The organism is Aliivibrio sp. 1S175 (assembly GCF_001690985.1).
Taxonomy (GTDB): domain Bacteria; phylum Pseudomonadota; class Gammaproteobacteria; order Enterobacterales; family Vibrionaceae; genus Aliivibrio.
In genome coordinates this window covers 57,278-99,571 of the sequence record NZ_MAJS01000068.1, presented here as the reverse complement: position 1 = coordinate 99,571, position 42,294 = coordinate 57,278, and the positions used below count along the sequence as shown (strand labels likewise).

Sequence of the window (42,294 nt, the reverse complement as noted above, 5' to 3'; positions counted from 1 at the left end):
CTTTCTGTGAAGAGGACGGTCATTTTATCTATTTAAGTCTCAGTGTCAAGCACTTATTTAAAACTTAAACTCTAACCATCTTGTCCACCAACCCTTTGCTGCTCTATGTTGAGCGCTCCGTGTCAGTGAGGTCGCATTATAGAGAGCTCGATCATATTAGCAAGCATTAAATGCCTTTTTTTCTATGATTTCTTACTGTTTGTTGGTCATTTAACCGATACAAAACTTATACTTTCTTACCCTTAAGCGGGGCACAAGTTGTTCACAGACTTATCCACAAATCATGTTTAATCAAAAGAAAATTGATAAATCAAATCAACGGCACTGTCTACTCCAGATATTGCTTCTATATAGAGATCACTAATAATTCGATACCTTAATGTAAATTCACCAAGAGAATCAAATATACCTACACCATACTTAACTTGTAAGTCTGGTGCTATATATCCACTAATCGTAACTTGAGACTCTTCACCAGAACCTGCTGTATCTAATTGTAAATCTTGAACTCCAAACGCCTTGCCGATTTCACCAACAACTTTTCCGCTTTTAGCTAAGCTTAATCCTATTAATGTTGTCGTCATTGCATCACCTCCAGTATCACTACCAATGTCCTGCCCTCTTAGTAAATAAGACAAAGCATTAGCTTGTGGCATGCTTGGTGAAGAATATATTTCAACTGTTGGAGTATCTGCTGGACCATTAACACGAACACCAGCAACTACATCATCTCTGGTATTATCAGGATTACGCACCGCTTCAATATCAATGTATGGTTGGTCTGCCGGGCCATTAAATAATATTTTACCTTTGCTAATCTGAAGGTCTTGACCAAATGAGCGATAGGTTCCTTCTTCTATATTCACTTCACCTGTAATAAAAGGACCCTTATTTTTTTGTGTAATATTCAAATTACCAACAAGTCCACCTTCCAAACCAAAGGCTGATAATAAAACATCATCACCTATACTAATATTTATATTAGTTTCAACCGTCATCGGTAACGGAGTATTTTCTTCTACTGGCTGTAAATCATCATTTAAGATTATTTCATCTTTAGATAAACCAATCGCACTTTCTGGTAATTCTTTAATGACGATTCTTCCCCATGGAATACCAATGGAACCTGTAATTTTCGCCAAAGCAGGTGTTACTCTGATTTTCATATCTGGTTTAACTTTTAATCTCACCATTGGTGGTATATTAACTTGAAGCTCATTACCAAATACATCTAACCCTGCTTTCCAATTAGCAAGATCTAACCAATCACCAGAGCCCGTTAAATTAAGGTTGCCTTCAGGTGTCGTTATCACTGATGTAAGCTTACCTTTATGCCCATCAAAATTGATTTCAACATTGCCATCATCAATATCAACCGGTGATATGTCACCTTCTACCTTTATTCCGTCAACATTAAGCTTTCCAAATAATTTAGGATGCTCAGCTTTCCCTGATATTTTAATATCAGAATTAATGATTGCATTTAATTGGCTGAATTCACCAAGAAGGGGCTTTAGCATTGCTAATGAGATTTGCTTAATATCAGAGTGGCCGCTTAATGTTTTAGACCCAGTAAGATGATTTATTTTAAGGTCACCTTTCAATTCCCCATTATCAGTAAGTGCAATCAACCAATCCGTTAGCAATTCATCATTTTGCATTTCTGCATTGATTTGAATTTTATCCCAACCAACCCTGAGTGGTTCTTCCATTTCTTGTTCTATATTACCTTTCGGTAAATAAAGAGACGCTTTCACATAAGGTTTTTTCCCAGGAGACCATTGGGCTAATGCATTAAGGTTAACTTCACCATTAATTGCTGTCTCTTCTGGAAAGAATTTTTTTAATTTATTAAACTCAAAATGATTAATACTGATATCAGCACTGCCCACTTTTCCAGCTTTCAAGTCTTTATTCAAACACAAGGATGCGCCCCCTTGGCTCCAACAGTTAGCTTGCACAAAAAACTCTTGTTCTTTTATGTTATATGCTAATGACGCTTTCTTATCTAAATTCCATTGACCAATATCTGTATTAACATCAGCTTCACTTAATTCACCTTTCCACCCAACACTACGATTTAATGCCCCCTTAAACACCAAGTGAGAATCAATAACGTTAGAATCTAAGTCAATTTGTAACTTATGGCTCTTTTCTTTTCCGCTAAACCGAATAATCAAATCATTAAGTATCTGCTTTTGATATTTACCATCTAAAAGGTTAATACTGATATCTGCATCAATCGATGGCATTGGTACAACATAACCTTTAATAGAGGCTTTATTAATAGTCGCTTGTTCTGGTAGTTCCAATCCCAAGGCATCTATGTCAATGGCAATTTTAGGCTCCGTTAATTTACCGGTTAATACGATACCGCCAAAAACCTTACCGTGAACTTCTGGCACACTGTCTGATAATTCAGGAAAATCTATATCAACATTAAGGTCCCACTCTTTATCCAAAGAACCAGAAATAGAAAGTCCATTATCCCCATGATTCAATGTTAACTGTGTGATATTGAGGTGCGGTTCCCCTGCCCCTTTTATATCGTTAGCGGTTAGGCCGCCATTAATATCTAGCGGATAGTTTCTGAATATTCCATTAATATCGATTAGTGGTGTGTCTACTTCCCACCCCCCTTGTTTTGTTAAGTTTCCAGATGTGATGATTTTTCCACTGATATTACCCTCCGCCTCTGGCCATTGAAGTCCGGGTTGAATATTCTGAAGATAAACACTTCCTTTCCAATTAACTAGAGATGCCCAATTAGCTTCAGCATTACCAGTAATTGAACCACCTAATGTATCGATGATAAAATCAGATAAGTTAATTGTCTCTAAATTACCCTTACCTTCAAGACGGACATCTGTTTGAGGGATTGTTTTTCCCTCTATATATAGAGCACTAGCAAACTGATATTTATCAAGATTACCTTTTGCTTTTAGATTTGGCACACTAACTTTAAATTCTTTCTCTCCTGACAGCGGCCAATACAACTCTGTTTTTGATACATGAATATCAAAAGGTAATGCCTTATTTAATGGTTGAACTTTAATATCAACCATCGCCTTTAAACCACCAGAAACATTTAAATTTGCAGTTAAATCAGCAACACTTCCACTCACACTAATTTTAGCTTTATGCCCTTTTAGTTCTGTTTGTTTTAATTCGGCTATTGCGTTGAGTGTTAAAGGGTAATTCCCTTTTAACTCTATTTTATTTTTTAAAGATAGATTCGCTTGTGGGGTATCTAAATAAAAATCATGAACATCTACATCAAACTCACCAATATCAGCCTTAAATGCTAACTGATTGATGTGAATCGGTGTTTCTTGTTTCAACATAAAATCACGTAATTCGAACTGTTCAATATTAATATTTAAAGGGATGTAAACATTAGGTAGTGTAATGGTATCTGTCGTTGAAACAGTTTTCTTTTCATTAGATTTACTGACCTCGCTTTTAGCCAGTTCAACACGGATCTTATTCCACTTTAGAGGTGTAATAGTTAAATCACTTTTATATAATTTAACTCCTGTAGAAAATGTACTCCATTGAACATGATTACCTAAAATACGAAGGTCTATATTATTTAATGTTATGTTTGACAAATTGATAGGAAATGGAATTGAAAGTAATTTATTTGCTGTTGCTGGTTCTTTAATCGATGGTTCATCTGGCTCTGGAAGCTTAGGGAAATCCAACGTTAGTCCATCAATCGTTATATCATCGACACACAGAGATGGCGTCATTAAACATTTAGTAGTCGCAGAAAAATGAAAATTAGAGACATCGACATTAATTAAGTTTTTATCTTTATAGCTAATCCCTGATAAGGAAAACTCGGGAAGTAAACTGCCTTTCACACCTTTAATCAATAGTTGAGGCAATGCTTTTTCTGCTCCCCATACGATTAAATTTAGTCCTGAATTAGTAAAGACTAAGCCACCAAGCAATAATAAGAGAACCAAAAATATACTAGGTAAAAATAATGCTAAACAAAGACAATGGCGACTAAAGCGACGTTTCTTTATTACTATCTTAGTATCTTGATCTTCATTTACATCCAAAGAACTCATATCTCAGGCCCTAAAGTAAAATGAATTTTAAATTCGTCACCTGGTTCAGCATCAAATCCCCAAGCAAAATCTAACCTTACAGGTCCAACCGGAGAAGCCCAGCGAATGCCTAAACCAGCACCCATTTTCCAATCTGGCGTTTCAATCCACGCGTCACCATAATCAACAAAAGTGGCTAACCACCAATTACCAACAACTCGATATTGATATTCAAGACTTGATGTTGCCATAAATTGACCACCCGTTAGAAAGCCATCACTATCTTTTGGAGACACCTCTTCATAACCGTAGCCACGGATACTGTTATCACCACCAGCAAAAAATCTAATAGACGGAGGAAGTTTATAAAAATTATCCGTATACATTGCCCCAAGATCAGCCCGAGCAACCCCACGATGATTTTGACCAATACTACGAATGATAGCACCTTGCGCTTGAAGTCGAAGTAACTTCGCATCAGATGTTAATGCTTGATCGGTTACTTCTATCGTAAACGCTTTTTTATCGCCCCACATTGGCATTGTTCCACCACGAGTTCGACTTTTAGAAAATGACATTCCAGGAAGAACTAGCCATGCAGAACCATCTTGAATACCTTGGGTAAACTCTTCATAAAGAAAGCGAGTATAAATCGTTCGATGCCAACCAGAATCAAATACCCAATGTCTTTCAAAAGCCAAATTGGATTCTAAGCTGTCCGTATCTCGATTATCTACATTCTTTAGCCCGTACTTAACAATGTAATAATCTTTAAGCACCTGTTCTAAAGGTATTTTATACGAAACTGTTGCTTCTTGTTCTGGCTTTGAAATTGATATAGCACTATCAAAACTATGACCCGCTTCATTTAACCACGGTTTTTTCCAACGTATTTTTCCTCTTACTCCAACATCTGTCGAATAACCAATACTGGTTTCAAGTTGATTACGTACTTGAGGTTCCAAATGAATCTTCATTGGTAGTTCTCTATTTACTCCAACAGATTCAAGGTTTGGTTCAACATAAACAGAGGAGAACCACCCCGTATTTGAAAGAGATTGATTCAATTCACCGATTTGACTTGCAAGATATGGATCGCCTTCTTTGAAAGGAATAATTGAACGCACTCGTCTCTCTTCTATTTGACTACCTTCAATCGTCGAAGCTCCAAAACTATAACGCTGACCACTATCATAATGTAATCGCACCATTGCTTGATGACGTCCAGGTGCTACTTCTAATTTATTTAAGGAAAAATCACCGTCAAAATACCCTTTCCTTAATGCTAAATTTTGTAAGGTACTTTTTAAGCTTTCGTAATTTCCATGATTCAACACTTGGCCTAGATTCAAACCAGAAGACTCAACCGCACGAATAAAATCAACATCATTTTCGGCTTCTCCCGTAATCAAAATGTCACTGACATAAATATAAACAGGTTCCCCGGGATCAACATTAACCACAAGAGTCTGCTCGCCCTTTTCTCCTTCCACAGAAAATGTAATTACTGGTTGGTAATAACCAAGAGCTTTTACAGCATCATTAATATTATCTTCAAGGCGTGATTGAAAGCGAAGAGAGACTGAATAGTCTTCTTCTGGGATTCCAGAAATGTAGGCATCTACATTACTTAATAAAGGTCCTTCTAAGCCCTCAACGTCTAATTCCACTTCAGCCATTGTTTGAAATGGAAAAATAAACAAACAGGAAATTAAAACGAGGGGTAACTTCTTTGTCATACTTATAATTATTCTATTGATTCAATAATACATTCTATGTAATGGTAATTTACTCGCTTTGTAGAGTAGCACAAGGTAAAAGTCTTCCAAATGACTCAGTTGAAGGATGCGACATGACCATAAATAAAGCTAACATAATTTCTCATTTCATCTTTAATGTGGATTTAAATACAATACCAGAAAAGCATGACGTCATTTATTTTGGAATGGGATGCTTCTGGGGAGCGGAGCGTCTATTTTGGCAATTATCAGGCGTATACTCGACTGCCGTTGGGTATAGCGGTGGAACAACAATAAACCCTAACTATAAGGATATCTGCACTGGTGAAACAAACCACGCTGAAGTTGTTAAGGTTGTCTTTGATCCTTCCGTCATATCCCTTGAAACCTTACTTCATTCATTTTGGCAAAAACACGACCCAACCCAAGGTATGCGCCAAGGTAATGATATAGGGACTCAATACCGCTCTGTTGTTTTTACTGATTCAGATAAACAAACATCACTTGCTAGAACAACACGACAGCAATATCAGAATGCCTTAAAAAAACAAAATATTAGTGATTTAATTACCACTGAAATTAGTCCTCTTGAGACCTTCTATTTTGCTGAAGAATACCACCAACAATATTTAGCAAAAAATCCGAATGGTTACTGCGGTTTAGGTGGTACTGGCGTTTGCTTCATATAAAATAAAAAAGGTGCTCATGATTAGCACCTTTAATTTCAATCAATTGGTTTACGCTGGCATAGCAGAAAGCTGGCGGATATGCAGATTAACCTCACTCATTACTGATAACATTCTTTTATTTTCATTATGTGGCATCAGAAGCCTTCCACCATCAAATTCAAATGAACCAATACCTTCAATGTGAAGTTGCCCTTTAAATAACGTTTTAACAAATCGTGCGATTTGAAGTGGTCGATAAGCCTTAAAATTTCTAAACATAGCCATTACCTCAATAATCCATATAAGGTTTTATTAATAGTTCATCAAAACATATTGTACATCGTCACTATGTTTTATCTAAAAATATCACTTTGAAACATTTGATTAACATTGTAATTCACGGAACAATGTACTGCAAGCTGGATTTTACATCTAATTAACAATTAACAATCGTACACTACTGGTCGAATCGCTTTTTTGTTTTCTCTGCACTACACTATCCCTACTCATTTTTAAGGATAATAATAATGAAAAAAGTAAAACTATTAGTACTTAGTACTGCTTGCCTATTACCTTCCCTTTCTTTTGCTAATAATATAACTCTCAATCAAACGATACCTCCCGTTTCAGTAAAACAATACGGTGAGATTTTTTATACTGATAATGCCTTCCAATACAGTAATTGGAATACAGAGCAGTTAAAGGGCAAAGTCAGAGTATTGCAAGCAATTGCAGGTCGCAGCAACGCTAAAGCAATGAACGCTGATCTTATGAGTGCTATCACCTTAGAAAAGTTCCCTGAATCAAAATATCAAACCACAACAATCATTAATCAAGATGATTCAATTTGGGGCACTGGTGGTTTTGTAAAATCTTCCGCCGAAGAAAGTAAAAAAGATTTCTCTTGGTCTTCGATGGTTCTTGATGAAAATGGAGCAGTAGCTAAAGCTTGGGACTTAAAAGAAGAAAGTTCAGCAATTATTGTTCAAGATAAGCAAGGAAATGTTATTTTCGTTAAGGAAGGAAAACTATCTGAAGATGAAATTGGTCAAGTTATCTCATTAATACAAGCTCAGATTTAAATAAATACCTTGCTTATGAAATGTTATATTATTACATTTACCGCTCAAGGCATCTTTAAGGCGGTATAATGCAATCGTATTTTTTTACTAAACAGCGCTGGTTAAATTGGAGCTTAGTCGCTCTTTTAGTGCTGTTTGGTTTTTTGATTGCAAACCACCAAGTTGATACCAATATACAACACCATGAAAACCACCACTGCCAATTATTTCATTCTATTGGCTCTGGACTTATTGCTCATGTTGCCGCCTTACCATTTATCCCTCAACGAATCATACCATCGACTTTTTCTACTATAGAAAACAGTAACCCATTATTTATTACCGTACATTCCCGAGCTCCTCCTTTATTTCTATTTTTTAATTCAGTAAATTCAAAAATTTATAACTCTTAAATAATAGGAAACAATTATGTTTATCCGTAATAAAAAAATGCTACTTAGTCTCGCTATTTCAAGCTCTTTATTTTCAATTCCTTATGCTGCAAATGCTAGCGACCACGAACATCATGAGCATGAGTATGAGCATCACGACAGTGAGCACCGTCAACATAGCGCTCATGTTCATGGCGTTGTTGAAACGAACATCGCTCAGGATGGCGAACATATACTCTTTGAGATAACAGCGCCTGGATCTGATGTAGTTGGTTTTGAATACGCTCCAAAAGATGAAAATCAAAAACAAGTTCTTGCTCAAGCGGTTAAAACCCTGAATAACCCTGATTCCATTTTTGTATTACCTAGCGATGCAAAATGTACTCTAGAAGAGGTTCATGTTTCTCATAATCTCTCTAATGATAAGGGTCATGACGACCACGACCACGACCACGACGAGCATGATGGTGAACATCATGAAGAACATAGCAAACACGGTGAATTCAATGCCCAATATGAATACCATTGTGAAGCCATATCTGCACTAAATGAGATCGAAACTAAATGGTTCACACAATTTACTCATAGCCAAAAAATGACAGTTCAATATTTAGGTGACTCCGGACAAAAAGCCACAACATTAACGGCTGATGCTCCAGCTATAACTCTATAAGTAGGTATGGCGGTGGCAACACCGCCATCATTAATGATGAATATTATTGAATTATCAAACCTAACGTTTTATTGGCCAAATCAAACAGAAGCAACGTTAGATATTCCAGCGTATCAACAAAAACAAGGCACTAAAGTATTTATCAAAGGTCCAAGTGGCAGTGGTAAATCAACATTATTGAGTTTACTTACTGGGATTTTAGCACCTACTGAAGGCACCGTTATTATTAACGGCACTGATATTGAACAGTTAACATCAAATCAAAGAGACCGATTTAGAGCCGATAATATTGGTTATATTTTCCAGCAATTTAATCTACTCCCTTATTTATCTGTTATTGATAATGTCATTCTGCCTTATCAATTTTCGTCAAAAAAAGCATTATCAAAACCAGAACTGATAAATGAAGCTAAACGACTTCTTTCTGCCCTTCAATTACCAAACTCACATTTTAATAAACCAATTACCGACCTTAGTATTGGTCAACAACAACGAGTAGCGGCAGCGAGAGCTTTTATAGGAAAACCTAAATTAATTATTGCAGATGAGCCTACATCAGCTTTAGATCATGAAACTCGTTTCGCTTTTATTCAATTACTCATGAAAGAATGCGAAGAAAGTAGCGCAAGCTTATTATTTGTTAGCCATGACCCAAGCTTAGAATCCTTATTTGATCTAAGTCTCGACTTAAGAGAATTAAATAAAGCAGGAGTTATTGCATGATAGGTATCGCACAACTTGCTTGGAAAAGCCTAAAAAACCGCAAAACAACCGTTTTATTAACCGTATTAACTATCGCTATCTCTGTCATGTTATTGATGGGAGTTGAACGCATTAGGACTCAAGCTAAAACAAGCTTTGCAAATACAATCTCAAACACTGATTTAATCGTTGGCGCGCGTTCAGGGCAAGTAAATTTATTACTCTATTCTGTATTTAGAATTGGGAATGCGACCAATAATATTGATTGGAAAAGCTATCAAGAAATTAGCAACCAGCGCTCGGTTAAATGGTCTATTCCTATTTCTCTTGGTGATTCCCACAAAGGATTTCGAGTGATGGGAACCAATCAAGATTATTTTAGGTTTTACCAATATGGAAAAAAACAACCTCTCGCATTTAAAGAAGGCAAACCTTTTTCTCACTTATTTGATGTTGTACTAGGTTCCGACGTAGCAAAGAAGCTCAATTACCAGCTTGGTGATAACCTTATTATTGCTCATGGAATTAGTGATAAATCGTTTACTCGACATGATAATTTACCGTTTATTGTGACCGGAATTTTAGAACCAACCGGGACTCCTGTTGATAAAACACTTCACGTTTCATTAGGTGCAATAGAAGCAATACATGTGGGTTGGGAAAGTGGCGCTCATCTTGGGAATTCACCAGATGCCCACACTTTAGAACAACATCAATTTAAACCCAAAGAAATTACAGCCTTTATGCTTGGTCTTAATTCAAAAATTCAAACATTTGGGTTACAGCGTTATATCAATAACTACACTAAGGAACCATTAAGCGCCATACTTCCAGGCATCGCTTTGCATGAATTATGGGGAATGATGTCGGTAGCAGAACAAGCATTACTTGCTGTTTCTATATTTGTGGTTGTTGCAGGTTTAATGGGAATGCTCACAAGCTTATTAACCAGCTTACAAGAACGACGTCGTGAAATGGCAATACTAAGATCAATGGGAGCTCAGCCTAAACATATTTTCACTTTATTAATCAGTGAGGCAATGGTAATTACCATCTTTGGGATCATCGTAGGCCTAATAGGCTTATACCTATCACTGGCAATATTACAGCCTATAATTCAACAATATTACGGCATTGCAATTGAACTTACATTGCCTACTGTATATGAATTAAAACTCTTAGCTATCGTGTTATTCTCTGGTTTTATGATTGGTATCATACCTGCAATTCAAGCCTATAAAAACTCACTTAACGACGGCATGACAATTCGACTTTAGAGGTGCTTCATGAAGAAAAAACTGCTCACTTTTATTTTACTGCTATTGCCACTGGTCGCACACAGTAATGATGTATTAAAACTTGATTGGTTGGATTTAATTCCAGAACAAGAACGTAATCAATTTGATTCTATAGGTATGCCAAAGGTGGATCATAATGGTGCCACAATGGAGCAATCTCTTGTTGGTGGGGTTAGACAAGAATTAAACGGCAGTATGGTAAAAATACCAGGTTTTGTAATTCCTCTTGAAGGGGATGACAAAATGATTACTGAGTTTTTACTGGTGCCTTATTTTGGAGCTTGTATCCATGTTCCACCACCACCACCGAATCAAATCATTTATGTGAAATTTGAAAAAGGGGCTCCTATACAGCAATTATGGGATGTTATTTATATAGTAGGAACACTGAAGACCGAAACCATCAATAGCGAACTTGCAGAGACAGGCTATCTTATTGAAGGGGTTCGCTTAGAAGAGTATGACGACGAATAAATAAAAATAACATAATTTTAAACACTGGTTTATTTTATATTGCTATATAGTAAGATAAATAAACCAGTGTAATTGCACAGTATCAATCAAAGTCACCACGAGTAATATTTTTATATCCTCCATCATACTTATTCCAATATAAACGGATTACTCTTCAAATAAACACTTATCATTTAACTACCTTTCAGATTGATTTTTATGATTTTTTCTTAATTATCACTTGAGTATTAAAGTTTTTCTTTTCTAATACCGATACTATAAAAAGTAGAACCGTCAGTTATCAAGGCTAAACGACCCCATGAGCTCACAACAAAGTGTCATCACAAAAGATGAGAAATCTAAAGAACAACAAACACACACAAAAGAGCACTATGTGGTAAGTAGTGCTCGACGCCTAAAAGAAATTGCAATAAAACAAGGATTAGCAGCAAAACTTAATCCTCCTAAGCCAGAAGAAACGTTATTAAAGCGTGCACTATATAGAGAAAAAATCCTACGAGAACAACAGCAACAAAACTTAGAACAAATTATTAAATTTGCTCATGATTATTGTAAAGATGAAACAGCTGGAGATCCTGACCCTGATTGGATCCATCGTTTTTTTGAAATGGCAAAAGATATCCATGATCCCTCAATGCAGCGTTTATGGAGTCAGATTTTCAAACAAGAGGTTATTACCCCTGGTTCAACCTCAATGAAAGCACTTAAAGTATTAAAAGACATGACTCAGCGTGAGGCTCAAACATTTCAGAGAGCAGCATCATTAGCGTGCAGTTTTGGGCAAGATAACAGTAAAAAACTGTTACTCGGTTATAAATGTGCAGGCACCCTATTTAATCTCTATAAAGCTGATGGACCTCAACTCGTGCACTTGGGTAACTATAAACTTCCCTACTCTAGTTTATTATTACTGATTGAGTTGGGATTATTACTTGGAACAGAATTAGAATCAGGTGAAATAGAATTTGAACCAGCATTACCTTTACAATACCAAGGTAAACAACTGGTAATCAAACCAATACAAAAGGGATCTCGCCTTGTGTATTATCGCTTCAGTCCAACAGGTGCCGAACTATGCAAATTACTCGGCAATAAACCGAACGATAGCTATTACGATAATGTCATTGCCTTGCTTAGTCAGAAATTTATTGTTGAAACCGATGTGACAAAAAACATTTCAACGATGGCTTAAAGGTAAACGCCCAAACCGATTTCGATTTAGGCGCTTACATATTATTCATTTTTAACCGTTAAATAATCTCTCGAACTCTTAATTCATTTAAGCATTGCTCAACAAGCACATCAATTGACTCATGACCTGCTGGTAAATCAATTTCAGGATTTAATGGTTGTTGGTATTCAGAATCAATCCCAGTAAAATGCTTGATCTCTCCTGCTCGAGCTTTTTTATACAAGCCCTTTGGATCTCTTTTTTCACATTCATCTAAAGACGTATTTACGAACACCTCTAAAAACTCATTCTTAGGCAGTAAATTTCTAACCATCTCTCTTTCTATACGATGAGGAGAAATAAAAGCACTTAATACAATTAACCCCGCATCAGCCATCAATTTAGCTAGTTCACCAATACGTCTAATATTTTCTTGCCTATCATGATCTGAAAAGCCCAAGTCCTGACATAGCCCATGCCGCACATTATCACCATCTAACAAATAAGTATGATAACCAAGTTCAGCAAGCTTAATTTCTAATGCACCTGCAATTGTTGATTTCCCAGCGCCAGATAATCCAGTAAACCACAGTACTGCGGGCTTTTGCTTTTTAAGTACAGAGCGAGTTTCCTTGGTTACTAAATGTTGATGCCAAACAATATTTTCATCTTTAACAACGTCTTTGACTGTCATGTTTCATCCTTGAATTAAAATGGGAAAAAATAAGGGATTAACGCGAGTACCAATACCGAATAAATGATCGACATCGGTAATCCCACTTTTACGTAATCAAGCAAAGTGTAGTTACCCACACTAAATACTAATAAATTAGTTTGATAGCCATAAGGCGAGATAAAGCTCGCGCTGGCTCCAAAAAGTACAGCCATAATAAATGGCATAGGATCAACTCCGTATCCAAGAGCCATACTGTAGCCAATAGGGAAAGCAAGTGCTGCCGCAGCATTGTTCGTGATCAATTCAGTTAAAACCAAAGTCATAAGATAGACCGCGATTAACGCTCCCATTACCCCCCAGCCATTAAATAATGTCATGAACATTTCACCCAACAATACAGAAAGGCCAGACGACAACATTAATTGAGCAATAGAAAGAGCGGCGCCAACAATAACGACAATATCAACAGGGAAACGACGACGTAATTCTCCAATATTAATCACGCCGAATCCCAATAACGCTAAAAGATAAACAGACAAACCTTTAATGATAGGAAATAAACCTAATAGTTCAGCAGCAATAACCCCTGCAAAACCTAATAATACAAGACTGCTTTTATCTCCATCTAACTTAGCAGCAGAATCTAAATCACTAATAATGACAAATTCTCTTTTAAGCTGTTGTTTGCTTTGTTCAAAATGTTTACCCGGGACAAGTACTAACGTATCCCCAGCTTGTAATTCAATCTTCCCTAAACCACCTTCAAGTCGTTCATGACCACGTCGAATAGCAACAACTACCGCATCAAAACGGTCCCTGAATTGTGAAGATTTGATACTTTTCCCTCGAATAGAAGCCGATTGGCTTACTACAACTTCAATTAAGTTTTGTCCATTTAAATGATGCTGACCAAAAAGCGTTAACCCATTAATTTCTTGTAGCGTCGTGACACTTTCAATATCACCACAAAAAAGTAATCTATCTCCTGCGAGTAAAACCATTTCAGGGTCAACAGAAACAATCGTCTTTCCTTCTCTGATCACCTCCGCTAAAAAAAGTTTTCGTAACGCTCGTAAATTATTTTCTGTAATGGATTTACCCACTAATGAAGAACCGCCCTCAACTCTTGCTTCTAAAAAATAAGGCAATTCATCTTGGCTACCATCATCATATGCGGGTAATAAATAACTCAAAGGAATTAAAATCAGCAAACCACCAAACAACACAGCTAACCCAATTGCGGTAGGTGCAAAAAAGCTTAAACTTGGTAATCCCGCATCTTCAACAAAGCTATTAATGATCAAATTCGTTGATGTGCCAATTAAGGTTAATGTCCCCCCTAAAATAGCGGCGTAAGAAAGAGGAATGAGAAGGCGGGATGGCGCATGGCGTTGATTACGTTTTATTGCACCAATTAAAGAGACCACCACTGCGGTGTTATTCGTAAAAGAAGAAAGAATAGCAGTAGATAGACCTAATTTTCCTACCACACTCCCTAACCTTCCTTCTGAAATATAGCGCCCTACCCAGCTGATAAGACGTGTTTTTTCTAAAGCGCAAGAACTCAGGATCAATAACACTAACGTCAATAATGAAGAGTTAGTAAAGTTTTTTGCCAAGCTAGGTAAATCAAGCATACCTAGCATAAAAGCAATAAACGCTGCTCCCGAAAAAATAATACTTGGTTTCAATTTGCTCGCTAATAAACTAACTATAATAAAAGTCAGTAATGCGAGAACGAATCCTTGTTCCCATGCCATAGAATATTCCTTTTTAAGCCGTTAACTTAAAATTTTAGAAACATCTTGTGCTTTCCAATGAGGGAAATGTTTACGAACTAACGCGTTCAATTCCACCTCAAAAGCACTGACACTATCATTAATGGGTTTCGCATCACTCAGTTCAGAAAGGTTTTGGATCATGCCAGCCCCTACCGTGACATTCGTTAAACGATCAATAAAGATAAAGCCACCCGTATTTGCACAATCTTGGTAGCGATCTAGACTGACAGTCTCAGTTAATGACACATCACATAAACCAATACCATTTAATGGCAACTCTGTAGTATCAAACGTATCTAAACTATTAATATTCACTTGGTGATGAATCGCATCAATTTGACCTACGGTTTTCTTACCCGCAATTTTTATATCGTATTGACGGCCAGGCTCTAGCCCTTTTTCTGTCATCCAAACAATTTCAGCTTTAAATTGATCTGTTGCGGTTAAGTTTGAATTCGACTTAACCAATAAATCACCACGACTAATATCAATTTCATCGTCTAATGTAAGCGTGACCGCTTGACCCGCTTGTGCCGAATCTAAATCACCATCAAACGTAACAATTCGCGCGACTTTTGTTTTTTTACCCGATGGCAAAGCAACAATTTCATCACCAACAGTAATACCCCCTGCTGACACGGTGCCCGCAAAACCGCGAAAATTTAAATGTGGACGATTAACGTATTGGACAGGGAAACGGAATTCACCATTACCTCTATCTGAATCGATATCTATATTTTCAAGCACTTCTAATAATGGAGCCCCTTGATACCAAGCTAGAGCCTCACTTTGATTAACAACGTTATCTCCTTCCAATGCAGATAACGGTAGGATAGAAAGCTCTAGATTTGGGTTATTTAATTTCTTAGAAAACGTTAAATATTCTTCTTTAATTTCTTCAAAGCGAGATTGAGAATACTCAACTAAATCCATCTTATTTACTGCAACGACAAAATGACGAATACCCAATAAGTTTGCTATATAAGAATGGCGACGAGTTTGGTCAAGTACACCTTTACGTGCATCAATCAAAATAACAGCCACATTACAAGTTGATGCACCCGTTGCCATATTACGCGTATATTGTTCATGCCCAGGAGTATCCGCAATAATAAACTTACGCTTTTGAGTTGAAAAATAACGGTAAGCTACATCGATAGTAATGCCTTGTTCACGTTCTGCTTGTAGGCCATCGACCAATAACGCCAAATCAGGGCGGTCGCCTGTTGTTCCCACTCTTTGACTGTCAGCATGAACGGCATCTAGTTGATCTGCATAGATTTGTTTTGAGTCATGGAGTAATCGGCCTATGAGGGTACTTTTACCATCATCCACCGACCCACACGTTAAAAATCGAAGTAACGATTTGTATTGATGTTCTTTTAAATAAGCTTCAATACCAAGCTCTGCCAGTTGTGTTTCTACTGCACTATTCATTAATTATTTCCTTCCCTGTGGCTTGATATTAAAAGTAACCTTGACGTTTTTTCAGTTCCATTGACCCTGATGAATCATGATCTATCGCTCGCCCTTGACGTTCACTTGAAGTGGCAACTAACATTTCTTCAATAATTTCAGGTAACGTATTTGCGGTAGATTCAACAGCACCCGTTAATGGGTAACAGCCCAACGTTCTAAAACGAATGTCTTTATGTTGAATTTCTTCGCCTTCTTCTAGCTCTAAACGCTCATCGTCTACCATGATCAACATGCCATCACGCTCTACTACAGGACGTTTTTCAGATAAATACAGCGGAACAATTTCGATATTTTCTAAATAAATATATTGCCAGATATCTAATTCAGTCCAGTTAGATAATGGGAATACACGAATACTTTCCCCTTTATTAACTTGACCGTTATAAGTATTCCATAACTCTGGACGCTGATTTTTTGGATCCCACGTATGATTTTTATCTCGGAATGAATAAACACGTTCTTTTGCTCTAGACTTTTCTTCATCACGACGAGCCCCACCAAATGCGGCATCAAAACCATATTTGTTCAATGCTTGCTTTAACCCTTGAGTTTTCATGATGTCTGTATGTTTTGATGAACCATGAACAAACGGATTAATACCCATCGCTAAACCTTCAGGGTTCTTATGTACCAATAGGTCAAAACCATATTTTTTTGCGGTTTTTTCTCGAAACTCAATCATCTCTTTAAATTTCCAATCCGTATCAACATGAAGAAGTGGGAATGGAATCTTTCCAGGATAGAAAGCTTTACGAGCAAGATGCAGCATCACAGAGGAATCTTTACCAATCGAATACATCATGACTGGATTATCAAACTCGGCTGCCACTTCACGAATAATATGAATACTTTCGGCTTCTAGTTGTTGTAGGTGGGTTAGTCTTTTTGCGTCCATGTGTTTTAGTCCTTTAGGCTGAATTTGGTAATGTCACCTATTATTGCAATTGATTACGTTGTCATTGCACCAATTCTCTTTTCCATTAGGTGGTTATTTTTCATTCCAATAGAAGCACTATAGACGGGTTACTTTATTACCTGAAATTCTAAAATTTCATTTTTTATTCGATTTAATACTAACGACTGAGAATAAAAAGGTTCCATTTGAAAAATTTATAAATACATACACACTAAAAAATCAAAACAAAGCACTGAAATCATACCCATCAATCCTACCGTAGGCTGATCAATCGCACACATTGAGAGCCCCGTTACATTTATAACATTATCAATCTGTTATCTTAATTGGCGCTTTTATGACTATCACCCTTGGAGAACATTATGAAACTCTCTGTTAAACCTGTTTCACTTGCTGTATTAGCTGGCTTAGGCTTATTAACCATCTCTGGTTGCACCCCAGCACCAACCGACACAAATGAAGTGATTAATCTACGAATTGTAGAAACAACTGATATCCATACCAACCTAATGGATTACGATTACTACAAAGATAAACCATCTCAACAAATTGGTTTAGCGCGTACAGCTACGTTAGTAAAAGAAGCGCGTGGAGAAGTTAAAAACAGTGTTTTAGTAGACAATGGTGATTTACTGCAAGGCAGCCCTATGGGTGACTACATGGCAGATAAAGGGTTAGAAGCTGGTGAAGTACACCCAGCTTATAAGGCCATGAATCAATTAGATTATGATGCAGGTAACATTGGTAATCATGAATTCAACTATGGTTTGGACTTCCTAGCAGAATCTATCAACGATGCTGATTTTCCATACATTAGTGCTAACGTTTACGATGCAAAAACAAAAGAGCATTACTTCAAGCCATACGTTATTAAAGCGCATACATTTAAAGATACCGCGGGTGTAGAACACGAAATTAAAGTGGGTTACATCGGTTTTGTTCCACCACAAATTATGGTGTGGGATAAGAAAAACCTTGAAGGAAAAGTATTTGCTCGTGACATTAAAGAAACAGCAGAAGAACTGATCCCTCAGATGAAAAAAGAAGGCGCTGACGTTATCGTTGCGATCCCTCACTCTGGTGTGTCAACTAATCCATATAAGCAAGGCGAAGAAAACTCTACTTACTACTTATCCGAAGTAGAAGGCATTGATGCTATTGCTTTTGGTCACTCTCATGCGGTATTCCCAGGAAAAGGGTTCGATAACCTGCAAGGTGTCGATAATGAAAATGGCACTATTAATGGTGTTGCTGCGGTTATGCCGGGTCGTTGGGGCAGTCACGTTGGTGTTATGGATTTAACACTTAAACAGAAAGATGGAAAATGGTCTGTGACTAGTGGTGAATCTGAAGCTCGCCCTATTTTCGATAAAGAAAACAACAAGTCACTCGCCGCTGCGGATGAAGGCATTTTAAAAGCACTAGAAAATGATCATAAAGGCACTCGTGATTTCGTAAACCAACCCATTGGTCAAGCTGACGATGTTATGTACAGCTTCTTAGCACTAGTGCAAGATGACCCAACCGTTCAAATCGTAAACCTTGCACAAAAAGATTATGTAGAACGCTTTATTCAAGGTGATCCTGATTTAGATGGTACTCCTGTACTTTCTGCTGCTGCGCCATTTAAAGCAGGCGGTCGTGGAAATGATCCAACAAACTTCACTGAAGTTGAATCGGGACAATTAACCTTCCGTAATGCGGCTGATTTATACTTATACCCTAATACGCTAGTTGCGATGAAGGTTACAGGTAAAGAAGTAAAAGAATGGCTTGAGTGTTCTGCCGGTCAATTTAAACAAATCGACATCAATAGTACTGCACCTCAACAATTAATTGATTGGGATGGCTTCCGCACATACAACTTTGATGTTATTGATGGGGTTAACTACCAAATTGATGTTACTCAACCAGCAAAATATGATGGTGACTGTAATGTCATTAATGAAGGCTCTGAACGTATTGTTGGTTTAACTTACCAAGGCAAACCAATTGATGCGAAACAAGACTTCCTTATCGCAACCAATAACTACCGTGCTTACAGTAACAAATTCCCAGGTACCGGTACTGATTTCATTGCGTTTGATTCTCCAGATGAAAACAGAACAGTAGTAGCAAGCTACATTACTCGAGTCAGTAAAGAAGAAGGTCAAGTACAACCATCAGCTGATAATAACTGGTCTTTCGCGCCCATTACTAATGGTGAAAAACTGGATATTCGCTTTGAAACATCACCAAGTGATAAAGCAGCTCAATTCATCAAAGATAAAGGTCAATATCCGATGACTCGTGTTGCAACAGATGATGTAGGTTTCGCTGTTTATAATATTAATCTAAATAAATAAACACAGCCTTTAGCTAAAAAATTTAGCCTCGATAAACAGATAGCATCGTTACTTAACGGTGCTATTTTTTTTACACAAACCATAAAACAACGTATTTGCCGCTAAACTCCCTGTAAATATATTAATTAAAATAAGTAATATTTGGATGTAACTATCGATATTGTTTATCGTCAATCCTAGCCATTTCACTTCTATCCAACTTTCTAATAGTTCCTCCTTTGCAGAAAGAACATCTATCGATGCAAACGTCCCTAAAATAATGAGTAGCACACTGCATAGAACATAATGAAACCATTGATCTGCATACACAATTGCACTTAATAAATTAAAAATCAAAACGCCATAGGCTAAAAAGGAAAAGAAATAAAACACCTCATAGATATGAAAAACAAACGAAGCAATAAAGAAAAAAATAAATAACCCTATCGCAATACCTACGTGCAACCAAAATCTAGAATTCATAAATTAACCAAATACAAATGGAACCAATGTTTAATCATAATCTCAAATTAAAACAAATGAGATACAAATATTTACATTTATTTAATATATGCCACTCTAAGTAAGACATAAAAAGGAGGGGGTATGGACAATTTAATTACTTGCATACAAGACGCATTATTTACTTCTCACAGCTCTGAGTTCTCTCTATTTCTAGGCATCATTTTACTTTCTTATTTACTTGAAGACTTAGCAATTGTCACTGCGGCCAGTTTAGCGGCACAAGAAATGGTTACGCCTACGATAGGCCTACTGGCTGCTTTTATCGGTATTGCTAGTGGTGATCTCGGTTTATACTTTTTAGGTCGCCTCTCTACACGCTTCCGTTTAATCCGATATAAAACATTAACCAACACTCATTTACGTTACTTAAGGAAAAAACTGCAATCTAATCCTATGCTTAATTTATTCATTATCCGATTCATCCCAGGATTACGAACCATAGGTTTTACCTTAAGCGGAATATTTAATATTAATGTTTTTGTTTTTTTTGCAGCAGTAATGGGAGCGACAGCCACATGGACAGCCATTGTTTTTCCAACGGTTTATTTTTTAGGAAGCTCTCGCTGGGTTCAAGCCAGTGAGCATCAATGGATTATGATCCCAGTGATGACTCTCGTTTTATTAGCTGTTAATCGATTCGCAAAGAAAAAAATATCAAAGGGATTAACATAATGGTGCATCACTCAATTAATACTATTGCTAAAGGCTATATAAATGCAGGTATGCCGATACTAGAAGAGGATTCTCATCGAAGTATTTCTCCCTATGAGTTTTTACCTAGTTGGTTTTTTTATACCCCCGTTGTTATTCAAAGCTTTTTTCTTGGGCTAAAACATTTTGATTTTGCACTTCCTCTTATTGCAAATCCATCCATAAAACTAAGTGGTATGGTGGGCGAATCTAAACACGATATTTTAACTCTAGCGGGTCCAGTGGCAGAAAAATGGATCTCCCCTTTCATTACCATCACGACTACCGCAGACGCAATACAGCAACAAACCCAAAATGCTATCGACGAAATGAATCAACACCAATTGTTCTTCCCTGTTGTCGCGAAGCCTGATTTGGGTTGTCGAGGCGTTGGTGTAAAACTCCTTCAATCCCAGGAACAACTCACTGATTATTTTAATTCGTTTCCTATTAATGCTCGATTTTTAATTCAAGAAAAAGCCCCTTATTCCGCAGAAGCCGGTATTTTCTATGTCCGTTATCCAAATGAGAAAAAAGGAACTATCATTTCCATTACCCTTAAATATTCTCCAATGGTTGTTGGTGACGGTCTTAGTACATTAGAGCAACTGATAAAAAATGACAGCAGAGCTGGTCAACTCGCTCACCTATACCTTCCTCGTCATAAAAGTATGTTAAATACCATTTTAGAAAAAGATACCGAGTTTCAACTCGCTTTTGCGGGTAGTCACAGTCGTGGTTCTATTTTTAGGGATGGAAACAAATACATCACAGATAAACTAGCACAACGTCTAGATGGTATTTTTGATGATTTAAAGGGATTTCATTACGGTAGGCTTGATGTGAAATTTAAAGATATTAACGCTTTAATGAATGGTGATGACTTTACAATTTTAGAAATAAATGGCGCAAGCAGTGAGGCTGCCCATATCTGGGATAGAAACACACCGTTAAAAACGATTTTTTCAACCTTATTACTTCAATACAAAATTTTATTTGAAATTGGTGCCCTACAGAAAAAACAAGGTTATCACTCTCCTAAAATAAAAGAATTATTGGCGGCTTGGAAAGAAGAGAAGCAATTAACCCTTCAATATCCATCGACCGATTAGATAAAAGGAGTTTTTAATGCCAATACAAGTACCACAAGAAGAGCGTCAACCACACGTTATCATCGGTTGTATTGATGAATTAGAAAAAGGTATTTCTCTCTTAAATTCCATTAATGATAACGATTACGTTCATCTTGCATTGCCGTATGTAGAAAGTTCTATTGGCGAACATTTCCGACATATTTTAGATTTATTCCACTCTTTAATGAAAAAAAACACCTCCGAACCTATTAATTACAACATTCGTCGTCGAGGTCATGAGATTGAAAAAAATAGGGTAATGGCCATTAACGAAATTAAAGGGGTGATCCGTTGGTTACTTAATTTCCCGATTGAAAACCTTACCACCTCCGTATCATTACTCACCGAAGTATCTCCATATGAAAAACAAGAACATATTATGCTTTCAAGTGTTGAACGAGAAATTACTTTCGCCTCTCTTCACGCCTCTCATCATTACGCTTTAATAAAAGTAATTACGACCTCAATAGGCATAAATACCCAATCAGCCTTTGGATTAGCACCAACAACCACGACTTATCTACGGGGAGAAGCCTAATGTGCACTGTTTCTTGGTTTACGACCCCAACAGGTTACGAGTTATTTTTTAATCGTGATGAACAACGTTCTCGTTCTGAGGCTTTAGCACCTCAGGCCTTCCAAGAAAATAATGTCCATTACATAATGCCTATTGACCCCGTCGGCGGCGGCAGTTGGATTTCACTCAATGACCATGGTATTTCAGTTTGTCTTTTAAATTATTACCAAGGTTTAATACCACCAAAAAATGCATTAAGCCGCGGTCTTCTTATTAAAAAATTAGCCTCTTGTGAGGATATAAAATCAATTCACGACACGCTTTCTACCATAGAACTCTCTCATTTTTCTTCTTTTACTTTATTGATTTTCCATACAACCCAATCGACTAAAAAAAATAATATCCAAGGGTTTCGTTGGGATGGTGAAATATTTAATACCATTAATCCAAGCTCGCCAATGATCTCCTCTTCAATCGATGCAGATAATGTGATTAAACATCGTTTATCTATTTATAAAGAATTAACTCACTCAGGCATAAACCGCCACACTCTCAATCAATTTCACCAATATCATCATACTAAGCTTGGTCATCGGTCTCCTTGCATGCACCGTCAAGATGCCCAAACCGTCAGTTTTACTCACATTATTGTAGATAATAAAAACAATACATTACGCTATTTTTCAGGTTCACCATGTCACACAAAAAAGTATTTGGCCTATGATGTTCCTTTCCATTTATTCACCACCACTCACTCCTATAGATAATAATATAAGGTAATGATTATGAAGAAATTATTGTGTTTATTTATTTTATTATTCAGTCAATCTTCTTTTGCAGAAGACGCTATTTACACTGGTTTTTTTAGCAACAAAGCGGTTGATGGTTACGATACTGTTAGCTACTTCACGGAAGGAAAACCACAAAAAGGAAACGCTGAATTTATTGCTTCTTATATGGGTGCAGATTGGTATTTTTCATCTCAAAAAAACGCAGATTTATTCACCGCTAACCCGACTAAATACGCCCCTCAATATGGTGGTTTTTGTGCGTGGGCCGTGGCAGAAAAAAATGATCGAGCACCTGGCGATCCAAATCAATTTTCAATTGTAGATGGCAAACTGTATTTAAATTATGACGCACAAGTAAAAAGTTTATGGGAAAGAGACATTCCAGGCTTTATTGCACAAGGTGATCAAAACTGGCCTAAGCTATTAAAACAATAGCACCTGATTAGACATATTTATTTCTCATAAAAGGACATCATGATGAAAGAAAAATTACTTAAATATGGGCCAGCCGTTTTTATCGCTTTTGTTTTTATTCAATCATTGTTTTTTAAGTTCACCGGATCTTATGAAACTGACCATATTTTTGGTGTCTTGGCTGAGTGGTCAGGTTTAACTTGGTTTGGTACCTATGGAGGCTATTTAATCGGTACAGCAGAATTAATCGCCTCTATTCTTTTATTTACTCGTTTTCATGGATTAGGTGCAATCATGACTGTCGGAATAATGAGTGGCGCAATTTTCTTTCATCTATTTACTCCCCTTGGCATCCAGATGCCAGAGTTTAACTCGGCAGGGAACATCATAGGCTATGACGGTGGGTTACTATTTGGAATGGCTTGTTTAGTTTGGTTATGTGGTGCTTTTCTTTCGATTAAAGACATTAAATCTCAACATGGATTTTTAGCCTCGTTTATTAAACCAAAAGGAATATAGTTTATGACTGAAAGTCCATTTCGACTGCCTAGAGTTACCCCTTTTGGTCTTGGTGAATCCTTTGCTGAATGGGCAACAGGGTTAAATCGCCTAGACGCACATTATCAAGATTGCCCTCAAGGGTTAAACAGTTTTGAATTCATGCGTCATACACTTCACTGTTTAAATGTGACATACGATATTCATCAAGGTGAATTATCATCTATCCCAAAAAATGGCCCCGTTGTTATTATTGCAAATCACCCCTTAGGAGCATTGGAGGGCGTGATTTTAGCTGAAATGGTGGGCCGTGTTCGACCGGATGTAAAAGTATTAGCTAATGAATATTTAAAACAAATTCCTGAAATTTGTGATCTATTTATAGGTGTCGATGTTTTTGAAACAAAGCAGGCAAAAAAAACGAATGCCAACGCTTTACGGGAAGCTCATCAACACTTAAACAATGACGGCGTGTTAATTATTTTTCCTGCTGGAGAGGTGTCAACATACGATAAAGAAACAAAGTTACTATCAGATAAACGTTGGAGCTATTCAGCTGCAAAATTTATCGAAAAACACAAAGCCACTGCTGTTCCTATTTATATTGATGGTAAAAATAGCCAACGATTCTACCTTGCTGGAAAAATTCATCCTCTGTTAAGGACGCTTTTATTGGGGCGTGAAATGCTCAATAAAAAAGAAAATACGATTCATCTCTCTATTGGTGATCCTATTCTTCATAAAGAACTATCTAATTTTAATTCCCCAATTGAGGTGATTAATTATTTAAGATTAAACACTTATTTATTAGCGACAAATACTGACGATACCGCAACATTGAATTCAAGCTTACCCAATTCCGCTCCTATAATGGCACCTATTGATATTTCAACGTTAGAAAACGACATTAATTCACTTCCAACAGAAGCTAAACTATTAGAGCAGAATGGGCTTTCTGTTTATTGCACTAAAAGCCAAGCCATTCCTAATGTAATTCAGGAGATAGGTCGAATTAGAGAAGTGACATTTAGAGACGTTGGTGAAGGCACTGGGCTAGAGTGTGATTTAGATGACTATGATACACACTATTATCATTTATTTATTTGGCACCAAGAAAACAAAGAGATTGTAGGATCTTATCGATTAGGTCTGGTTGATGAATTAATTGCAGAATTTGGATTAGACGGCTTGTACTCTCGCAGTTTATTTACCTTTCAACAACCTTTCATTGATACGTTAAATTATTCAATTGAGGTTGGACGATCTGTTGTAGCTAAAAAATATCAGCGAAATGTCAGTTCATTACTTTTATTATGGAAAGGGATTTCAACATTCGTTTATCAGCGACCTAAATACACCCATTTATTTGGCCCAGTCAGTATCAGTAATGATTACAATTTATCTGCTCGTCAATTAATTGCATCAACACTGACTATTCATCATTACGATAATGAAAAAGCCGCATTAGTGTCGGCCACCACTCCCCTAAAACCAATAATAAAAAAAGTATGGAATGGCGATATGCTTTCTCTACTGGGTGATTTAAAACTGCTATCAAAAGTATTAAGTCGTATCGAAAAAGGAAAAGGCTTACCCGTTTTACTTCGCCAATACATCGGGCTCAATGGTAAGTTAGTTTGTTTTAATGTTGATCCAGATTTTAATGACGCTTTGGATGGATTAATTGTGGTCGATATGAGTAATGTGCCACACAAAACATTAAGTAAATACATGGGGAAAGAAGAAGCAATGTGCTACCTTGAAAAGCATCATAATAATTAAACATATTTAGAGCTATTTACTCATGCTCAGTGACTTTATTAACCAACTTCAACATTATAATTTCACTGCTGATGACATTGAAAAATTAATCAGCAGTAGCAAGTTAGAATATTTAAAACCGAAACACGTCATTGCAAAACAAAATGATCATTCAAAATCCTTTTATTTCTTATTAGAAGGACTTTGCCACGCTTCATATTTAACGGTGCACGGTAAGGCATTCAATAAAGAGTTTTACTGGAAAGGCGATTGGGTTGTTGGGTTTGAAGGCGTCATAAATAATGAAAAGTCTCCCTATACGTTAGAAACACTAACCGCAACAACGCTCTTATCCCTGCCTATTGAGTATATTCATCAATGGCGATCACTACCGCATCCTTTTTATCTGAAACTAATCGAAACTCAATTAGTTTATAAAGAGAGAAAAGAACGCTTTATGTTACTTTACTCCCCCCAATCTCGTTACGAAATCTTCTGCCAAAACTACCCAGACCTTCGAGCCCAATTAAGTGACTACCAAGTTGCTGCCTATCTTGGTATTACTCATATCAGTTTAAGCCGTATTAAAAATAGAATAAGAAAGTTAACATAAGTTAATGCCTAAAAAAGGGAAAATAGGTATCTTGATGATCTTCTTTTTTCATTGCGATAATTTCTATGACCCATTGGCAAAAAATACCATTTAATAACTTAACTACTGCGCAACTGTATGAACTGCTTCGTTTAAGAGTTGATGTCTTTGTGGTTGAACAAACCTGTCCATACCCAGAATTAGATGGTAAGGATTGCCATGAAGGCGTCTATCATTTAATTGGAACTCAGTATAATGAGATGGTCGCTTGTGCTCGCCTACTTCCAGCGGGTGTGAGTTATGCCAACCCTAGTATTGGTCGCGTAGCAACAAAAGAAACAGCCAGAGGCAATGGCTTAGGGCATGAACTTATCTCACAAGCTCTCGTATTATGCGAGGAATTATGGCCAGGAGAGACCATTGATATTGGCGCTCAAGAACATTTAAGCCACTTTTATCAAAAGCATGGTTTTAACGTTATTTCTGATATGTATCTTGAGGATGATATTCCTCATGTTGATATGCGATTAGCTAAGTAGTACTAAAATGAAACCAATGATGACGCCAGTTAACCTCGCTATTGCCTTACTTATATTAGGTAATTTATTGGCATCGCTGTCTGATGTCGCAGTAAAAGTTCTTGATGGTGGCGTCTCACCATTTCAATATATTTTTCTACGCCAATTAATCTCTCTTACTCTCCTGTTTCCATTTTGGGTGCGCCAATCTTCGACATCAAGAAGGTTAAGTAACCCAAAAATAACCGCATTAAGAGGTCATATTCTCTTAATTGGCAGTGGTTGCATGGTCGTTTCTATTACTTATTTATCTCTTGCTACTGCCAATGCTGTTTTTTATACCGCTCCATTATTAATGATCCCGCTTTCAATGCTGTTACTCAATGAAAGACCATCAGCTAAAAAAGTACTTCAAACCGTGATTGGATTTATTGGCGTTCTTATTATTTTACGCCCCTCTCAATTTCATTGGGCGGCAATTTTTGCGCTAGGAACGGCAATGACTCTAGCGTCATACAATATTTTGGTTCGAAAAATACCGAATGAACAATCGGTGATAACCACCCTATTTTGGACAACCTTATTATCTCTACCAGTGTCGGGAAGTTTAGCTTGGTTTTACTGGCAGCCATTAACTCATAATGCGTTTTTTTGGATCGCATTGAGTGCTACCTTTATTATTAGCTACAATGGTCTCGCAACCATTGCATATAAAAAGGCACCAGCAACTCAAATATCGTTAGCTGAATATTCAGGATTAATTTTTGTCGTTCTATTTGGGGTGATGTGGTTTGATGAAGTGCCAGATTTATTAACCATCGCAGGCATTGCACTCATCATCCTTCCTCTTATGCCTAAAACTTGGTTAAAGAAAATAAGAGAAAGATAATCATTGTATAACGTTAAATGGGGCGTTACTTACTGCGCCCAAAATTACCATCAGACATTCTAAAGTACATGACAGCTTGGTTATCTCGTTCTATTTGAAGAATATCTAACTCGCCTTGTTGATTAAGTTTAAAACGAAATAGCTGGCCTTTTTTTATGTTACTTAGCGGTTTATCTGCCCCTTCTATTTTTACTACTTTATTTAATTCGGTTAGTGGAAGGTTATTTTTCCTAAATACTTGATAAAGTGTATCACCGGCTTGAATTTGATAATCATGCCATTTTGCAGCGCTTTGAGTGGGTTGAGATATTTTCACTTCCGTTGTGTTCTCTACTGGATCTGCTTCTCTTGTTTCTTTTTCTTGTTCTACTTCATAAGAAGAAGGCGCGTTACGAAGTGCATCCTCTTGCTCACTCAATCCTTCAAGATTCAAACTGACACTTTGCCTCTCCATTTCAGGCGCAGAGATCATCGTAGGCTGAATACTCTCAACCTCTTCTTTAGCACCACTTGGCAGCAAAAATAAAATAAAAGTAACCGGCACTAAAATACGTAATGCTTTTTGATGAAAGACAGGTAAACGCTGCCAATAAGGTGACACGTTTTCAGTTAGAGGTTCACACTTTTTCTTAAGTACAGCCAACTGCTCAGAAAAATCTGAACGCTTTATGTTCATTTTATTTTTTTTATTCATGCCATCGCCTCATGCGAAACTGGTTAGCTCACGTTTTATTCTAATATCAGAGTGCAAAGAAGTACAAAAGTTTACCTTAAGCTTAGATCTCTGTATCCTTTAGTCTTTCGTTTATACCATATAAAGAAAGAGAGACAGCATGTCTGAAGTTAAATTAGAAACAGTAGAGCAAAGAGCAAGCTACGGTATTGGCCTTCAAATGGGTCAACAACTTGCACAATCTGGTCTTGAAGGCCTAAACGTTGCAGCTATCGCTAAAGGCATCGCAACTTCACTAACTGGCGACATGCCAGAAATCGAAGTTGACGCTATCAATGAAGCGCTTCAAGCACTTCACATGCGTGCTGAAGAAGCTCGCGCAGAAGCATCTAAAGCTGCTGCTGCTGATGGCGAAGCGTTCCTAGCTGATAACGCTCTTCGTTCAGAAGTAACTGTACTTGAATCTGGTCTTCAATATGAAGTACTAACTGCAGGTACTGGTGAGATTCCAACTTCTGATAAAACAGTACGTGTTCATTACCACGGTATGCTAACTGACGGTACAGTATTTGACAGCTCTGTAGAGCGCGGTCAACCTGCTGAATTCCCAGTAACTGGCGTTATTGCTGGTTGGGTTGAAGCTCTTCAACTAATGCCTGTAGGTTCTAAGTGGAAACTTTCTATTCCACAAGATCTAGCGTATGGCGAACGTGGCGCTGGCGCTGCAATCCCTCCATATGCTGCTCTAGTATTTGAAGTAGAACTACTAGACATCCTTTAATCTTTCTCAAAAAAGATTAAAAACAAAATTAAAAAGCGATGCCAATAGGCATCGCTTTTTTTTGTGTCATACTTTAACTATAATGTTATGAAAACAAAACCAACATGTTAAAAGGAAATGACAATGAAAAAAACGTTAATTCTATCTACCTTAGCGCTTTCACTTACTGCTGCCGCCCCTGCAAATGCTTTCTTATCAAGCCTATTTGGTGGCGATGATGAAGTAAAAACAGAAGAAGCTACCGCCTCTAACCCATTAGTAGGAATGTTAACTGATAATCTTGGTATTTCTGCAGATCAAGCCGCTGGTGGTGCTGGTGCATTATTAGCAATGGCAGGTAGTGGCCTATCTAGTTCTGAAAACTCAGAGCTAAATAGCATGATCCCAGGACTAGACTCTTTAACTGGTGCAATCCCTGGCGGATTAGGCAGCATGATTTCTAATATGGACAGTGTAAAAGCAGCGTTCTCTGCTCTAGGTTTAGATCCTGCACTTATCTCACAATTCACTCCTTTAATTACACAATACCTAACATCTCAAGATGCAAGCTCAGGTCTATTAGATTCGTTAACGTCATTGTGGAAATAATTTATTCTTAATACATGCAAAAAAAGACAGCAATAAATGCTGTCTTTTTTATTAATTTACTACCTAAAATAGTTTAAATGCCAGAACCGCCCGTTTCAGCATCATCTTCATGCAATCCACACTCTCTCTTTAATCCAAAAAATCGAGTCTCTTCTTCTTTCATTCCTGGTTCCCATTTCTGAGTAGTGTGCGTATCACCAACAGATAAATACCCTTCTTCTTTTAATGGATGATAAGGTAAATCTCGTTGTTCTAAAAAGTAATGAACCTCTTTATTACTCCAGTCGATAACAGGTAAAAACTTAAAGACCCCATTTTGAATACTTAAAATAGGTAAATGAGCACGAGAACTTGATTGATCACGACGTAAGCCAGAGAACCAAATACTAACGTTTAATTGATCCAAGGCTCTTCTCATCGGTTGAACTTTATTTAAACGATTATAGTGTTTAAGTCCATCAACACCTTGTTCCCATAATTTACCGTAACGCGCTTCTTGCCACATAGGGCTTTCATCCGCTGTAAATACTTGTAGATTCAAATTAAGACGCTGAGTTAATTCATCAATGAACTGATAAGTTTCAGGGAAAAGATACCCTGTATCGGTCAAAATAACAGGTGTATCCGATTTGGCATCAGTGACTAATTGCAACATCACTGCCGCTTGAATTCCAAAACTAGAAGAAACCGCAGGTTTACCTTCTAAGTTTTCTAACGCCCATAAAATTCGCTCTGCGGCTGTCAGTGTTTCAAGCTCAGCATTAACCTCTGACAAACGTAATATTTGCTCTACCTTTGGTAATGACAGCAGCTCTGATAATTGCAATTTAGGCATAAAAGTCCCTTTTTGATACTTTCACTTCATCCACAATTCCGGCTCGAATGGTAAAATCACCAAAGCCTTCATTCTCTTGACGCTCAGTTGCCCAACGACCAACCAATTCATCAATCTCTGATAAGATTTGGCGATCCGTTATATTTTCTTTGTACATTTTAGGAACACGAGTACCACTGCGATTCCCCCCTAGATGGAAATTATAACGACCCGGAGCTTTACCGATTAAACCAATCTCAGCAAGCATTGCTCGACCGCACCCATTAGGGCATCCCGTGACACGGAAAATAATATTATCTTCTTCTGGTAGCTTATGTTTTTTTAGTACGTCTTCTATTTCAGTTACAAACTCAGGCAAGAAACGCTCTGCTTCTGCCATTGCTAATGGACAAGTGGGAAACGCCACACACGCCATTGAGTTTTTACGTTGTTCTGAATGCCCATCATCAATTAAGCCATGCTCTCGAGCAATTTGCTCTATCTGATCTTTTTGCTCAGCAGGTACACCGGCAACAATTAAGTTTTGATTGGCTGTCATTCTAAAATCACCTTGGTGGATCTTAGCAATCTCAGCCACACCGGTTTTTAATGGCTTACCCGGGTAATCTAATAAACGCCCATTTTCAATGAATAATGCAAGATGGTGCTTACCATCAATGCCATCCACCCAACCAATTCGATCACCACGTTCTGTTAACTCATAAGGGCGGCTTGCTTCAAATTGAATACCAGCCCGTTTTTCGACTTCCGCTTTAAAGACATCCACACCAACACGATCTAACGTGTATTTTGTTTTTGCATTTTTACGATTTGAACGATTACCCCAATCACGCTGAGTCGTCACCACCGCAGCAGCTACGTCTAACGTTTTTTCTAGTGACACAAAACCAAAATCATCCGCTTTACGAGGATAAGTAGCGGTATCACCATGGGTCATCGCAAGGCCACCACCCACAAGAACATTAAAACCAACAAGCTTCCCATTATTAGCAATGGCAATGAAGTTCAAATCATTCGCGTGTACATCAACATCATTTTGCGGAGGGATCACAACGGTCGTTTTAAATTTACGAGGAAGATAATTACTGCCTAAAATAGGCTCTTCATCAGTCGTTTCTAATTTTTCACCATCCAACCAAATCTCAGCATAAGCACGCGTTTTTGGTAATAAATGCTCACTGATTTTTTTCGCCCATTCATACGCTTCTTGATGTAACTCCGATTCCACCGGATTAGTCGTACACAATACGTTTCGGTTTACATCACCCGCTGTTGCAATCGAATCAATGCCAATGCTATTCAATGTTTGATGCATTAATTTAATGTTTGGTTTCAAAACACCGTGAAATTGAAAGGTTTGACGCGTTGTTAAACGTAAGCTGCCATACGAGGTATTTTCTTCTGCAAATTTATCAATCGCTAACCATTGTTTTGGGGTAATAATTCCACCCGGCATACGTGCACGAAGCATCACGTTATGCAGAGGTTCTAATTTTTGTTTTGCACGCTCAGCTCGAATATCTCGGTCATCTTGTTGGTACATGCCGTGAAAACGGATCAATTGAAAGTTATCTTTAGTAAAGCCACCCGTAATGCGATCTTGAAGATCCTCTACGATCGTACCTCGAAGGTTGTTACTTTCACGTTTTAGACGCTCGTTATCTGCTAATGGGCCTAGATCAGTGCCTGATAAGATTGTTTTTACTGCAATTTGTTCGCTCATTAGTACACATCCCTTTGGTAACGTTTCGCCTTACGCAGATCATTTACAAATTGTTCTGCTTCTTCTCTGTTCTTTTTACCTTGCTGCTCAACAATCGTAATTAACGCGTCATGTACATCTTTTGCCATTCTAGTTGCATCACCACACACGTAGATATAAGCGCCATCTTGCAGCCACTGCCACACTTGTGCTGAATGCTCTAAGATACGATGCTGTACATAGACTTTTTCTTGTTGGTCACGACTGAATGCGACATCCAATTGATTTACAACGCCTGACTTAAGGTATTTTTGCCATTCAACTTGGTATAAGAAATCTTGCGTGAAGGTTCTATCACCAAAGAATAACCAGTTTTTACCTTCTGCATCACGGTTGTCACGCTCTTGTACAAAAGAACGGAAAGGAGCAATACCCGTTCCAGGACCAATCATGATCACTGGGGCATTATCATCTTGAGGAAGTTTGAAATTATTATTGTGTTCAATAAATACTTTTACTTCGTCACCCTCTTCTAGGCGATGAGATAGAAAACTAGATGCTCCACCAAATCGAGTGTCATCGCCTTGTTTGTATTCAACAACAGCAACCGTTAAATGCACTTCTTCATCCACTTCTGTTTGGCTTGAAGCTATTGAATACAAACGAGGAGTTAAACGACGCAGTAAACCCACTAATTGCTCTGCCGTTAATTGGGTTTTCTTTTCTGATAACAGATCAATGACTTGAGTATTGCCAGCGTATTGGCGCAACTTATCTTTATCTTGTGCCAACTTCTCTAGCTTTTTACTGCCTGATAGCTCTGAAAACTTGCTGACTTGTTGTGGATTTGCTGATGTGATTTCATATTTTTCAATTAAGGCTTTTTGAAGAGATATTGATTCTCCATCTATTTCAACTTGTTCTTCACCTGTTAATCTAACTTGTTTTAAAATAGCAGAAACAAGTTCAGCACTGTTTTTAAACCAGACTCCTAATGCATCACCAGGTTGGTAAGTAAGACCTGACCCTTCAAGGTCAAGTTCGATATGACGTACATCTTTACCTGAATCGCGGCCTGTAATTTTTTGGCTTGTCAGTAACGTCGCGGTATATGGATTTTGTTTAGAATATTGAGTGGTTGCATGGGCTGCTTGGCCCACAGGTAACTGAACTACCTGTCCACTTTGTTCTGTTTTTACAGAAAGAGCGTCTTTGACTGTATCTAACGCCTGCTTACGCCATTCAACTGCTGAAGCTTCATAATCAACATCGAGATCGATACGTTCAATAAATGGCGTAGCCCCTTTCTTAGCTAAGTACGCATCAAAATCTTTACCCGTTTGGCAAAAGAACTCGTAACTCGAGTCACCTAATCCAATGACACCATATTTTAAATTATCAAGTTTAGGTGCTTTTTTAGATTGAAGAAATTCATGTAACTCAATGGCATTATCAGGTGCTTCACCTTCACCATTGGTCGATGCGACAATAATTACATGAGTTTCTTTAGCAAGGTTTTTACCTTTATAATCACTAGCATCAAATAATTCAGCTTTAATACCTGCTGTTGAGGCTTCAGCTTTTAATGCTTCTGCCACCCCTTTTGCATTGCCAGTTTGAGAAGCATAAATAATTGATAACTTACCAGCAGGATCGCTTGATACCGCCGCAGCGGCTTGGCTTATGGGTTGTGCTGCGCCAGATGTTTGGCTGACACCCCAAAAATAACCACTTACCCAAGCAAGTTGTTGTGGAGATAATTCAGAAGCCGCTAACTGTAACTGACCTATTTGTTGGTCATTAAGTGGGCTAGCGAGTGCGGAGAGTTCCTTTAATAACATGACGACATCCCTATTCATTGCGTCACATTAGATTAGCGACTCTTTTCTATAACAAGAAAGAATAGATAGGTATGTTTTATAACTTTTTGGAAGAAAGAAAAGTTTGCGTTACGTAATTTATGTTGAAAATAAATTAATCATTGATCCTGACTTGATTAAATCCAACCGCTAATGCACTTTTTGAGGCAGACTCTAAATCCCTGTATTTCATTTCTCCACCTTTAAAATCAGTAAGTAAAACAAGGCCTCCACGTACATGGCGAAATTCTACAATCCAAGAATCTTCAACTATCACCGGCTCAATGACTGCTTCAACTAATTGATCTTCTTGGTACATCAATTTTAATTCACTTAATGTCGTCATAACTGCATCCTTACCAAATATGAATATCATAGTAATATCCATTCTATAAGCATGGGCAATAAACTGAAATTGAGCAAATTTAAAATAAAAAAATAGCGACTCAATCTCTTGAGTCGCTATTTTTAATATTCTTGATGTCTCTGATTAAAAATCAAATGACAAACCACCAAACCAACCATCGACCATTACATTCGCTTGGTCACTATCAAAACCTTCAAAATAACCAAACTCATGATCCATTACGCGATAACCGATTTTAAACTCAACATCAACAGCATCCACAGGAAGAATATATTTAACTCCTGCTTGGCCATCCATCGTTCGAGTATCACTGCTGCTACCAAAATCATACTGACCAAAAATATGGAAGTTTGTGTTTGGGATATGCAGTGACGCATCAGCATACATGTTCATTGCCGTTTCACTAAAGCTTTGATCTGCTGGTTGAGCTGGATCAACAGAGCCACCTTTATTAAATTCACCATTAGCAAACTGCGTTAACGTTAAACCTACATCAAACTGAAGACCATTAGTGTCTAATAATTTGTAGTAACCAGTGTAATCGATTTGATCATATTCAAAACGATCCGATTTAACTGGGGTGTAACGCACTTTTACATTCGGTAAGATTGGGTATGGGTGCTCAAATGCAATAGAGAATGCTTGCGAAGCATTTACGTCATTTTCACGAACCGCATTATCTTTAGATCCAACTTTTGCATCAGGGAACCACGCATCAATTTCAACCTTAGTAGTAAATTCCTTCTCTTCTGAATGTGCAGGTACTGCCAATAGTAAAGCAGCAGAAGCAACAACAGTACTGAGGGATAATTTGTTCATGCGTAGTCTCCATTTGCGACGCTATTTGTTCATATTCGGTCATAATAAACGATTTGGTTTATTTATGTACTCTTCTTTTTTATATCACGAATCTATTAACTATCGTATAAACTTTATACGTCTAATTCAGCAGGGATCTTAGCTAAAGCAGCTTCAACCACTTCAATACCTGAACCTGGTTTATGCGCATTTTCACTGATATAACGACGCCATTGTCTTGCACCTGGCATGCTTTGGAATAAACCCAACATATGACGCGTGATATGGCCTAAATGTGCGCCATTTTCTAATTGACGCTCAATGTACGGATACATCGATTCAACAATTTCACGACGTTTTTTAATTGGTTTATCACTACCAAATAATTGTTGGTCTACTTCTGCTAATAAGTATGGGCTCTGATACGCTTCACGACCAATCATCACTCCATCTAAATGCGCTAAATGTTCTTTTGCTTCTTCAAGTGTTTTAATTCCACCATTCACAGCAATGATCAGTTGAGGGAAATCTTTCTTAATTTGATACGCTCGAGGGTAATCAAGCGGTGGGATCTCACGGTTTTCTTTAGGACTTAATCCACTCAGCCACGCTTTACGCGCATGGATGGTAAATTGATCACAACCGCCTTTTTCATGAACAGTAGATACAAAGCGAGTTAAAAACTCATAGCTATCTTGATCATCAATACCTATGCGAGTCTTCACTGTTACTGGAATATCAACAACCGATTTCATTTCTGCAATGCATTCAGCAACCAATTCTGGCTCTGACATTAAGCAAGCACCAAAACGACCATTTTGAACTCGATCTGACGGACAACCAACATTTAAGTTAATCTCATCGTAACCGCGATCAGCTGCTAATTTCGCACAATGAGCTAAATCTTTCGCGTTTGATCCCCCTAATTGCAATGCCAGTGGATGCTCTTCGTCATTGAAAGCAAGAAAGTCTCCTTTCCCATGAATAATAGCACCCGTCGTAATCATCTCTGAATATAACAGAGCATTCTCTGATAATTGGCGATGAAAATAGCGGCAATGACGATCGGTCCAATCAAGCATTGGAGCAACAGAGAAGCGTTGTAATGGATAAGAGCTCATAGGTAATTTCTTTCAGTGATCAAGGCCTCAATTCTAACATAATCAGAACACAAGCAGCCAATCTATTACTTATTTTTCTCATCCCAGATAAACTTAAACAGTCAATAATTCTCTAAATAGTGAAATTAAAATATTTATGATAAACTTCCAACTTGTTCATAAATAAGACACGTTAACCTTGAATAGTTCTCAAAAAGAAAAAGTTGAGCTGTTATGCCAACAACGTGGTGTTAGATTAACGCCGCAACGACTCACTGTTTTAGAGCTTATTGTTACCCATCATGGTGCAGTTAGTGCTTATGATCTTTTAGAGCAATTAAAAAAAATAGAGCCTCAGGCAAAACCACCCACTATTTATCGTGCTTTAGATTTTTTAGTGACTCAAGGGTTTGTTCATAAGGTCGAATCAATAAATAGCTATATTTCTTGTTGTGTTATTGGCGAACATGCTCATTTTTCACAACTTTTTATCTGTCGTACTTGCGATGATGTTGTTGAATTCCATGATATAAAAATTACAGAGCAGCTAACAAAGCATGCTGAACAGATTGGGTTTTCAGTTGAAAACCACATTGTTGAAACTCATGGTACCTGCAAGGCTTGTTTAGACCACAATAATAAAAATTAATTAAAGGACACTACCTACGATGCGTGCTGAATTTATAAACCCATTCTTAGCTTCACTAATGAATGTACTTAAAACGATGGCTTCAATGGACTTAAAACCTCAAAAGCCTCGTATTAAAAAAGATGAAATTGCTCGTGGTGATGTCTCTGGTCTCATAGGTATGATTGCTCCTCAAAGTAAAGGATCTATGTCTATTACTTTTGATGAACAACTTGCATTGCAAATTATGCAAAATATGTTGGGTGAACGCCCAAACAGCATCAATGAAGAAGTGACGGACATGGTGGGTGAAATCACTAACATGGTTACTGGTGGTGCAAAACGTATTCTTTCTGAACGTGGTTTTGAATTCAATATGGCAACGCCTATGGTTGTTTCAGGTAAAGGCCATACGATCACTCATAAATGCGAAGGTGCTATCATTATCATGCCTTTTACTTCCGAGTGGGGTAATGCGTTTATTGAGATCTGTTTTGAATAGCAGAAACTAGAACGCTGCGCTTCTATAAGAGCAAAAGCAAGAACTAAAGGATTCAGGAAATGATAGAGGTTGATATTTAAGTATCAGCCTTTTTTATTGCCTGTAATATCGATAAATAATACCAATCCGGATAAGTAGTTGATCAGATAATTGCGTAAGAAAAATCGATTTTAACAAGCAAGAATGATCAAATATTTATGTGGATTGGTATAAATACAAAAAGAGCCGACCGAAGTCAGCTCTTTTAATTAATAAATTTTATAACTTAACGATTAAGCTTTGTATGCTTTAAATGCGTTGATTAAGCCGTTTGTTGAACTGTCGTGAGACGTTACCGCTTTATCGTCAGCCAGTTCAGGAAGAATTTGGTTAGCCAGTTGCTTACCTAGTTCTACACCCCATTGGTCAAAGCTGAAGATATTCCAAATCACACCTTGTACAAAAATTTTGTGTTCGTACATTGCAATCAAGTTACCCAATGTTTTAGGCGTTACTTGTTTAACTAAGATAGAGTTTGTTGGGCGGTTACCAGCAAATACTTTAAATGCAACCAACTCAGCCATTTCTGCTTCTGTTTTACCAGCCGCTGCAAATTCTGCACGAACCGTCTCTTCTGTTTTACCAAATGCTAACGCTTCTGTTTGTGCAAAGAAGTTAGACATTAGTTTTTGATGGTGATCACCCACTTGGTTGTGGCTGATTGCAGGTGCAATAAAGTCACAAGGAATTAATTTTGTACCTTGGTGGATCAATTGGTAAAACGCGTGTTGACCATTTGTGCCTGGTTCGCCCCAAATGATTGGACCCGTTTGGTAATCAACAGGGTTACCGTTACGGTCTACACATTTACCATTTGATTCCATGTTACCTTGTTGGAAGTACGCAGCAAAACGGTGTAGATACTGGTCGTATGGAAGAATTGATTCTGATTCTGCACCGTGGAAGTTGTTATACCATAGGCCAATTAGTGCCAGAATAACTGGAACATTGTTTTCAAGATCCGTATTAGCAAAATGGTTATCCACTTCATGAGCGCCTTCAAGAAGCTCAACAAAGTTATCAAAACCAACCGCTAGTGCAATTGAAAGACCGATTGCTGACCATAGAGAATAACGACCACCAACCCAATCCCAGAATTCAAACATGTTATCAGTATCGATACCAAACTCAGACACTGATTCTGCATTCGTTGATAGTGCAGCAAAATGCTTAGCCACGTGTGCTTGATCGCCAGCTTCAGCTAGGAACCAATCACGCGCACTGTGTGCATTCGTCATTGTTTCTTGAGTCGTGAATGTTTTCGATGCGATTAAGAACAACGTCGTTTCTGGATTTAATGGCTTCAATGTTTCAACAATGTGTGTGCCATCTACGTTTGAAACAAAATGCATATTTAGGCGTGTTTTGTATGGTGCAAGTGCTTCAGATACCATGTAAGGACCAAGGTCTGAACCACCGATACCGATGTTTACGATATCTGTAATTTCTTTACCAGTATAACCTTTCCACTCACCAGAAATTAAACGCTCAGTGAAACCTTTCATTTTCTCTAGTACGGCATTAATCGCAGGCATTACATCTTCACCATCAACAATCACTGGCGTGTTACTGCGATTGCGTAGTGCTGTATGAAGTACTGAACGACCTTCAGTTTTATTGATTTTTTCACCACTGAACATCGCGTTAATTGCTTCTGATAATTCAGTTTGCTCAGCCAAAGAGAACAAATGCTTCATTGTTTCTTCTGTTACTAAGTTCTTAGAGAAATCCACTAAGATATCTTGACCAAACGTTGTTGAAAATTTATCAAAACGTTGAGCATCCGCAGCAAACAAATCTGACAAATTCATGTTTTGTGCGGTTTCAAAATGTGCAGTTAAGTCTGCCCAAGCTTGAGTTTCTGTTGGGTTGATGTTTTTTAACATGGTAAAAATATCCCGTGTAGTAGGTTTGTTGGCTCAAAAATAAATTTCTGAACGCCCCGTTTATACGAATCTAAAAAATATGGTGAACTTTATATATTATGACCAAAACTACGCTCACCCTTTTTGAGTTAGGTCACATTAAAACTTCTATAAGTGAACATTATCACTATCAAAATTACAGAACTCTAGTACTCAAGTCATTTTTCTCGTAATTAATCGATTAGAATGGCTGATTAATCATAACTCGAAAGACACTTTCTTCACTTCCTTTCGACATTTCAGTACGGACAACAATACCTTCAACTTGAAAACGAATTGCACCACCTGCACTCCACTTCATATCCTCATGTAATGTAGACAGTGAAAACTCATCAGCAACCCGCCCTACATCAACAAATGCGACCCATTGCCACCAAGGTACATCATAAAGATTAAAAATAGGCCAATCTTCTAAGGGTTGCCAATCAGGCATAACTCGGTATTCCGCGGAGTAATTAATAGCTGAGCGGCCATGGAACCGTCCACCACCGTAGCTACGTAGACGATAAATCCCCCCTAGTTTTATCCCTGCATATTCTGGAGGTTGATGCGAATCAGATTGCCAACTTGGTGTATCCGCGATATAAAAATCAAAGGCCAGAACCTGTTTATTTATCACATTCCCCAAGCTACCTAAATCAAAGAAAGCACTTTGTTGAAACTCCCATGTCCACCACTCTTCTTGTTCACTGGTTTCTGGTGAATAGGCAAAATCTAATTCGGTGCGCGAGCCGTGAGTCGTGTTTCTTACACTATTTCGGTTATCCCAATCAAAATTTACCTTCATGCCCCAATTAGCATCGGGCTCATCCCACCCTGCAACATCGGATAAAACACGAGAATAATAAAAAGGACTCAGCTCAATACTCGAAACGCCACTTTCTAATGGGTTATAGTTTTTCACTTCTCGGTTAGGCATATAAGCCGCTTTTGCACCGATCTTTTTTGCATTACCGATCGGAAGAATATAATTAGCCGTGAGGTGATATTGTGATTCAACACCATCAGTAAAAACTTCATCATTAACAGAAGAACTGTTACTACCGGCTGCTCCAAGATGATAATCCATGTCTTTGAAGTTGGCATTATAAGCACTGGCTCCCACCAACCATGAATGACCGATTTGAAAGTTATTCGCAGATAAGTACGTCATGTAAGACCCCTTATTGGAATAGAGTCCCGCTGCAAATAATGTCGCTTGAGGTTGACCTACCCCCTTCATCACAGCAGCGGCGCCTACTGTAGTCCCCAAGCTCTCAGACGAAAACATAAAAGGAACAGCCGACGTTTCAGGTAATGACGTTGGCCAAATACCCTCTTCAGCAAATGCATTGCTTAAAAAATAAAAAGGTAAAATAAGAAAAAGCGCCAAACCAGTAGCGCTTTTAAAAAGAAATGAATTCAAGATAGATCTCATTAAATGTATAGCATCTGTACTCGTGATGTTAGTTTTGTCACTAACTCATAAGCAATAGTTCCGATGTGTTCAGCGACTTCTTCAGCAGGAAGATCTCGCCCCCACAAAACGGCTTCATCGCCCACTTTATCTTTTGCTTCCGGACCTAGATCAACCGTCAGCATATCCATAGACACACGACCTGCGATTGAAACTTTACGACCATTGACTAAGACAGGAGTTCCATTAGGTGCTGCTATTGGGTAACCATCCCCATAGCCAATAGCGATAACTCCAATTTTAGTGTCTCGCTCACTCGTCCACATCGCACCATAACCGACACTTTCACCCGCTTTTACATCACGAACGGCAATCAAATGAGAGGTTAGGGTCATCGTAGGTAAATAACCTAACTCTTGTGCTGATTGATTAGAAAAAGGAGATACACCATACATAATGATACCTGGTCTAACCCAATCTAATTGACTATCAGGCCACGCTAATAATCCAGCAGATGCCGCCAATGAACGCTCACCTTGGCAACCATCCGTTAATGACATGAAAGTATCAATTTGCTTATTGGTTGTTGGATTATCAAGCTCATCAGCACAACCAAAATGGCTCATGTAACGTAATGGTTTAGCTACGTTTTTACATGCGTGCAAACGGTCAACATACTCTTGATATTCTTCAGGGCGAATACCTAAACGATGCATGCCTGAATCCACTTTTAGCCAAACAACAACTGAGCCTTCAAGTTCAGCGCCTTCGAGTGCTTCTAATTGCTCTTTGCAATGTACCGCTGTTTGAATGTTATTTGCGACCAAAATAGGCAAATCACAAGCAGAATAAAAACCTTCAAGTAACAATACTTGCTTAACAATACCACCAGCACGAAGCTGTAAAGCCTCTTCAATACGAGCAACACCAAAAGCATCAGCGCCTTGCGCCCCTTTTGCTATATTTAGTAGCCCATGGCCATAACCATTGGCTTTTACTACAGCAAGAAGCTTACTGTTTGGAGCTTGTTGTTTAATCTTTTGCAAATTATGCGCTAAAGCTGACATATCAACTTGGGCAGCCGCCGCTTTCATGTAGCTCATATTATTGCCTTATTCGTCATCAAACGCAGGGCCTGCGTAATTATCAAAGCGTGAGAATTGCCCTTGGAACGTCAAACTTACCGAACCGATAGGACCGTTACGCTGCTTACCTAGGATAATTTCTGCAATGCCTTTACGGTTACTTTCAGGGTTATAAACCTCATCACGGTAAATAAACATGATTAGATCGGCATCTTGCTCGATAGCACCTGATTCACGAAGATCTGAGTTAATTGGTCGTTTATCTGCTCGTTGCTC

At 37.8% G+C, this 42,294-nt stretch carries 42 protein-coding genes (1 of these 42 running past the window's edge); 23 read left to right on the top strand and 19 right to left on the bottom strand.

Annotation, left to right across the window (positions count from 1 at the left end; all coding sequences use genetic code 11):
• Positions 1 to 287: 287 nt before the first annotated feature.
• Both A6E06_RS15170 and A6E06_RS15165 read right to left on the bottom strand, forming a co-directional pair.
• A complete protein-coding gene (locus A6E06_RS15170) occupies positions 288 to 4,079 on the bottom strand; it encodes a translocation/assembly module TamB domain-containing protein (RefSeq protein WP_065592190.1) in 3,792 nt (1,263 codons plus the stop codon).
• Positions 4,076 to 5,797 (bottom strand): autotransporter assembly complex family protein, encoded by a 1,722-nt coding sequence (locus A6E06_RS15165; RefSeq protein ID WP_065592191.1) that lies wholly within the window; start codon positions 5,795 to 5,797, stop codon positions 4,076 to 4,078. The genes A6E06_RS15170 and A6E06_RS15165 overlap by 4 nt, the downstream gene beginning before the upstream one ends.
• Before the next feature lie 41 nt (positions 5,798 to 5,838).
• Between A6E06_RS15165 and msrA the strand changes: the two genes are divergently transcribed.
• On the top strand, positions 5,839 to 6,486 hold the full coding sequence (msrA, locus tag A6E06_RS15160) for a peptide-methionine (S)-S-oxide reductase MsrA (RefSeq protein WP_083190354.1): 648 nt from the start codon (positions 5,839 to 5,841) through the stop codon (positions 6,484 to 6,486).
• Positions 6,487 to 6,534: 48 nt separating this feature from the next.
• On the opposite strand, the gene A6E06_RS15155 is transcribed toward msrA, so the two are convergent.
• Positions 6,535 to 6,744: a DUF1107 domain-containing protein gene (locus A6E06_RS15155; RefSeq protein ID WP_065592273.1), complete on the bottom strand. Its 210-nt coding sequence runs from the start codon at positions 6,742 to 6,744 to the stop codon at positions 6,535 to 6,537.
• A 248-nt stretch (positions 6,745 to 6,992) separates the two neighbouring features.
• Between A6E06_RS15155 and A6E06_RS15150 the strand changes: the two genes are divergently transcribed.
• The 7 genes from A6E06_RS15150 (at position 6,993) to A6E06_RS15120 (ending at position 12,257) form a co-directional block, all read left to right on the top strand.
• Entirely contained in the window at positions 6,993 to 7,547 is a 555-nt protein-coding gene (locus tag A6E06_RS15150; RefSeq protein ID WP_065592193.1) for a YtfJ family protein, read from the top strand.
• Between the two features lie 68 nt (positions 7,548 to 7,615).
• Positions 7,616 to 7,939: a DUF2607 family protein gene (locus A6E06_RS15145; RefSeq protein ID WP_065592194.1), complete on the top strand. Its 324-nt coding sequence runs from the start codon at positions 7,616 to 7,618 to the stop codon at positions 7,937 to 7,939.
• Between the two features lie 16 nt (positions 7,940 to 7,955).
• Complete coding sequence (locus A6E06_RS15140) at positions 7,956 to 8,591, top strand: DUF2796 domain-containing protein (RefSeq protein WP_065592195.1); 636 nt, start codon at positions 7,956 to 7,958, stop codon at positions 8,589 to 8,591.
• Between the two features lie 36 nt (positions 8,592 to 8,627).
• Entirely contained in the window at positions 8,628 to 9,314 is a 687-nt protein-coding gene (locus A6E06_RS15135; protein ID WP_065592274.1) for an ABC transporter ATP-binding protein, read from the top strand.
• Positions 9,311 to 10,570, top strand: coding sequence for an ABC transporter permease (locus A6E06_RS15130; RefSeq protein WP_065592196.1), 1,260 nt, complete (start codon positions 9,311 to 9,313; stop codon positions 10,568 to 10,570). Before A6E06_RS15135 ends, A6E06_RS15130 begins: the two co-directional genes overlap by 4 nt.
• A 9-nt stretch (positions 10,571 to 10,579) precedes the next feature.
• A complete protein-coding gene (locus A6E06_RS15125) occupies positions 10,580 to 11,065 on the top strand; it encodes a DUF3299 domain-containing protein (protein WP_065592197.1) in 486 nt (161 codons plus the stop codon).
• Between the two features lie 298 nt (positions 11,066 to 11,363).
• Entirely contained in the window at positions 11,364 to 12,257 is an 894-nt protein-coding gene (locus tag A6E06_RS15120) for a TIGR03899 family protein (RefSeq protein ID WP_065592198.1), read from the top strand.
• 58 nt (positions 12,258 to 12,315) lie between these two features.
• Here the strand turns inward: A6E06_RS15120 and cysC are convergent, their stop codons facing one another.
• Genes cysC through cysD form a run of 4 tightly spaced genes read right to left on the bottom strand, consistent with a single transcriptional unit; the run spans position 12,316 to position 17,091 of the window.
• On the bottom strand, positions 12,316 to 12,930 hold the full coding sequence (gene cysC, locus A6E06_RS15115) for an adenylyl-sulfate kinase (protein WP_065592199.1): 615 nt from the start codon (positions 12,928 to 12,930) through the stop codon (positions 12,316 to 12,318).
• 14 nt (positions 12,931 to 12,944) lie between these two features.
• Complete coding sequence (locus A6E06_RS15110) at positions 12,945 to 14,672, bottom strand: SLC13 family permease (protein ID WP_065592200.1); 1,728 nt, start codon at positions 14,670 to 14,672, stop codon at positions 12,945 to 12,947.
• 21 nt (positions 14,673 to 14,693) lie between these two features.
• Positions 14,694 to 16,130 carry a sulfate adenylyltransferase subunit CysN gene (gene cysN, locus A6E06_RS15105; protein WP_065592201.1) on the bottom strand — a complete coding sequence of 479 codons (1,437 nt, stop codon included), beginning with the start codon at positions 16,128 to 16,130 and terminating at the stop codon, positions 14,694 to 14,696.
• A 28-nt stretch (positions 16,131 to 16,158) separates the two neighbouring features.
• On the bottom strand, positions 16,159 to 17,091 hold the full coding sequence (gene cysD, locus A6E06_RS15100) for a sulfate adenylyltransferase subunit CysD (protein ID WP_255310678.1): 933 nt from the start codon (positions 17,089 to 17,091) through the stop codon (positions 16,159 to 16,161).
• A gap of 359 nt (positions 17,092 to 17,450) precedes the next feature.
• On the opposite strand from cysD, the gene cpdB reads away from it, so the two are divergent.
• The gene (gene cpdB, locus A6E06_RS15095) at positions 17,451 to 19,433 is read left to right on the top strand and encodes a 2',3'-cyclic-nucleotide 2'-phosphodiesterase (protein ID WP_065592203.1); all 1,983 of its coding nucleotides are present in this window, start codon (positions 17,451 to 17,453) and stop codon (positions 19,431 to 19,433) included.
• 48 nt (positions 19,434 to 19,481) lie between these two features.
• On the opposite strand, the gene A6E06_RS15090 is transcribed toward cpdB, so the two are convergent.
• On the bottom strand, positions 19,482 to 19,895 hold the full coding sequence (locus tag A6E06_RS15090; protein ID WP_065592204.1) for a hypothetical protein: 414 nt from the start codon (positions 19,893 to 19,895) through the stop codon (positions 19,482 to 19,484).
• Positions 19,896 to 20,018: 123 nt separating this feature from the next.
• On the opposite strand from A6E06_RS15090, the gene A6E06_RS15085 reads away from it, so the two are divergent.
• From A6E06_RS15085 to A6E06_RS15040, 10 genes are all read left to right on the top strand, one after another.
• On the top strand, positions 20,019 to 20,609 hold the full coding sequence (locus A6E06_RS15085; protein WP_065592205.1) for a DedA family protein: 591 nt from the start codon (positions 20,019 to 20,021) through the stop codon (positions 20,607 to 20,609).
• The gene (locus tag A6E06_RS15080; RefSeq protein ID WP_065592206.1) at positions 20,609 to 21,739 is read left to right on the top strand and encodes a D-alanine--D-alanine ligase; all 1,131 of its coding nucleotides are present in this window, start codon (positions 20,609 to 20,611) and stop codon (positions 21,737 to 21,739) included. The genes A6E06_RS15085 and A6E06_RS15080 overlap by 1 nt, the downstream gene beginning before the upstream one ends.
• A 16-nt stretch (positions 21,740 to 21,755) precedes the next feature.
• On the top strand, positions 21,756 to 22,298 hold the full coding sequence (locus A6E06_RS15075; RefSeq protein ID WP_065592207.1) for a hypothetical protein: 543 nt from the start codon (positions 21,756 to 21,758) through the stop codon (positions 22,296 to 22,298).
• Entirely contained in the window at positions 22,298 to 23,044 is a 747-nt protein-coding gene (locus A6E06_RS15070; protein ID WP_065592208.1) for an NRDE family protein, read from the top strand. Before A6E06_RS15075 ends, A6E06_RS15070 begins: the two co-directional genes overlap by 1 nt.
• Positions 23,045 to 23,062: 18 nt before the next feature.
• Positions 23,063 to 23,503, top strand: coding sequence for a YHS domain-containing (seleno)protein (locus A6E06_RS15065; protein WP_065592209.1), 441 nt, complete (start codon positions 23,063 to 23,065; stop codon positions 23,501 to 23,503).
• 42 nt (positions 23,504 to 23,545) lie between these two features.
• Positions 23,546 to 24,001: a hypothetical protein gene (locus A6E06_RS15060; RefSeq protein WP_065592210.1), complete on the top strand. Its 456-nt coding sequence runs from the start codon at positions 23,546 to 23,548 to the stop codon at positions 23,999 to 24,001.
• A gap of 3 nt (positions 24,002 to 24,004) precedes the next feature.
• Entirely contained in the window at positions 24,005 to 25,762 is a 1,758-nt protein-coding gene (locus A6E06_RS15055; protein ID WP_065592211.1) for a lysophospholipid acyltransferase family protein, read from the top strand.
• A gap of 22 nt (positions 25,763 to 25,784) precedes the next feature.
• Entirely contained in the window at positions 25,785 to 26,354 is a 570-nt protein-coding gene (locus A6E06_RS15050) for a Crp/Fnr family transcriptional regulator (RefSeq protein ID WP_065592212.1), read from the top strand.
• Positions 26,355 to 26,419: 65 nt separating this feature from the next.
• Complete coding sequence (locus tag A6E06_RS15045) at positions 26,420 to 26,872, top strand: GNAT family N-acetyltransferase (RefSeq protein ID WP_065592213.1); 453 nt, start codon at positions 26,420 to 26,422, stop codon at positions 26,870 to 26,872.
• Between the two features lie 19 nt (positions 26,873 to 26,891).
• Positions 26,892 to 27,740: a DMT family transporter gene (locus A6E06_RS15040; protein WP_065592275.1), complete on the top strand. Its 849-nt coding sequence runs from the start codon at positions 26,892 to 26,894 to the stop codon at positions 27,738 to 27,740.
• A 25-nt stretch (positions 27,741 to 27,765) separates the two neighbouring features.
• Here the strand turns inward: A6E06_RS15040 and A6E06_RS15035 are convergent, their stop codons facing one another.
• Positions 27,766 to 28,434, bottom strand: a complete 669-nt coding sequence (locus tag A6E06_RS15035) for a LysM-like peptidoglycan-binding domain-containing protein (RefSeq protein ID WP_065592214.1) — start codon at positions 28,432 to 28,434, stop codon at positions 27,766 to 27,768.
• A gap of 139 nt (positions 28,435 to 28,573) precedes the next feature.
• Between A6E06_RS15035 and A6E06_RS15030 the strand changes: the two genes are divergently transcribed.
• On the top strand, positions 28,574 to 29,194 hold the full coding sequence (locus A6E06_RS15030; RefSeq protein ID WP_065592215.1) for an FKBP-type peptidyl-prolyl cis-trans isomerase: 621 nt from the start codon (positions 28,574 to 28,576) through the stop codon (positions 29,192 to 29,194).
• Between the two features lie 123 nt (positions 29,195 to 29,317).
• Positions 29,318 to 29,782, top strand: a complete 465-nt coding sequence (locus A6E06_RS15025) for a DUF2780 domain-containing protein (RefSeq protein WP_065592216.1) — start codon at positions 29,318 to 29,320, stop codon at positions 29,780 to 29,782.
• Between the two features lie 73 nt (positions 29,783 to 29,855).
• Here A6E06_RS15025 and A6E06_RS15020 read toward each other — a convergent pair whose 3' ends face one another.
• From A6E06_RS15020 to dusA, 6 genes are all read right to left on the bottom strand, one after another.
• Entirely contained in the window at positions 29,856 to 30,617 is a 762-nt protein-coding gene (locus tag A6E06_RS15020) for a phosphoadenylyl-sulfate reductase (RefSeq protein WP_065592217.1), read from the bottom strand.
• Positions 30,610 to 32,340 carry an assimilatory sulfite reductase (NADPH) hemoprotein subunit gene (gene cysI / locus A6E06_RS15015; RefSeq protein WP_065592218.1) on the bottom strand — a complete coding sequence of 577 codons (1,731 nt, stop codon included), beginning with the start codon at positions 32,338 to 32,340 and terminating at the stop codon, positions 30,610 to 30,612. Before cysI ends, A6E06_RS15020 begins: the two co-directional genes overlap by 8 nt.
• Complete coding sequence (locus A6E06_RS15010; RefSeq protein ID WP_065592219.1) at positions 32,340 to 34,160, bottom strand: assimilatory sulfite reductase (NADPH) flavoprotein subunit; 1,821 nt, start codon at positions 34,158 to 34,160, stop codon at positions 32,340 to 32,342. Before A6E06_RS15010 ends, cysI begins: the two co-directional genes overlap by 1 nt.
• 133 nt (positions 34,161 to 34,293) lie before the next feature.
• Positions 34,294 to 34,524, bottom strand: coding sequence for a hypothetical protein (locus tag A6E06_RS15005; RefSeq protein ID WP_065592220.1), 231 nt, complete (start codon positions 34,522 to 34,524; stop codon positions 34,294 to 34,296).
• Between the two features lie 144 nt (positions 34,525 to 34,668).
• Positions 34,669 to 35,364, bottom strand: a complete 696-nt coding sequence (locus A6E06_RS15000) for a TIGR04219 family outer membrane beta-barrel protein (RefSeq protein ID WP_065592221.1) — start codon at positions 35,362 to 35,364, stop codon at positions 34,669 to 34,671.
• Between the two features lie 113 nt (positions 35,365 to 35,477).
• Positions 35,478 to 36,464 (bottom strand): tRNA dihydrouridine(20/20a) synthase DusA, encoded by a 987-nt coding sequence (dusA, locus tag A6E06_RS14995; RefSeq protein WP_065592222.1) that lies wholly within the window; start codon positions 36,462 to 36,464, stop codon positions 35,478 to 35,480.
• A gap of 178 nt (positions 36,465 to 36,642) precedes the next feature.
• On the opposite strand from dusA, the gene zur reads away from it, so the two are divergent.
• Positions 36,643 to 37,092 (top strand): zinc uptake transcriptional repressor Zur, encoded by a 450-nt coding sequence (gene zur, locus A6E06_RS14990; protein ID WP_065592223.1) that lies wholly within the window; start codon positions 36,643 to 36,645, stop codon positions 37,090 to 37,092.
• A gap of 19 nt (positions 37,093 to 37,111) precedes the next feature.
• Entirely contained in the window at positions 37,112 to 37,573 is a 462-nt protein-coding gene (locus A6E06_RS14985) for a chemotaxis protein CheX (RefSeq protein ID WP_065592224.1), read from the top strand.
• Positions 37,574 to 37,845: 272 nt separating this feature from the next.
• Here the strand turns inward: A6E06_RS14985 and pgi are convergent, their stop codons facing one another.
• The 4 genes from pgi to A6E06_RS14965 form a co-directional block, all read right to left on the bottom strand.
• Positions 37,846 to 39,498 (bottom strand): glucose-6-phosphate isomerase, encoded by a 1,653-nt coding sequence (gene pgi, locus A6E06_RS14980; protein WP_065592225.1) that lies wholly within the window; start codon positions 39,496 to 39,498, stop codon positions 37,846 to 37,848.
• 220 nt (positions 39,499 to 39,718) lie between these two features.
• A complete protein-coding gene (locus A6E06_RS14975) occupies positions 39,719 to 40,942 on the bottom strand; it encodes a hypothetical protein (protein WP_176703515.1) in 1,224 nt (407 codons plus the stop codon).
• Between the two features lie 11 nt (positions 40,943 to 40,953).
• A complete protein-coding gene (alr, locus tag A6E06_RS14970) occupies positions 40,954 to 42,036 on the bottom strand; it encodes an alanine racemase (protein ID WP_065592227.1) in 1,083 nt (360 codons plus the stop codon).
• A gap of 9 nt (positions 42,037 to 42,045) precedes the next feature.
• Positions 42,046 to 42,294: the final stretch of a replicative DNA helicase gene (locus tag A6E06_RS14965; protein ID WP_065592228.1), read on the bottom strand. It continues 1,149 nt past the right edge of the window; 249 of the gene's 1,398 nt are visible here — the last part of the coding sequence; the start codon falls outside the window, past its right edge; its stop codon occupies positions 42,046 to 42,048.

What these genes read in the sequence shown, in the direction of transcription:
- A6E06_RS15170 (WP_065592190.1), bottom strand. Translation starts at nt 4,079, where the DNA reads ATGAGTTCTTTGGATGTAAATGAAGATCAAGATACTAAGATAGTAATA.
- A6E06_RS15165 (WP_065592191.1), bottom strand. Translation starts at nt 5,797, where the DNA reads ATGACAAAGAAGTTACCCCTCGTTTTAATTTCCTGTTTGTTTATTTTT.
- msrA (WP_083190354.1), top strand. Translation starts at nt 5,839, where the DNA reads ATGGTAATTTACTCGCTTTGTAGAGTAGCACAAGGTAAAAGTCTTCCA.
- A6E06_RS15155 (WP_065592273.1), bottom strand. Translation starts at nt 6,744, where the DNA reads ATGTTTAGAAATTTTAAGGCTTATCGACCACTTCAAATCGCACGATTT.
- A6E06_RS15150 (WP_065592193.1), top strand. Translation starts at nt 6,993, where the DNA reads ATGAAAAAAGTAAAACTATTAGTACTTAGTACTGCTTGCCTATTACCT.
- A6E06_RS15145 (WP_065592194.1), top strand. Translation starts at nt 7,616, where the DNA reads ATGCAATCGTATTTTTTTACTAAACAGCGCTGGTTAAATTGGAGCTTA.
- A6E06_RS15140 (WP_065592195.1), top strand. Translation starts at nt 7,956, where the DNA reads ATGTTTATCCGTAATAAAAAAATGCTACTTAGTCTCGCTATTTCAAGC.
- A6E06_RS15135 (WP_065592274.1), top strand. Translation starts at nt 8,628, where the DNA reads ATGAATATTATTGAATTATCAAACCTAACGTTTTATTGGCCAAATCAA.
- A6E06_RS15130 (WP_065592196.1), top strand. Translation starts at nt 9,311, where the DNA reads ATGATAGGTATCGCACAACTTGCTTGGAAAAGCCTAAAAAACCGCAAA.
- A6E06_RS15125 (WP_065592197.1), top strand. Translation starts at nt 10,580, where the DNA reads ATGAAGAAAAAACTGCTCACTTTTATTTTACTGCTATTGCCACTGGTC.
- A6E06_RS15120 (WP_065592198.1), top strand. Translation starts at nt 11,364, where the DNA reads ATGAGCTCACAACAAAGTGTCATCACAAAAGATGAGAAATCTAAAGAA.
- cysC (WP_065592199.1), bottom strand. Translation starts at nt 12,930, where the DNA reads ATGACAGTCAAAGACGTTGTTAAAGATGAAAATATTGTTTGGCATCAA.
- A6E06_RS15110 (WP_065592200.1), bottom strand. Translation starts at nt 14,672, where the DNA reads ATGGCATGGGAACAAGGATTCGTTCTCGCATTACTGACTTTTATTATA.
- cysN (WP_065592201.1), bottom strand. Translation starts at nt 16,130, where the DNA reads ATGAATAGTGCAGTAGAAACACAACTGGCAGAGCTTGGTATTGAAGCT.
- cpdB (WP_065592203.1), top strand. Translation starts at nt 17,451, where the DNA reads ATGAAACTCTCTGTTAAACCTGTTTCACTTGCTGTATTAGCTGGCTTA.
- A6E06_RS15090 (WP_065592204.1), bottom strand. Translation starts at nt 19,895, where the DNA reads ATGAATTCTAGATTTTGGTTGCACGTAGGTATTGCGATAGGGTTATTT.
- A6E06_RS15085 (WP_065592205.1), top strand. Translation starts at nt 20,019, where the DNA reads ATGGACAATTTAATTACTTGCATACAAGACGCATTATTTACTTCTCAC.
- A6E06_RS15080 (WP_065592206.1), top strand. Translation starts at nt 20,609, where the DNA reads ATGGTGCATCACTCAATTAATACTATTGCTAAAGGCTATATAAATGCA.
- A6E06_RS15075 (WP_065592207.1), top strand. Translation starts at nt 21,756, where the DNA reads ATGCCAATACAAGTACCACAAGAAGAGCGTCAACCACACGTTATCATC.
- A6E06_RS15070 (WP_065592208.1), top strand. Translation starts at nt 22,298, where the DNA reads ATGTGCACTGTTTCTTGGTTTACGACCCCAACAGGTTACGAGTTATTT.
- A6E06_RS15065 (WP_065592209.1), top strand. Translation starts at nt 23,063, where the DNA reads ATGAAGAAATTATTGTGTTTATTTATTTTATTATTCAGTCAATCTTCT.
- A6E06_RS15060 (WP_065592210.1), top strand. Translation starts at nt 23,546, where the DNA reads ATGAAAGAAAAATTACTTAAATATGGGCCAGCCGTTTTTATCGCTTTT.
- A6E06_RS15055 (WP_065592211.1), top strand. Translation starts at nt 24,005, where the DNA reads ATGACTGAAAGTCCATTTCGACTGCCTAGAGTTACCCCTTTTGGTCTT.
- A6E06_RS15050 (WP_065592212.1), top strand. Translation starts at nt 25,785, where the DNA reads ATGCTCAGTGACTTTATTAACCAACTTCAACATTATAATTTCACTGCT.
- A6E06_RS15045 (WP_065592213.1), top strand. Translation starts at nt 26,420, where the DNA reads ATGACCCATTGGCAAAAAATACCATTTAATAACTTAACTACTGCGCAA.
- A6E06_RS15040 (WP_065592275.1), top strand. Translation starts at nt 26,892, where the DNA reads ATGACGCCAGTTAACCTCGCTATTGCCTTACTTATATTAGGTAATTTA.
- A6E06_RS15035 (WP_065592214.1), bottom strand. Translation starts at nt 28,434, where the DNA reads ATGAATAAAAAAAATAAAATGAACATAAAGCGTTCAGATTTTTCTGAG.
- A6E06_RS15030 (WP_065592215.1), top strand. Translation starts at nt 28,574, where the DNA reads ATGTCTGAAGTTAAATTAGAAACAGTAGAGCAAAGAGCAAGCTACGGT.
- A6E06_RS15025 (WP_065592216.1), top strand. Translation starts at nt 29,318, where the DNA reads ATGAAAAAAACGTTAATTCTATCTACCTTAGCGCTTTCACTTACTGCT.
- A6E06_RS15020 (WP_065592217.1), bottom strand. Translation starts at nt 30,617, where the DNA reads ATGCCTAAATTGCAATTATCAGAGCTGCTGTCATTACCAAAGGTAGAG.
- cysI (WP_065592218.1), bottom strand. Translation starts at nt 32,340, where the DNA reads ATGAGCGAACAAATTGCAGTAAAAACAATCTTATCAGGCACTGATCTA.
- A6E06_RS15010 (WP_065592219.1), bottom strand. Translation starts at nt 34,160, where the DNA reads ATGTTATTAAAGGAACTCTCCGCACTCGCTAGCCCACTTAATGACCAA.
- A6E06_RS15005 (WP_065592220.1), bottom strand. Translation starts at nt 34,524, where the DNA reads ATGACGACATTAAGTGAATTAAAATTGATGTACCAAGAAGATCAATTA.
- A6E06_RS15000 (WP_065592221.1), bottom strand. Translation starts at nt 35,364, where the DNA reads ATGAACAAATTATCCCTCAGTACTGTTGTTGCTTCTGCTGCTTTACTA.
- dusA (WP_065592222.1), bottom strand. Translation starts at nt 36,464, where the DNA reads ATGAGCTCTTATCCATTACAACGCTTCTCTGTTGCTCCAATGCTTGAT.
- A6E06_RS14985 (WP_065592224.1), top strand. Translation starts at nt 37,112, where the DNA reads ATGCGTGCTGAATTTATAAACCCATTCTTAGCTTCACTAATGAATGTA.
- pgi (WP_065592225.1), bottom strand. Translation starts at nt 39,498, where the DNA reads ATGTTAAAAAACATCAACCCAACAGAAACTCAAGCTTGGGCAGACTTA.
- alr (WP_065592227.1), bottom strand. Translation starts at nt 42,036, where the DNA reads ATGAGCTACATGAAAGCGGCGGCTGCCCAAGTTGATATGTCAGCTTTA.